Annotated in this window: 47 protein-coding genes (1 of these 47 cut by a window edge); 25 read left to right on the forward strand and 22 right to left on the reverse strand. The window is 68.1% G+C overall.

What is annotated here, in order from left to right; genetic code table 11:
• The 4 genes from AGI3411_RS16075 to AGI3411_RS16090 all read right to left on the reverse strand — a co-directional run.
• On the reverse strand, positions 1–2,187 hold a 2,187-nt coding region (locus AGI3411_RS16075), incomplete at its 3' end, for a PEP/pyruvate-binding domain-containing protein (RefSeq protein ID WP_129528373.1).
• Positions 2,184–2,834 (reverse strand): TetR/AcrR family transcriptional regulator, encoded by a 651-nt coding sequence (locus tag AGI3411_RS16080; RefSeq protein ID WP_208748114.1) that lies wholly within the window; start codon positions 2,832–2,834, stop codon positions 2,184–2,186. The genes AGI3411_RS16080 and AGI3411_RS16075, both read right to left, overlap by 4 nt.
• Positions 2,835–2,919: 85 nt before the next feature.
• Complete coding sequence (locus AGI3411_RS16085; RefSeq protein ID WP_129528374.1) at positions 2,920–4,077, reverse strand: NAD(P)H-dependent flavin oxidoreductase; 1,158 nt, start codon at positions 4,075–4,077, stop codon at positions 2,920–2,922.
• Positions 4,078–4,174: 97 nt separating this feature from the next.
• The gene (locus tag AGI3411_RS16090) at positions 4,175–4,903 is read right to left on the reverse strand and encodes an IclR family transcriptional regulator (protein ID WP_129528375.1); all 729 of its coding nucleotides are present in this window, start codon (positions 4,901–4,903) and stop codon (positions 4,175–4,177) included.
• Between the two features lie 217 nt (positions 4,904–5,120).
• On the opposite strand from AGI3411_RS16090, the gene AGI3411_RS16095 reads away from it, so the two are divergent.
• From AGI3411_RS16095 to AGI3411_RS16115, 5 genes are all read left to right on the forward strand, one after another.
• On the forward strand, positions 5,121–6,059 hold the full coding sequence (locus tag AGI3411_RS16095) for a hydroxymethylglutaryl-CoA lyase (protein ID WP_129528376.1): 939 nt from the start codon (positions 5,121–5,123) through the stop codon (positions 6,057–6,059).
• A gap of 98 nt (positions 6,060–6,157) precedes the next feature.
• A complete protein-coding gene (locus tag AGI3411_RS16100) occupies positions 6,158–7,363 on the forward strand; it encodes a CaiB/BaiF CoA transferase family protein (RefSeq protein ID WP_129528377.1) in 1,206 nt (401 codons plus the stop codon).
• Entirely contained in the window at positions 7,360–8,346 is a 987-nt protein-coding gene (locus tag AGI3411_RS16105) for a Bug family tripartite tricarboxylate transporter substrate binding protein (RefSeq protein ID WP_129528378.1), read from the forward strand. The genes AGI3411_RS16100 and AGI3411_RS16105 overlap by 4 nt, the downstream gene beginning before the upstream one ends.
• Before the next feature lie 33 nt (positions 8,347–8,379).
• Positions 8,380–9,378, forward strand: a complete 999-nt coding sequence (locus AGI3411_RS16110; protein ID WP_129528379.1) for a Bug family tripartite tricarboxylate transporter substrate binding protein — start codon at positions 8,380–8,382, stop codon at positions 9,376–9,378.
• A gap of 9 nt (positions 9,379–9,387) precedes the next feature.
• Positions 9,388–10,287 (forward strand): SMP-30/gluconolactonase/LRE family protein, encoded by a 900-nt coding sequence (locus AGI3411_RS16115; RefSeq protein ID WP_129528380.1) that lies wholly within the window; start codon positions 9,388–9,390, stop codon positions 10,285–10,287.
• A 5-nt stretch (positions 10,288–10,292) separates the two neighbouring features.
• Here AGI3411_RS16115 and AGI3411_RS16120 read toward each other — a convergent pair whose 3' ends face one another.
• The 3 genes from AGI3411_RS16120 to AGI3411_RS16130 all read right to left on the reverse strand — a co-directional run bounded on the left by AGI3411_RS16120 (position 10,293) and on the right by AGI3411_RS16130 (position 13,534).
• The gene (locus AGI3411_RS16120; RefSeq protein ID WP_129528381.1) at positions 10,293–11,681 is read right to left on the reverse strand and encodes a tripartite tricarboxylate transporter permease; all 1,389 of its coding nucleotides are present in this window, start codon (positions 11,679–11,681) and stop codon (positions 10,293–10,295) included.
• The gene (locus tag AGI3411_RS16125; RefSeq protein ID WP_129528382.1) at positions 11,678–12,163 is read right to left on the reverse strand and encodes a hypothetical protein; all 486 of its coding nucleotides are present in this window, start codon (positions 12,161–12,163) and stop codon (positions 11,678–11,680) included. The genes AGI3411_RS16120 and AGI3411_RS16125 overlap by 4 nt, the downstream gene beginning before the upstream one ends.
• A gap of 81 nt (positions 12,164–12,244) precedes the next feature.
• Positions 12,245–13,534: a hydroxymethylglutaryl-CoA reductase, degradative gene (locus AGI3411_RS16130; RefSeq protein ID WP_129528517.1), complete on the reverse strand. Its 1,290-nt coding sequence runs from the start codon at positions 13,532–13,534 to the stop codon at positions 12,245–12,247.
• Between the two features lie 128 nt (positions 13,535–13,662).
• Here AGI3411_RS16130 and AGI3411_RS16135 point away from each other — a divergent pair, with 128 nt between their 5' ends.
• Positions 13,663–15,081 (forward strand): aminotransferase-like domain-containing protein, encoded by a 1,419-nt coding sequence (locus AGI3411_RS16135; protein ID WP_129528383.1) that lies wholly within the window; start codon positions 13,663–13,665, stop codon positions 15,079–15,081.
• Here AGI3411_RS16135 and AGI3411_RS16140 read toward each other — a convergent pair.
• The 5 genes from AGI3411_RS16140 to AGI3411_RS16160 form a co-directional block, all read right to left on the reverse strand.
• Positions 15,072–15,884: an anaerobic ribonucleoside-triphosphate reductase activating protein gene (locus AGI3411_RS16140; RefSeq protein WP_129528384.1), complete on the reverse strand. Its 813-nt coding sequence runs from the start codon at positions 15,882–15,884 to the stop codon at positions 15,072–15,074. The genes AGI3411_RS16135 and AGI3411_RS16140 overlap by 10 nt on opposite strands.
• A complete protein-coding gene (gene nrdD, locus AGI3411_RS16145) occupies positions 15,850–16,032 on the reverse strand; it encodes an anaerobic ribonucleoside-triphosphate reductase (protein WP_129528385.1) in 183 nt (60 codons plus the stop codon). Before nrdD ends, AGI3411_RS16140 begins: the two co-directional genes overlap by 35 nt.
• A 49-nt stretch (positions 16,033–16,081) precedes the next feature.
• On the reverse strand, positions 16,082–18,076 hold the full coding sequence (locus tag AGI3411_RS16150) for a ribonucleoside triphosphate reductase (protein ID WP_129528386.1): 1,995 nt from the start codon (positions 18,074–18,076) through the stop codon (positions 16,082–16,084).
• A 149-nt stretch (positions 18,077–18,225) separates the two neighbouring features.
• The gene (locus tag AGI3411_RS16155; RefSeq protein WP_129528387.1) at positions 18,226–18,576 is read right to left on the reverse strand and encodes a DUF3325 domain-containing protein; all 351 of its coding nucleotides are present in this window, start codon (positions 18,574–18,576) and stop codon (positions 18,226–18,228) included.
• Positions 18,573–20,180 (reverse strand): PepSY-associated TM helix domain-containing protein, encoded by a 1,608-nt coding sequence (locus AGI3411_RS16160; protein WP_129528388.1) that lies wholly within the window; start codon positions 20,178–20,180, stop codon positions 18,573–18,575. Before AGI3411_RS16160 ends, AGI3411_RS16155 begins: the two co-directional genes overlap by 4 nt.
• A 306-nt stretch (positions 20,181–20,486) precedes the next feature.
• On the opposite strand from AGI3411_RS16160, the gene AGI3411_RS16165 reads away from it, so the two are divergent.
• The 3 genes from AGI3411_RS16165 to AGI3411_RS16175 all read left to right on the forward strand — a co-directional run bounded on the left by AGI3411_RS16165 (position 20,487) and on the right by AGI3411_RS16175 (position 24,193).
• On the forward strand, positions 20,487–21,101 hold the full coding sequence (locus AGI3411_RS16165; protein WP_129528389.1) for a ferritin-like domain-containing protein: 615 nt from the start codon (positions 20,487–20,489) through the stop codon (positions 21,099–21,101).
• A 10-nt stretch (positions 21,102–21,111) separates the two neighbouring features.
• Positions 21,112–23,502: a catalase gene (locus AGI3411_RS16170; protein WP_129528390.1), complete on the forward strand. Its 2,391-nt coding sequence runs from the start codon at positions 21,112–21,114 to the stop codon at positions 23,500–23,502.
• 112 nt (positions 23,503–23,614) lie between these two features.
• Positions 23,615–24,193 (forward strand): lipid-binding SYLF domain-containing protein, encoded by a 579-nt coding sequence (locus tag AGI3411_RS16175; RefSeq protein ID WP_129528391.1) that lies wholly within the window; start codon positions 23,615–23,617, stop codon positions 24,191–24,193.
• Between the two features lie 39 nt (positions 24,194–24,232).
• Here AGI3411_RS16175 and AGI3411_RS16180 read toward each other — a convergent pair whose 3' ends face one another.
• Both AGI3411_RS16180 and AGI3411_RS16185 read right to left on the reverse strand, forming a co-directional pair.
• Positions 24,233–25,213 (reverse strand): Bug family tripartite tricarboxylate transporter substrate binding protein, encoded by a 981-nt coding sequence (locus tag AGI3411_RS16180; protein WP_129528392.1) that lies wholly within the window; start codon positions 25,211–25,213, stop codon positions 24,233–24,235.
• A gap of 13 nt (positions 25,214–25,226) precedes the next feature.
• Positions 25,227–26,648, reverse strand: a complete 1,422-nt coding sequence (locus tag AGI3411_RS16185; RefSeq protein WP_129528393.1) for a M20 family metallopeptidase — start codon at positions 26,646–26,648, stop codon at positions 25,227–25,229.
• 112 nt (positions 26,649–26,760) lie between these two features.
• Here AGI3411_RS16185 and AGI3411_RS16190 point away from each other — a divergent pair, with 112 nt between their 5' ends.
• Complete coding sequence (locus AGI3411_RS16190; RefSeq protein ID WP_129528394.1) at positions 26,761–27,675, forward strand: LysR family transcriptional regulator; 915 nt, start codon at positions 26,761–26,763, stop codon at positions 27,673–27,675.
• Positions 27,676–27,699: 24 nt separating this feature from the next.
• On the opposite strand, the gene AGI3411_RS16195 is transcribed toward AGI3411_RS16190, so the two are convergent.
• The 6 genes from AGI3411_RS16195 to ykgO all read right to left on the reverse strand — a co-directional run bounded on the left by AGI3411_RS16195 (position 27,700) and on the right by ykgO (position 37,375).
• Positions 27,700–30,768 carry an efflux RND transporter permease subunit gene (locus AGI3411_RS16195; RefSeq protein WP_129528395.1) on the reverse strand — a complete coding sequence of 1,023 codons (3,069 nt, stop codon included), beginning with the start codon at positions 30,766–30,768 and terminating at the stop codon, positions 27,700–27,702.
• Positions 30,765–33,845: a multidrug efflux RND transporter permease subunit gene (locus AGI3411_RS16200; protein ID WP_129528396.1), complete on the reverse strand. Its 3,081-nt coding sequence runs from the start codon at positions 33,843–33,845 to the stop codon at positions 30,765–30,767. Before AGI3411_RS16200 ends, AGI3411_RS16195 begins: the two co-directional genes overlap by 4 nt.
• Complete coding sequence (locus AGI3411_RS16205; RefSeq protein ID WP_129528397.1) at positions 33,842–35,011, reverse strand: efflux RND transporter periplasmic adaptor subunit; 1,170 nt, start codon at positions 35,009–35,011, stop codon at positions 33,842–33,844. Before AGI3411_RS16205 ends, AGI3411_RS16200 begins: the two co-directional genes overlap by 4 nt.
• Before the next feature lie 71 nt (positions 35,012–35,082).
• Entirely contained in the window at positions 35,083–36,114 is a 1,032-nt protein-coding gene (locus AGI3411_RS16210; protein WP_244240370.1) for an arsenic resistance protein, read from the reverse strand.
• Positions 36,108–37,229, reverse strand: coding sequence for an NAD(P)/FAD-dependent oxidoreductase (locus tag AGI3411_RS16215; RefSeq protein WP_129528398.1), 1,122 nt, complete (start codon positions 37,227–37,229; stop codon positions 36,108–36,110). Before AGI3411_RS16215 ends, AGI3411_RS16210 begins: the two co-directional genes overlap by 7 nt.
• Positions 37,229–37,375, reverse strand: a complete 147-nt coding sequence (gene ykgO / locus AGI3411_RS16220) for a type B 50S ribosomal protein L36 (RefSeq protein ID WP_043548342.1) — start codon at positions 37,373–37,375, stop codon at positions 37,229–37,231. Before ykgO ends, AGI3411_RS16215 begins: the two co-directional genes overlap by 1 nt.
• 183 nt (positions 37,376–37,558) lie before the next feature.
• Here ykgO and AGI3411_RS16225 point away from each other — a divergent pair, with 183 nt between their 5' ends.
• Positions 37,559–38,389 (forward strand): hypothetical protein, encoded by an 831-nt coding sequence (locus tag AGI3411_RS16225; RefSeq protein WP_129528399.1) that lies wholly within the window; start codon positions 37,559–37,561, stop codon positions 38,387–38,389.
• Positions 38,390–38,408: 19 nt separating this feature from the next.
• Here the strand turns inward: AGI3411_RS16225 and AGI3411_RS16230 are convergent, their stop codons facing one another.
• Positions 38,409–39,659 carry an NnrS family protein gene (locus AGI3411_RS16230; protein WP_129528400.1) on the reverse strand — a complete coding sequence of 417 codons (1,251 nt, stop codon included), beginning with the start codon at positions 39,657–39,659 and terminating at the stop codon, positions 38,409–38,411.
• Positions 39,660–39,686: 27 nt separating this feature from the next.
• A complete protein-coding gene (locus AGI3411_RS16235; RefSeq protein ID WP_129528401.1) occupies positions 39,687–39,893 on the reverse strand; it encodes a hypothetical protein in 207 nt (68 codons plus the stop codon).
• On the opposite strand from AGI3411_RS16235, the gene AGI3411_RS16240 reads away from it, so the two are divergent.
• The 14 genes from AGI3411_RS16240 to AGI3411_RS16305 form a co-directional block, all read left to right on the forward strand.
• Positions 39,892–41,151 carry an MFS transporter gene (locus AGI3411_RS16240; protein WP_244240371.1) on the forward strand — a complete coding sequence of 420 codons (1,260 nt, stop codon included), beginning with the start codon at positions 39,892–39,894 and terminating at the stop codon, positions 41,149–41,151. The genes AGI3411_RS16235 and AGI3411_RS16240 overlap by 2 nt on opposite strands.
• A 27-nt stretch (positions 41,152–41,178) precedes the next feature.
• The gene (locus tag AGI3411_RS16245; RefSeq protein ID WP_129528402.1) at positions 41,179–42,564 is read left to right on the forward strand and encodes a NarK family nitrate/nitrite MFS transporter; all 1,386 of its coding nucleotides are present in this window, start codon (positions 41,179–41,181) and stop codon (positions 42,562–42,564) included.
• A 153-nt stretch (positions 42,565–42,717) separates the two neighbouring features.
• On the forward strand, positions 42,718–46,461 hold the full coding sequence (locus tag AGI3411_RS16250; RefSeq protein ID WP_129528403.1) for a nitrate reductase subunit alpha: 3,744 nt from the start codon (positions 42,718–42,720) through the stop codon (positions 46,459–46,461).
• Entirely contained in the window at positions 46,458–48,023 is a 1,566-nt protein-coding gene (gene narH, locus AGI3411_RS16255) for a nitrate reductase subunit beta (protein ID WP_129528404.1), read from the forward strand. Before AGI3411_RS16250 ends, narH begins: the two co-directional genes overlap by 4 nt.
• Positions 48,024–48,037: 14 nt before the next feature.
• Positions 48,038–48,679, forward strand: a complete 642-nt coding sequence (gene narJ / locus AGI3411_RS16260; RefSeq protein WP_129528405.1) for a nitrate reductase molybdenum cofactor assembly chaperone — start codon at positions 48,038–48,040, stop codon at positions 48,677–48,679.
• An 18-nt stretch (positions 48,680–48,697) separates the two neighbouring features.
• On the forward strand, positions 48,698–49,381 hold the full coding sequence (narI, locus tag AGI3411_RS16265) for a respiratory nitrate reductase subunit gamma (RefSeq protein WP_129528406.1): 684 nt from the start codon (positions 48,698–48,700) through the stop codon (positions 49,379–49,381).
• A 23-nt stretch (positions 49,382–49,404) separates the two neighbouring features.
• Complete coding sequence (locus AGI3411_RS16270) at positions 49,405–50,166, forward strand: peptidylprolyl isomerase (RefSeq protein WP_129528407.1); 762 nt, start codon at positions 49,405–49,407, stop codon at positions 50,164–50,166.
• The gene (moaA, locus tag AGI3411_RS16275) at positions 50,163–51,161 is read left to right on the forward strand and encodes a GTP 3',8-cyclase MoaA (protein ID WP_129528408.1); all 999 of its coding nucleotides are present in this window, start codon (positions 50,163–50,165) and stop codon (positions 51,159–51,161) included. Before AGI3411_RS16270 ends, moaA begins: the two co-directional genes overlap by 4 nt.
• Position 51,162: 1 nt before the next feature.
• A complete protein-coding gene (locus AGI3411_RS16280) occupies positions 51,163–51,831 on the forward strand; it encodes a carbonic anhydrase (RefSeq protein ID WP_129528409.1) in 669 nt (222 codons plus the stop codon).
• Entirely contained in the window at positions 51,828–52,325 is a 498-nt protein-coding gene (gene mobB, locus AGI3411_RS16285) for a molybdopterin-guanine dinucleotide biosynthesis protein B (protein ID WP_129528410.1), read from the forward strand. The genes AGI3411_RS16280 and mobB overlap by 4 nt, the downstream gene beginning before the upstream one ends.
• A 92-nt stretch (positions 52,326–52,417) precedes the next feature.
• Positions 52,418–54,355, forward strand: coding sequence for a type IV pili methyl-accepting chemotaxis transducer N-terminal domain-containing protein (locus AGI3411_RS16290; RefSeq protein ID WP_129528411.1), 1,938 nt, complete (start codon positions 52,418–52,420; stop codon positions 54,353–54,355).
• Between the two features lie 13 nt (positions 54,356–54,368).
• Entirely contained in the window at positions 54,369–55,037 is a 669-nt protein-coding gene (locus AGI3411_RS16295) for a response regulator (RefSeq protein WP_129528412.1), read from the forward strand.
• A 129-nt stretch (positions 55,038–55,166) separates the two neighbouring features.
• The gene (gene ubiU, locus AGI3411_RS16300; protein WP_129528413.1) at positions 55,167–56,183 is read left to right on the forward strand and encodes a ubiquinone anaerobic biosynthesis protein UbiU; all 1,017 of its coding nucleotides are present in this window, start codon (positions 55,167–55,169) and stop codon (positions 56,181–56,183) included.
• Positions 56,174–56,860: the 5' portion of a U32 family peptidase gene (locus tag AGI3411_RS16305; protein ID WP_425265353.1), read on the forward strand. The gene runs 213 nt beyond the window's last position; only the first 687 of its 900 coding nucleotides appear in the window; it begins with the start codon at positions 56,174–56,176; its stop codon lies off the right edge, out of view. The genes ubiU and AGI3411_RS16305 overlap by 10 nt, the downstream gene beginning before the upstream one ends.

The following is a 56,860-nucleotide window of genomic DNA, read 5'->3' on the forward strand; positions in this document are numbered from 1 at the left end:
GGCTTCCCCTGCGCCAGGCTCGGTAACGACGTCCAGGTCCGGCGCCGCGGTCCACGCGTCGAGCTGCGCGCGGCGCAGCGCGGCGCGACGGGCGGCGGCCAGGGGCGCGAGCCTGCCATCGGCCAGGGCGAAGAGCTCGGCGGCGGTAAGGTGGAAGACGTCGTCGGCCGCGGGCAAACCGTCGGGGCCGGCATGGCGTTCGCCCACGGCGAGCGCGCTCCGGCGTGCCGCCGCGAGGTACGCGACCAGCACGCTGCGGGCGGCTTCGCGCTGCCTGCCTTCAAGGCGCGAGGCGGTCAGCAGCTTGGCGGCCAGCGGCCGCTGCCAGAACGGCAGGGTGGCGCGCACCCGTTGCCAGGCCGCGCGCGCGGCGCTTTCCTGCCGGGCGCGCAGCGCGCCCGCGTCGGCGCCGATCAGGTTCAGGATGCTGTCCAGCAAATAGGCGGGCGCCTCGCGCCAGCGCGGATTGCGGAGATAGGTTTCATAGACGGCGCGATGGCCATAGCGGGCCAGGAAATCCGCGAACGCCTGTTTGAAGGGGCTGCCCTCGGGCAGCGCGGTCCGCCAGGAGGCGCTGTCGCGTTGCGGGCTGCGCAGCCACGCTTGCGCCGGAGCGTCGGTTTCGGCGGTTTTGGCCAGGGCCATCAGCGCATAGCTCTGTTGCGCGGTTACGCTGGGTTCGCCGCCCGCCATCAGCGCGGCGGTCAGCGCGTGGCCCTCGCCTGGGCAGGCTTTTTCGATCAGTTCCAGAAGCTTGGACAGCGCGCCGCCGCCCGAGCCTTGCAGGAAGAACAATTCGTCCGCGGCCAGTACGGTCAGGAATTGCTCGCGCAATCGGGCGCCCAGCCCGGCGTCGGAGCCGGGCAGCGGTTCTTCCAGCCAGGCTTGCGCGCGCGCCAGCAGCCGCGGCAGGTCGGCTGCGGCGTGCCGGCGCAATGGCGCGGCGCGGCGCAGGTAGCGCACGAGGCGCACGCCATGCCGCAAGCGCTGCATAAGCGTAAGCGGCGGCACCGCGATGTCGGGCTGAGGGCCGCCCAGCAGCGCGTTCATGGCATGCGGCGGCACGCCCAGCGCGTCGTAGCCGACCCATTGGATGACGGAGGCGTCCAGGTAGACGCGGCCATGGATCAGCGCTGCCAGCCGCACGCCGGGCAGCGTGGCGTAGCCGCTGAGTTCGAACCCGCAGGTCAGCATGCGCTGGGCCATGACGCGCCCGGTGTCCCATTCCAGCGCGGACATGGCTTGCGGCAGGACTTCGCGGGTGTTGCCGCGGGACCAGTAGGAAGGCTGCGGCCGCAACGCGGGATAGGTATGGCGCGCCATCGCGGTGATGGGGCGCGCCTGCAAAACCCAGAACCGCGCGCCGTCCCACGCCCATTCGATGTCGTGGCCGCCGCCGGCGTAGTCCAGCGCCCGGGCCGCGTCGCGGGCGATGTCGCCCAGCGCTTCGGCCTGGCTGTCTGTGAGCACGGCCTGCGCGGCGCGCCCGGAAGGGGTGTCGGCCAGGCGGGTGCCCTGGCCCATCTGGGCGGGCAGGCTGGCGCGGCGCTTGGCGCCGATGTGCCGCTGGACCAGCGGCCATGCCTGGCGCAGATAGTCTTCGCGCAGGCGGTATTCGTCCCCGTCCGCCTGTCCGCCGACTAGCGACTCGCCCAGGCCCCAGTTGGCGTGGATGAGCATGTCGTCGTGGCGGCCGGAGACGGGGTCGGCCGTGAAGACGATGCCGGACGAAACGGCGGGGATCAGCGGCATCACCACCACGGCCATGCCGGCGCCGGCGTCCAGGCCCAGCCGCTGGCGGTAGGCCTGGGCCTGCGGCGTCCATTGCGAATCCCAGATCTGCCTGACGGCGTCGACCGCCGCCTGCGCGCCAAGCACGTTCAGGCAGGACAGGTGGATGCCCGCGAAGGACGCGCCGGCGGAATCCTCTTGCGGCGCGGAGGACCGCAGCGCCAGCGGACGCGCCAGCCAGCCGCGCTCGCGCAACGCCTTCTGCAACGCATCGGCAACGTCGGCCGGCACGTCCTGGCCTGCCTGCCGGCTAAGGCTGGCGCGGGCTGACAGCACGATGCCGTCCGGCACGGGCACGCCCAGCTGCGCCATGCGGGCCAACTGCCAGCCCTTGCCGCCCGCGTCCGCGGGGCCGGCCAGGGCGGCCGCGGCCCAGTCCATCACGATGGCCGTCATGCCGCGTCTCCGGAAGCGGCGCCGTGCAGGAAAAGGCTGATCGCCGCGTCGAATTCCGCCCGGAGGGCGGCGCCGGGCCGGTCCAGCCAGCGCAGCATCGCGCCCAGGTAGAGGAATTGCAATTGGTGGGCCAGCAGTTCCGCGGGCAGGTCCGCGCGCAACTGGCTGGCGGACTGGGCGTCGGCGATCAGCGACGTGAACAGCTCCTGCATGCCGCTGCGCGGGTTGCGGCCGCCGTCCTGCCCGTCGGGCTGCAGGGTGGCCAGGCGGTAGCGCAGGTAGGGACCCAGATAGGCCCGGTGGGATTCGGACCAGTGCGCCGACGCATGCAGGATCCGCGTCAGCCGCTGCGCGAAGGAGGGGAGTTTCCGCAGCGCGGGTCCGAGTTCCGCAAGAGATGCGGCGAGCTCGCCGTGGAAACGGTGCGCGAGCAGGGCTTCCTTGACCGGAAAGTGGTTGTACAGCGTGCCCTTGGCGACGTCCGCCTGGGCGGCGATCTGTTCCATGGTGACGGCGTCGTACCCGAGCGTCTCGAACAGGCGGTAGGCGGTCTGCGCCAGGTGGTCCAGCGTCTGCTGGCGCTTGCGCTCGCGGCGTCCGGCGTCTGGCGCGGGAGCCGCGGGCAAGGAGGGATCGGGACGGAGCATGGCGGTCCAATAATTAGACGACGAATAATATTGTACGACGTCTAATTATTTTCGGAAGCCACGGGCCCCGAAACAGCTTGCGGGATCAGGCGGTAGCGGGCATTTCTCCGTGCAGCAGGTAATCCAGCAGCTCGCGCACCGAGCGCATGGCGTTGCCGAACGGCAGCTTGGACGCGCCGCGGAAGAACAGGCCGCGGCTGACTTCGCCGCGCATGGCCGCAGCCAGCTTCAGGTCGATGCAGAATTGCCCGAAGCGCGAGATGCCGTCGCGCAGCCCGCATTGCGTCAGGCAGTCCATGCGCTGGCTGCAGCGCCGCGCGTCGCAGCGCGTATTGGCCTGCAGCGTCTTTTCCTGGCGCAGGTAACGCGTCAGCCAGGGCGTCGGCACGGCACGGGCGGGCAGGCCGGCCACGCTGGTGAATTCCGTGAGATGGTCGGGATCGGCATCGATCAGCACACGCTTGAAGTTCTCGTGCGCGTCGCCTTCCTGGGTGACGGCGAAGGCGGTTCCTACCTGCACGCCGTCGGCGCCGTGGCCCAGCCAGTGGCGCACCTGTTCGTGGCTGCCCACGCCGCCGGCCACGATGAGCCGCGGCGTGTCTTTGCCCAGCTGCAATTCTTCGAACAGCTTGTGGCAGTCGGCCAGCACGCGCTTGAAGTCGAAGCGCTCATTGTGGATGTCATCCAGGCGCGCGGCGCCCAGGTGGCCGCCGGCGTGGCCGGGATGTTCGATCACGACGGCGTCGGCCAGCCGGCCTTTCTTCATCCATTTCTTCAGCACCGCGGCCACGCCGCGCGCCTCCGACAGGATGGGCACGAGCGCGACCTTGGGGAAGTCGGCGGTCATCTCGGGCAAGTCCAGCGGCAGGCCGGCGCCCATCACGATGGCCTGGGCGCCGCTTTCGCACGCCTGGCGCACCAGGGCGGGGTGGTCGCGCACGGCTTTCATGACGTTCACGGCGATCAGACCGCGGCCCTGGGCCGTGTCGAGGGCCGCGCGCACTTCGCGGTGCAGCGCTTCCAGGTTGGCGCTGTCTATCAGTTCGCGGTCATGGCACCGTTCGGTCTTTTCGAGCAAATCGGGGTGGTGATGGCGCAAATCGACGCTGGCAATGGTGCCCACGGCGTTCTGGCTGGCAACCGCGCCGGCCAGGCGGTGGGCGGATACGCCGACGCCCATGCCGCCCTGGACGATGGGCAGCAATTCGCGTCCGGCGAGGGTGAGTGATTTGAACCACGTCATATCGAGTCTTTCCTCAGGTCAAGTGGACAGAGGCTAGAGCAAGGACCCGCGCATCGCTTTGCGCGGGATCAAGCGGCGTGGCAATGGCGGGGGCCGGTCAGCCGACGTGGCCCGTAAGCCGGCGCGCGGCCTGCAGCACGGGCGCCAGGTGGTCGGCGTTGTAGCGATGCGCGGGAGCGGTCAGTGTCACCGCGGCCGCAATGTCGCCGGACAGGAGGAAAACGGGGGCGGAGATGCCCGCCACTTCGCTCAGCCGGTCGCCCGTCGCGGCGAAATAGCCGTCTTTGCGTATCCGCGCGTACAGCGCCTGATCGGGGCCGGGCGCGTGGCCCAGGATGGCGTCGAACGCCGTCAGGATGCGCCCTCCGCTGCCGCGTTCCAGCGGCAGCAGATCCCCGGCGCGGATATGGTCGCGCACCGGATGCGGGGAATCGACGCGGTACAGGCACAGGCGGGCGTCGCCCTGGCGCACGTGGTAGGCCGCGCTTTCGCCAGTGGCCGCCACCAGGTCGCGCAGCACGGGCATGACCACCTGTTCCAGCGAAAACGATGCCGAATAGATGCTGTGCAGGCGGGCCACTTCGGCGCCCAGCGCGTAGCGTCCGTCGTCCAGGCGGCGGATCCATTGCGCATGCTCCAGTGAGGCCAGCAGGCGCAGCACGGTGCTCTTGTACAGCCGCGTGCGTTCGGCCAGTTCGCCCAGGGAGAGGGTCCCGTCGGCGGGGGTGAACACCGCCATCAGGCTCATCGCCCGGTCGACCGCGGCGACGCCGCCTTCGGCGGCATCGCCATCCGCGACGGATTGGGTGGCGGCTTTACGGGGCATGGGCAGCCTCGGCGGCGCGGCGGAGATCGGTCGGCATATTCCATCCTTTAGAACGACTGGAGGCCATTGTAGGCACAGGCCCGCCCCTGTTCGGCGCCACAGGCGCGGCGCGCGCCCGAAAACCTGCTTGACAGCCCAATCGCGTTCGCTTTTAATTCTATTAGAAAGAATATCATTCTATTAGATAGAATTTTCAAATCAGGCAGGAGACAGAACCGTGGCGCATGACGACTCAGTACAGGCCGACGTCCTGATCAGCGAAGTCGGGCCCCGCGACGGGCTGCAATCGGTGCAGGCCACCATGCCGACCGAGGCCAAGTTCCGCTGGATCGACGCGCTGGTCGCCGCGGGCGTGAGGGAAATCGAAGTGGCTTCGTTCGTGCCGGCGCGGCTGCTGCCGCAAATGGCGGATGCCGCGGAGGTGGTCGCCTATGCCGTGCGCCAGCCCGGCGTGACCGTGATGGCGCTGGTGCCCAATCTGCGGGGCGCCGAGGCGGCGCTGCGCGCCGGGGCCCACAAGCTGACCATGCCGGTTTCCGCCAGCCGCGCCCATTCGCTGGCCAATGTCCGCAAAACACCCGAGGACATGGTGGAGGAAGTCCGCGCCATCGCCCGCCTGCGCGACGAGCTGGCGCCGGCGGTCAAGCTCGAGGCCGGCATCTCGACGGCTTTCGGTTGCACCTTGCAGGGCCTGGTGCCGGAGGACGAGGTCATCCGCCTGGCCGCGATGTGCGTGGCGGCGGGCGCGGACGAGTCAGGCCTGTCCGACACTGTGGGCTACGCCAACCCCTCGCAGGTGCGCCGGCTGTTCCGGCGCCTGCGCAGCGAACTCGGGTCCAGGGCCGGCGCGGCCCACATGCACAACACGCGGGGGCTGGGCCTGGCCAATTGCCTAGCGGCCTGGGACGAGGGGGTGCGCACCTTCGATAGCTCGCTGGGCGGCTTGGGCGGCTGCCCCTATGCGCCGGGCGCCTCGGGCAATGTCGTCACCGAGGACCTGGTGTTCATGTTCGAGGCGATGGGCGTGCGGACCGGGATATCGATGCAAAAAATCATTGCGGCGCGCGCGCCGCTGGCCGCTGGCCTGCCGGGCGAGCCGCTGTACGGCATGACGCCGGATGCGGGCCTGCCCAAGGGCTTTGGGCCGTTCCACTAGCCAAGCCCCTTGCCATTCGCGTTGCCGGCGCGGCCGGGCGGCGTTCCGCCTGCGCCCATGCCGTGGCGTCTCTCCATTTGCCCTTGAAGGTGTCTTGCATGTCCAGCCGTTTCCCGTCCCGCCTTCCGTACGAAGGCATCCGTGTCGTCGAATTCACCCACATGGTGATGGGGCCCACCTGCGGCATGCTGCTGGCGGACCTGGGCGCCGAAGTCATCAAGGTCGAGCCGATAGGGGGCGATTCCACGCGCAGGCTGCTGGGTTCCGGCGCGGGCTTCTTTCCGATGTTCAACCGCAACAAGAAAAGCATCGCGCTGGACCTGAAGCAAGCCGAGGGTATCGAGGCCGCGCGGCGGCTGATCGATTCGGCGGACGTGGTCAGCGAAAACTTCAAGGCTGGCGTGATGGAAAAGCTGGGCCTGGGGTACGCCGCGCTGAAGGCGCGCAATCCCCGCCTGATCTACGTCAGCCACAAGGGCTTCCTGCCCGGGCCTTACGACAACCGGACCGCCCTGGACGAAGTGGTGCAGATGATGGGCGGGCTGGCCTACATGACGGGCCGTCCTGGCGATCCGCTGCGCGCCGGCGCCAGCGTCAACGACATCATGGGCGGGATGTTCGGCGCGCTGGGCGCGATGGCGGCCTTGGCCCAGCGCGAACGGACGGGCGAGGGCATGGAGGTACAGGCTTCGCTGTTCGAGAACAACGTCTTCCTGGTGGGCCAGCACATGATGCAGCACGCCGTGACGGGAAACGCGCCGGCGCCGATGCCCAGCCGCATTTCCGCCTGGGCGGTCTATGACGTCTTCACCGTGAAGGACGGAGAGCAGGTGTTCCTGGCTGTCGTGAGCGACAAGCAATGGGACATCTTCTGCCGCGCGTTCGGGCTGACGGAATGGCTGTCGGACCCGCGCCTGAAGACGAACAACGACCGCGTGCTGGCCCGCGATTGGCTGATGCCGCTGTTGCGGTCGCATCTGGCCGATTACCCGGCGTCCGAACTCGCGGCGCGGTTCGAACGGGAGGGCCTGCCGTTTGCGCCCATCACCCGCCCAGAACAACTTTTCGACGACCCGCACCTGAAGGCCACGGGCGGGCTCGCGCCGGTCACGCTGCCGGACGGCCGGGAAACGCGGGTGCCATTGGCCCCGCTGACCCTGGACGGCGCCCAGCCGCCCATCCGCCTGCAGCCGCCCGCGGTGGGCGAGCACACCGACGAGCTTTTGCGCGCCGCCGGTTATCGCGACGACGAAATCGCGGCCTTGAAGGCAAGGCACATCACACAAGGAGACAAAACCTCATGATTGCTCTATCCCGACGCACCTTCCTGGGCGCGGCCCTTTGCGCGGCCGCGCTGCCGCTGCGGGCGCAGACGGCCGGAAACTATCCCGACGGCCGTCCCATCCGCCTGATCGTTCCCTATACGCCGGGCGGCGGCACGGACTCCGTGGCCCGCGCCATCGCGGCCAAGATCACCAGCGGCGCCGGCTGGTCCGTCGTGGTCGAGAACCGCCCGGGCGCGGGCGGCAATATCGGCCTGGACTACGTCGCGAAGGCCAAGCCCGATGGCCTCATGCTGGGTATGGGGCAGACCTCCAATCTGGCCATCAATCCTGCCTTGATGCCGAAGATGCCTTTCGACGCCAGCACGGATTTTTCCGCCGTGGCCTTGATCGCGTCGCTGCCCGTGGTGCTGGTCGTGAAGGCCAACGCCCGCTGGAACACCTTGGCGGACCTGATCCGCGACGCGCGCGCGGCGCCGGGCTCCATCAAGCAGGCCCTGGCGGGATCGGGCACGGTGGGCCATCTGGCCGGAGAACTGCTGGCGTACCAGGCGAAGTTCCAGGTGCTGAACGTGCCATACCGCGGCGCCGCGCCGGCCTTGAACGACCTGCTGGGTGAAAATACGGACTACATGTTCGCCACGCCCCAGGCCGCGCAGGAAATGCTGAAGGGCAAGGTGCTGCGCCCGCTGGCCGTCACGTCGCGCGCGCGGCTGCCGATCCTGCCCGACGTTCCTACCGTGGCCGAGTCCGGCTTCGACGGCTTCGAGGCGTTGGACTGGAAGGCGCTGGTGGCGCCCGCGGGAACGCCCGGGGAGGTGATCAAGGCGGTCAACGGCGTCGTCGAAAAAGTGCTGGCAGACCCCGCCACGGTGGCCATGTTCACCGCCGAGGGCAGCACGGCGATGGGCGGCACGCCCGAGGCGGCGCAGCAATACATCCTGCACGAACAGAAGAAATGGGCCCGCCTGATCAGCGAGGCCAACATCCAGACCGCCTCTTGAGGCGAAGCGCTGGCACCCCAGAGGAGACAGACCATGACTTCATACTTCACCCCCGGGAGCATCCTGCTCCGCCTGCTGGCCGCCGCCGCGATCGGCACGGCCTGCCTGCCGGCGCAGGCCGCCGGCGAGGCGGCCGCCTGGCCCGACAAACCCGTGCGCCTGGTCGTGCCGTACTCGCCCGGAGGAACGACGGACTACGCCGCGCGGCAGGTCGCGCAAAAGCTGTCCGAGGCGACGGGCAAGACATTCATCGTCGACAACAAGACCGGCGCCTCCGGCACGATCGCCACGCAGGAAGTGGTGCGTTCGGCGCCCGACGGCAGCACCTTCCTGGTGACCGACACCACCTATGCGATGCTGCCCCTGCAATTCGCGAAGCTGCCGTGGGACTACCGGAGCGATCTGGTCCACGTCGGCGAGATCATCGAAACGCCGCTGGTGCTGCTGGTGCCGGAAAAGTCGCCGTTCAAGACGGTGGAGCAACTGGTGTCGTATGCGCGCGCCCATCCCGGCAAGCTCAACTACGGGTCCGGCGGCCAGGCCAGTTCGACGCACCTGGCAGCCGAGATGTTCAGGAGCGTAGCGGGAATTTCGCTGACGCACATTCCGTATCGCGGGGCGGGCGCGGCGCTGGCGGATGTGATGGCCGGCCAGATCGACGTGTTGATCACCGCCGCGCCGACCGCCATTGCGCCGGTGCAGGGCGGCCGCGCGCGGGCGCTTGCCGTCAGCGGCAACGAGCGCCTGGCGACGCTGCCGGACGTGCCGACGTTCGCGCAGGCCGGCCTTCCGTCTTATCAGGTGCTGAACTGGTTCGGGCTGGCCGCGCCCAAGGGCACGCCGCCGGCCATCGTCGAAAAAATGAACCGCCTGGTATCCCAGGTGATGAGCGATCCGGCGATGCGCGACAACATGGCGCGCCAAGGCGCGCAGCACCGGTCGATGGGCGTCGCGGAGTTCGGCGGCTACGTCCAGCAGCAGGTCGTGTTGTGGGCGGACGTGGGCAAGCGCGTCGGCATCAGGCCGGAATAGGGGGGAGTCATGTGGAATCTGGAATTCAGGCCGCCGGCCGTCGTTCCGGCGCGCGTCATCGCCACGCTGCCGGATGAGCTGCGGCGCAGGCAGCGCAGCGCCTGGGGCGACGCCAACAAGGCGGGGGCGATCGTCGATTGCTTCCTGGAAGGGCCGGTGTTCGATGCGTCCGGCGCCTTGTATGTGACGGACATTCCGCATGGACGCATTCTGCGGCTCGACGGCACGGGCGGCTGGCACACGGTGGCCGAGACCGGGGGCTGGCCCAACGGCCTGGCCTTGCACCGCGACGGCAGCCTGTGGGTGGCCGACTACCGGCACGGGATCCTGCGTTGCGATCCCGGCAGCGGCCGGGTGGAAACCGTGCTGGGGCACCGCAACAGCGAGTCCTTCAAAGGCGTGAACGATCTGGTCTTCGACCGCGCGGGGCGTCTCTATTTCACGGACCAGGAGCAGACGGGCCTGCATGACCCGCAGGGGCGCGTCTACCGCTACGACGCCGGCTGCGGCCGCCTCGACCTCCTGCTGGCGAACGCGCCCAGTCCCAACGGCATTGCGCTGGACGCGGAAGAGAGGGTGCTGTTCGTTGCGGTTACGCGGGCCAACCAGGTCTGGCGCGCGCCATTGATGGCGGATGGTTCGGTGAGCAAGATGGGCGCCTTCCGGACCTTCTTCGGCACCAGCGGACCGGATGGCCTGGCCACGACGCAGGATGGCCGCCTGTTGGTGGCCCACGCCAGCCTGGGCGGCGTGTTCGTGCTCAATGCCGGAGGCGAGGTCACGCACTTCCTGAAAAGCCCCATCGAGGCAAGCACCGTGACCAATGTGGCGGTGCGCCCCGGCGGCGGTTCCGTCGTGATGACGGAGTCCGCGACCGGGGCGATCCTGGAGGCGCCGCTGCCGGCCTGAGCCTCCTACGCCAGCAGCTTGACGATGGCGGGCACCGAGAGCACGGCGGTGTAGTAGCCCATGAACTGGACGCCGGTGTTGAAGCCGAACAGGCGCGACAACAGCCCGCCGAACAGGCCCATGGTCAGGATCACGAGCAGGCCGAGGAACTGGCCTTCCCAGACGCTGATCACGATGATCAGGCCTACGAACGTGGCGATGATGGCTTCGTGGCTGACCTTGCGCGACACGAACAGGGCGGCGCGGCGCGCGAAGTTCATGGCGAAGGGGTAGGACACCACCGCCGCCAGCAGCACCGCCAGCATGCCGTAGCCCAGGAACTCCCAATGGCTCAGCAGGTTGTGCAGGTTGTGCGTCTGGCCGGTCGCGGCGTCCACCGTGAAGCGCGGCGGCGCGTTGAACAGCGGCGCGGCCGGGCCGGCGGCCACCGGGCTCAACGGCAGGCCGAAGGCGATCAGGGGAATGAGCGCCTCGGCGATGTAGGTGGCCTCGGTGACGCCGTTGCGCGCGCTCAGCACGGTGGTCAGGCGGTGATAGGCGTGCTTGATGCGCGAGCCGACCAGTTCGCCCAGCACCACGGTCATGGCCACCGGGCTGAACACGAAGGTTGCGCTGGAGACCGCGGCGGTGGCCAGCGTCCAGCGCGTCTGCGTGCGGTCCATGACCTTCAGGGGATTGGGAAAGTATCCCGACCAGCCCTTGACGTCGGGCGCCAGCGAGAAGGTGCGGACCTTGTCCCGCATCATCCGCGTGCGCCCCTGCGGCGAGACCACCGTGAACAGGTCCGCGATCAGCGGCCCGATGGCGATGCCCAGGAAGTAGCTGATGCTCAGCTTTACCCCATACTTGGCGGTCAGGCTTTGCAGCGCGATGATGACCACGACGAACGGCACCAGCAGCGCCACCGCGGCCCAGCGTCCGGCCGAGAAGTAGGCGATCAGCACCGCCGCGGCCAGGAAGATCCAGGGCGCGGACTTGGTGATGGCCGCGCCGAACGGCGCCAGCAGCACCGCGAACAGCACGGCCAGCGGGACCGCGACGAAGGCGGCGACGATGGCGCCGGACACCATCTTGCGCAACGCGATATGCGGCACGCCCAGCTTACGCAGCATGTTCGCGTCCTGCAGCAGCGGCGTGGCGAGGGTGTCGCCGGGGATGCCCAGCAAGGCCGTGGGTACGGCATGGGTCATGTGCTTGGCCACCGCGCCGGCTAGGAAAAAGGTGAAGACGCCCGCGGGCGGCACCCCCAGCAGCACCACCAGCAGGGTCAGCGGCGCCAGCGTGGTGGTTTCATCGGTGCCGGAGACCAGGCCGATGGCGGCGAACACCACCGCGCCCAGCAGGCCCATCGCGGCCGCCACCATGATTTGTTCGAGAAGGATAGGGTCGCTCATGCCAGGGCCTCCTTGCCTGCGGCTTGCGGGGAGGGCGCGCGCGCGGACGGATGGGACGGCTGGGCCGCGGATTCGGCGAACAGGTCGTACAGGTCCAGTTCCTTCAATTCACGGACCACCGGTTCCGGCAGATCGGCAAGCGTGCCCAGGCCGCCGGGTTGCTCGGCCAGTTCGGCCAATACTTCGGCGCGCCAGGCTGGGTCGTGGGTGGATCTGTGTTCGACGACTTCGCGCTTGGGCGGGAACAGGCGGGCGCAGATGACGCCTGCCACCACGCAGCCCGCCAGCCCGGCCAGCATGGCATAGGCGTGGGCCAGTTCGGGGGATGCAACGATGCCGCGCAGCCAGCGGCTGGCGGCATAGAAGCCCGCCACGCTGACGCCGATGCCGATGCCGATGGCCCAGGCGAGATGGCGCAGGTCCACCGTGTCGCTCCAGACCTCCGCCAGGCGCGTCGACGGCGCCGGGGTGTTCGGGTTCATGTCTCTCTCCTCTGTGATCGGGCGGCGTCCGGCGAATCCGGGCGCCGCCTCGGTTTTTGTGCGGCCAGGGCGGCCAGGTCCTTATCGCGGATTGCGCAGTTCCTCCAGCAATGCCAGCGCGCGGTCGGTGCGGACGTCCTGCTCCGCGGCCATGCGTTTGGCGATGGCGTCGATCTCGGCGCCGGTCGCGCCCGCCACCAATGCGATGTTGCGGGCGTGCAGCGCCATGTGGCCGCGCTGGATGCCTTCGGTGGCCAGCGCGCGCAGCGCGCCCAGGTTCTGGGCCAGGCCGACGGCTACGGCGACTTCGCCCAGTTCCTGCGCCGAGCGCACGGCCATGATCTTCAGCGCCAGCCGGGCCAGCGGATGGGTCTTGGTGGCGCCGCCCACCAGGCCCACGGGCATGGGCATCTCGATGGAGCCGACCAGCGCGCCCGAGGCGTCTTTTTCCCAGTGCGTGAGCGAGGTGTAGCGGCCCGAGCGGCTGGCGTAGGCGTGCGCGCCGGCCTCCACGGCGCGCCAATCGTTGCCGGTGGCGACGATGACGGGGTCGATGCCGTTCATGATGCCCTTGTTGTGGGTCGCGGCGCGGTAGGGATCGATGGCGGCGAAAGTATAGGCGTCCAGCACGCCTTCGATGATGTCGGCGCCGCTACGGTCCTTGGTGTCGAGCGTCTGCGGCGTCAGGCGCACGCGCGCGCGGGCCAGCCGCAGGTCCGCCAGGTTGGACAGGATGCGCAGGCGCACCGACCCGCCCACGATCTCTTCGACCAACGGCGCCACGGCTTCGGCCATGGTGTTGACGGTGTTGGCGCCCATCGCGTCGCGCACGTCCACGATCAGGTGCATCACGATCATGGGGCCGCGCGGCGTTTCGGGGAAGACGTGCACTTCGATGTCCTGGCAGCCGCCGCCCAGCTCGATCAGCACCTTGTCGCGGCCGTTGGCCAGCGCGATGATGCGTTCGCGCTCGCGCAGCAGGGCGAGCCGCGCGCCGTGCGGATCGGTCAGGCCCAGCACCTGCACCTGCGCGCGCATCAAGGGACGGGTGCTGGACGTTTCGAAGCCGCCGCATTCGCGCGCCAGCTTGGCCATATAGGACGCCGCAGCGACCACGGACGGTTCTTCGACCGCCATCGGCACCAGCACGTCGCGGCCGTTCACCTGGAAGTTGCCGGCCACGCCCAGCGGCAGCTCGAACGAACCGATGACGTTCTCGATCATGCCGTCCGCGCGGTCCAGGCCGAGCGCGCCCGGAGCGGCCAGCAGTTGGCGCTCCTCGGGGGTGAACGCGGCGGCGTCCGCGATCGCGGACAGGCGCTGGGCAGGGGTGAGGGAACGGAAGTTGGGCAGGCGTGAATCGGCCACGATGGCGTGTCTCCATATCAGAATCAAGTGGCCAGATTCTAGGTAAACTGTACCGCCATTGAGAGGTACAGTTTAGGCAAACAGTACCATTGCACTGCACCAATTTCGACGGTGCCCAGCAGGAATCCCGCATGGATGAAGCAAGTCTTCCGGGCAGGCCGCAACGCGCCGCACCGATCGCCGAAAGCCTGGCCAGGCTGATCGGCCAGCAGATCGCCGACGGCGTCTACCGCGCGGGCGACAAGCTGCCGTCCCTGCGAGAACTGGCGCAGCTGCACCGGTACGCGAAGAACACGGTGGTGGTGGCGTTTGAAATGCTCGTCGCGCAGGGGCTGGTGGAGCCGCGGCGGGGATCCGGCTTCTTTGTGCTGGAGACGGGCAAGTCCCGTGCGGCGGCGGACGAGGAGCCCGGGCAACTCAGCCGCGCCATGGATATCGTGTGGTTGATGCGCGAGCAGCTCAAGACCCAGCCGGACGCGGTCGCGGTCGGCGACGGATTCCCGCCGGTGGAATGGCTGGCCGACATGCGCATGGACCGCTACCACCAGAAGGTCGTGCGCACGGGCCTGGGGGCCTTGTTCCGCTACGGCAGCCGCTTCGGCTATGCGCCGCTGCGGGAAAGCCTGGTGCGCAAGCTGGGCGACGTGGGGATCAATGCGGCGCCGCCGCAACTGGTGCTGACGCATGGCGCGAACGAGGCCATGGACCTGGTGATCCGCTATTTCGTGCCGCCGGGCGCCTCGGTGCTCGTGGACAACCCCGGCTACTACCCGCTGTTCGGCAAGCTGAAGCTGGCCGGGGCGCGCATGCTGGGCGTGCCGCGTTTGTCCGACGGGCCGGACGTCGCCGCGCTGGAAGCGCTGCTGCAAAAGGAAAAGCCGCGCCTGTTCTTCACGCAGTCGCTGGCGCACAACCCCACGGGTTCGGATATTTCGCCCGCCAAGGCCTACAAAGTGCTGCAACTGGCGGAGCGCCATAACCTGACGGTGGTCGAGAACGACCCGCTGGCCGATTTCAAGCCCATGTCCGCGGTGCGCCTGTCGGCGCTGGACCAGCTGGAACGCACCATTTACATCGGCAGTTTCTCGAAATCATTTTCCGCGGCCTTACGGGTGGGCTTCATCGCGTGCAACGCCGCGTTGGCGAGCGATCTTGCCGACCTCAAGGCGCTGGTGCACGTCAGCAGTTCCGAATACTGCGAACGCATGGTGGACGTGATGCTGCGCGAGGGCCATTACGAGCGGCACCTGGTCAGGCTGCGCCAGCGGCTGGAAGCCGCCACCGGCCAGGCGCTGCAGGTGCTGGATTCGCTGGGCGCCGAGGTATTCGCCCGCCCGACCAGTTCCCTGTACCTGTGGTCGGCGTTTCCCGGCGTGGACGATTCCCTGGCGCTGGCCGCCGAGCTCATGCCCGAGAAGGTCATCATGGCGCCCGGGCGCGTGTTCAATGTGGACCCGACGGCGGTATCGCCTTGGTCGCGGTGCAATGTCGGGGCCGTCGGATCGCCTCGGTTCCACGCGACGCTGCAGCGGCGCCTGGCTCAGCGATAGTCGAACTCCTGGAACCATTGCCGCATCAGGGCTTCGGCCTGCGCGCTCAGGTTGCGCACCGGCGGCGAGTCGGGCGAGCGGCGCGCGCCTTGCACGGCGAAGCGGCGCACGCCGCGGCGGGCGAGTTCGCGCGCCAGGGCTAGCAGCCGGGTTTCGTCCAGCCAGTCGGGATGCCAGGTGATGCGGCATTCGAAGTCGCGGCCCGCCGACAGCAACTGGGCCAGGCAGGCCTGCGCGGGGCGCTCGGAGTCGCGGCGGCCGGTAATGTCGTCATAGCCCTGGGAGTCGGCCTTGATGTCCAGGCCGACCCAGTCCAGGTGGCGCATGATGTCGGCCAGCCGCAGGGGATAGATGCCGGCGGTATGCAGGCCGACCCGGTACCCCATGCGCCTGACGTCGCGGATCATTTGCGGCAGGCGCGGCTCGCTCAGCGGCTCGCCGCCGGAGAACACGACTGCGTCGAGCAGGCCCTTGCGGGTTTCCAGGAAGGCGCGCATTTCGCGCCAGTCGTAGCGGGCGGCGCGGGTCTGCAGTTCGGTATTGTGGCAGTAGTGGCAGCGCCAGGGGCAGCCCGAGATGAAAACGACGGCAGCCAGCTGGCCCGGCCAGTCCACGGTGGAAAAGGGCACCAGCCCGCCGACCGCGTGCGCGTGCCGGGGCAAGGGCTGGACGACCGGCTGCGGCGGGGCCGGATAGGCGGGCCTGGCGGCGAGCCGGCGCGCGGCCGGTCCGGCCCCCGGCCCGCAGGCCGGGCCGGATTGCGCCCCCTCAGGCGCGGCGTTCGACGAAGAAGCGGCGTTCATTGAATTCGCCTTGTTTGCCGGTGTTGAAGGACGCAACGGGGCGGTGGTAGCCCATTACGCGGGTCCAGATCTCGCAGCGCACGCGCTGGCTGTCGTCCAGCCTCGGGGCGGAAGCGGCGGCGACGTCGGGAGCGGTCAAGGTTTGCATGGAGGTTCCTTTTGAGAGGGGCCGGGCGGATGCCTGGCCGGGGCCGGCACTAGGCCGGGGTGCAGCATGCCGATTGCCTGGCGAGCAGCTCGGCATCGCATTTGGGGCAGAACTCGTGACGTCCCGCCAGATAGCCGTGGTTGGGGCAGATGGAGAACGTGGGCGTGATGGTGATGTACGGCAGCCGGAAGTTCGACAGCGCGCGGCGCACCAGCGCCTTGCATGCGCCGGCGGACGACACTGCCTCGTTCATGTACAGGTGCAGCACGGTGCCGCCGGTGTATTTGCCCTGCAGCGCTTCCTGCAGTTCCAGCGCGTGGAACGGATCGTCGGTATGGCCCACCGGCAACTGGCTGGAGTTGGTGTAGTAGGGTTGCGATTCGCTGCCGGCCTGCAGGATGGCGGGATAGCGTTTCCTGTCCTCGCGGGCGAAGCGGTAGGTGGTGCCCTCGGCGGGCGTGGCTTCGAGGTTGTACAGATGGCCGGTCTGCTCCTGGAATTCGGTCATGCGGGCGCGCACCCGGTCGAGCAGCCTTATCGCCATGGCGTGGCCCGCGGCCGTGGTGATGTCCTCGGCGTCGTCCGTGAAGTTGCGGATCATTTCGTTGATGCCGTTCACGCCCAGGGTGCTGAAGTGGTTGCGCAGGGTGCCCAGGTAGCGGCGGGTATAGGGATACAGCCCTTGGTCGATGTAGCGCTGCACGACCTTGCGCTTCGTTTCCAGCACGTCGCGGCCCAGTTCCAGCAAGCGGTCCAGCTGTTGCATCAGCCTGGCTTCGTCGCCCCGGCAGGTGTAGCCCAGGCGCGCGCAGTTCACGGTCACCACGCCCACCGAGCCGGTCTGTTCGGCCGATCCGAACAGGCCGTTGCCGCGCTTGAGCAGCTCGCGCAGGTCCAGCTGCAGGCGGCAGCACATGGAACGCACCATGTGCGGCTCCAGGTCCGAGTTCAGGAAGTTCTGGAAGTAGGGCAGGCCGTAGCGCGCCGTCATCTCGAACAGGCGTTCGGTATTGGGATGGTCCCAGTCGAAATCGGGCGTGATGTTGTAGGTGGGAATGGGGAAGGTGAACACGCGGCCCTTGGCGTCGCCGGCCATCATGACTTCGATGTAGGCGCGGTTGATCATGTCCATCTCGGCCTGGAGATCGCCATAGGCGAATGGCATTTCCTCGCCGCCCACGTAGGGGATCTGTTCCTTGAGATCAGCCGGGCAGGTCCAGTCGAAGGTCAGGTTGGTAAAGGGCGTCTGCGTGCCCCAGCGGCTGGGCACGTTCAGGTTGTAGATGAGTTCCTGCATGGCCTGCTTCACGTCGGCATACGTCATGGCGTCGCGGCGGATGAAAGGCGCCATGTAGGTGTCGAAGGAACTGAAGGCCTGTGCGCCGGCCCATTCGTTCTGCAGCGTGCCCAGGAAGTTGACGATCTGGCCGATGGCCGCCGACATGTGCCGCGGCGGCGTGGCTTCGACCTTGCCGGGAATGCCGTTGAAGCCCTCGGTCAGCAGCTGGCGCAGCGACCAGCCGGCGCAATAGCCGCTCAGCATGTCCAGATCGTGGATGTGGATGTCGCCTTCGCGATGGGCGTGCCCGGCCTCGGGCGCGAAGACGTTCGACAGCCAGTAGTTAGCGGTGACCTTGCCGGCCACGTTCAGGATCAGGCCGCCCAGGCTGTAGCCCTGGTTGGCGTTGGCGTTGACGCGCCAGTCGCGCTGCTCCAGGTACTCCTCCATGGCGCTTTCCACGTCCACCAGCGTGTGGCGCAGGGAACGCAGCCGGGCGTGCTGTTCACGGTAGACGATGTAGGCGCGCGCGGTGCGCCAGTAGCCGGCCTGGACGAGGATTTCCTCGACGCGGTTCTGGATGGTTTCGACGCCGGGGCACGGGTTGCCCGCCAGCGCGGCGATGACGGCTTCGGTCAGCGCCTGCGCGCCCGCCTGGTCCAGTTCCCCGGTGCTCTGGCCGGCCGCCGCGATGGCTTGGGCGATCTTGTCGCGGTCGAACGCCGCGACTCGGCCGTCGCGCTTGAGAATGTGCTGGATATGCATGGCTGACACCATATGTAGTAGGGTGTGAAAACTCTACCACCACATATGGTGCGAACGGCGCGCCTGGCGTGCGAGATATCGGCCTGGCTTGATGCGCGTCAAACGCGGGACCCAGGCTTGTGCAAGGCCCTTTCCCGCCTGAGCGGGGCTTAGAACCCGATGCTGACGCCGGCCAGCGATATCGCCACGGCCAGCGCGGCGGTGCGCGCCGCCGGACGGGGCGCCCAGGACAGCATTCCGACCCACAGCAGCGCGCCCGCGGACAGCCAGCCCAGCCACGCCACCACGCCCACCGTATTGCCCCACAGGCCGACGCAGGGCAGCAGGGCCAGCGCCAGCAGGAGTACGCCGGCGCCGCGCAACACGCGGGTGTGGCCCGCGGACGGGTCGCGGCCCCAGACCTGGTCGTAATGGCGCGGCATGGCCAGGCTCAGGCAGGCCATGCCGGAATACGTCAGCAGCAAGGCCATGGAAATGGCGTACAGATCGTTGGTGTTCATGCCGCTGCCTCTTCGTTCGCGCGGGATTTGCGCAGGGAGGGCGCCGTGGCGGGCCGCCTCCACAAACGAAGGGCCGCCCAGCCCGATAGTACGCCGAAAGCGATGGCGCTCAGTTCGACGCCCGCGCTTTCCCAGTCGCCGCGCGCGATCTGCGCGTAGGGGTGGTCGCCCAGGGTGGCGAACGACAGCAGCGGCAGCAGCAGGCACAGCGCCGACAACAGGCCGAGCTGCACGATCCAGGCGTGACGGGGGCGGCAGAGCCAGGCGTGGCCCAGGGTCAGCGCCCAGACCAGGAAGAAGCAGCGCAGTTCCCATGCGGCGCGGTTTTCCAGAGCGACGGGAAGCAGGCGGTTGGCCCAGAGGTAGCCGATGCAGGCAATGGCCAGCCCGGCCAGCGCGGCCACGTTCAGCCCTTCGATCAGCCGGTAGACCCGCGCCGTGGCGGCGCCGAACTCGTTGCCGTGCTTGCCGCGGCGCTTGACCATGAACAGCACCGCGCCGGTGCCCATCATGGCCGCGCCGGCCAGCCCGCAGATGAAATACAGCCACTGGACGGCCAGGCCGCCGAATTTCGCCATGTGCAGGTCGCCCATGACCTGGCGCGTCAGAGAGGGCGCGCCGCCCAGGACGTCGCCCGCGGGGCGCAGGCGCAGCAGTTCCCCGTCCGCGGAGAACTCCGCCATGCCGGTGGTGGCGCTGATGCTGCGCAATGTGTCCGCGTCGTCGTTCCAGCCGTAGACGCCGATGCGCATGGCGCTGTCTTCCGGGTCGCGGATGACGATGGCGCGGGCGGTCTGGCCGATGAGCCGCTCGGCGTGCGCCACGATGGGTTCGAGCGCCGGCACGGCCTGCGCGATACCGCTGCGCGGGCGGCTTTCCTCGCCTTCCAGTTCGGCCAGGTACTGGCGCACCGCCTGCGGGCCGGCGCCGTAGTTCGCCGCGATGGGGGCGGGCATGAACGTGGCGCTGGAGATCACGATACCGGTGTAGGCGATCATGAACTGGAAGGGCAGGGTCAGCACCGCGGCGGTATTGTGTCCGTCCAGCCAGGAGCGCTGGCCCTTGCTGGAGCGGAAGGTGAAGAAGTCTTTGAAGATGCGCTTGTGCGTCACCACGCCGGAAATCAGCGCGACCAGCATCGCCATGCTGGCGAAGGCGACGATCCACAGGCCCAGGCCGGCGTCGTGCAGGGTGTAGTGGAAGTCGACGAAATGCGAGCCCCCCAGGGTGGCCCGGCCTGCGGCCTCGTGGTGGTCTTCCAGTTCGGCGCCCGTGATGGGGTCCAGCTCGGCATCGGCGTACATGCCGTTCTTGTCGAACCAGTAGGCCGTGAGCCCGTTGCCGTGATAGCGGTCCACAGGCCAGATTTCCCACATGCCTGCGCCGGCGTGGTTGCGCGACATGTAATCCACGGCCAGGCCGAAGCGCCGCGCCCGGTCCACCGGCGCGCTTTCCTGCTGCGCCGCCAGGGCTTCCGCTTCCTGGTGCTCGGGCGTCATCCAATGCGTGATGGGTTCGGAGAAAACGGCCAGCGAACCCGTCAGGAAGACGGCGAACAGCAGCCAGGAGAACCACAGGCCGACCCACGTGTGGAGCCAGGCCATGGACAGGCGGAAACCGGATTTCAGAGCGAGCCTCTTTCCTGTGATGCCGCCTCGGGCCGGGCGGCCTGATTTTTATTGAGAATGGTTCCAATTCTAGTCTAAACGGGGCCAGTGTGAGTGCGGCGCCGGCCTTTGTACTTTCTGCACGCGGGGCGCTCAAGCCGGCCGCCGCAAGACGGTTTCGCCGTAGGCGATTCGCCCTGCGGCCGGGCCGGGAACGGGGGTTGCTGGGCACGCGTTCCAACCCGCAAGGCCGCCGGTTCGCGGCGGCGGTGTCGCGACATGACCCACACAGAGGAGCGCCCAATGAAACGCAAAGCCGGAAATGCCCCCCAGATCGAGGAACTGCTATATCAGGCTCTGGAGACGGAAATAGGGGGATTGAATGTGTACGAGACCGCAGTGTCCTGCGCGGTCAACGAGGACCTGAAGAAGGAATGGCTGGAATACCTGGAGGAAACCCGCACGCACCGCCGCGTGTTGCTGACCGTGTTCGAACAACTGGGTCTGGACCCGGAGCGCCAGCCGCCGGGGCGCGAAGTGGTGCGCCATATCGGCGAGTCGCTGGTCAAGGCGATGAAAATGGCGGTCGCCGCGGGCGATCCGGATGCCGCCCAGTTGGTTGCGGCGGAGTGCGTGGTGCTGGCCGAGACGAAGGACCATGCGAACTGGACGCTGATAGGCGTGATCGCCGACCAGCAGGGCGGCGTGGAGGCCAAGGTGCTCAAGCAGGCCTATGACGCGGTCGTCACCGACGAGGAGCACCATCTTTATCACACGAAGGGCTGGTCGCGGGAACTGTGGATCGAGGCCCTGGGCTTCCCCGCCGTGCTGCCGCCTCCCGAAGAGGTCAAGCAGGTGGAGTCGGCGATCGGCGCGTCGCGCGCCGAGCAAGCGCGCGACAAGATGCTCGGCCACTAGGAGATCCGTCATGCCCAGCAAGAAATCCGCAGGAAAGCCTGCCTCGGCTTCCGCCGTCGAGACCGCCTACCTGAATACCGATAGCGGACCGGGGTCGGGGCCGGCGGGCGCGGCGCGGCGTCCAGCCTCGAAGCGAGCCGCGTCCGTGGACGCCACGGCCAGCGCCATCCCGCACAACACCGGCAAGGCGGTGGAGTATGGCGCGGAAGCCGCCCGCTGTCCCTATGCCGGCACCGCGGCGCGGGCGCCGGACTCCTCCGCCGGGGCCAGCACCCTCTCCGAGGGCGAGGCGTCCGGGAAGACCAACGGCCCGGCAGCGCCGGGCGTGAATGCCGCCGGCGGCCGGCTGGAGCGCGTCCGCGCGGACGCCACCGGCCAGGCCCTGACCACGAACCAGGGCGTGCGAGTCAGCGACAACCAGCACTCGCTCAAGGCCGGCTTGCGCGGACCGGCCTTGCTGAAGGACTTCGTCCTGCGAGAGAAGATCACCCACTTCGACCACGAACGCATTCCGGAGCGTATCGTGCACGCCCGCGGTTCCGCGGCGCACGGCTATTTCGAATGCCTCCGGCCGCTCACCGACCTGACCATGGCGGCGCCGTTCGCCGAAAAGGGCAAGCGCACGCCCGTCTTCGTGCGCTTCTCCACGGTGGCCGGAGAGCGGGGCTCCAAGGACACCGCGCGCGACGTTCGCGGCTTCGCCGTGAAGTTCTATACCGAAGAGGGCAATTGGGATCTGGTCGGCAACAACATGCCGGTGTTCTTCATACAGGACGCGATGAAGTTCCCGGACCTCGTGCACGCCGTGAAGCCGGAGCCCCATCACGGCATGCCGCAGGCCGCGTCGGCGCACGACACGTTCTGGGACTTCGTGTCGCTGATGCCGGAATCCACCCACATGCTCATGTGGCTCATGTCGGATCGCGCCATTCCGCGCAGTTTCAGAATGATGCAGGGGTTCGGCGTGCATACGTTCCGCTTCGTCAACGCCGCCGGCGAATCCCGGTTGGTGAAGTTCCACTGGAACCCGGTGCTGGGCACGCATTCCCAGGTGTGGGACGAGGCGGTCAAGGTCTCCGGGGCCGATCCCGACTTCCATCGGCGCGATCTCTGGGAAGCCATCGACGCGGGCAACGGCCCGCAATGGGAACTGGGCGTGCAGGTCTTCACCGAGGAAGAGGCGGAGCGGTTCAGTTTCGACGTGCTGGACGCCACCAAGATCGTGCCGGAGGAGCTGGCGCCGGTGGTGCCCGTCGGCAGGCTGGTGCTGGACCGCAATCCCGACAATTTCTTCGCCGAGACGGAGCAGGTCGCCTTCTGTGCGGCACATGTGATTCCCGGCCTGGATTTCACCAACGACCCCTTGCTGGCCGGGCGCATCCATTCCTACGTGGACACGCAGATATCGCGGCTGGGCGGCCCGAATTTCCACGAGATTCCGATCAACGCGCCGCTGGCTTCCGTGCAGAACAACCAGCGCGACGGCATGCATCGCCAGGCCATTCATCGCGGCCGGGTGGCGTACGAACCCAACTCGTTGGCGGGAGGCTGTCCGTTCCAGGCCGGCATGGACGGTTTTGTGTCCTTTCCGGAGCCGGTCGCGGGCGACGAGCTGCGCGGACATCCAGAGAAATTCGCCGAACACTACAACCAGGCCACGCTGTTCTATGCCAGCCAGACCGATTGGGAACGGCGCCACATCGCCAGCGCCTTCGCCTTTGAACTGAGCAAGGTGACCGTTCTCGCGGTGCGGCGGCGCATGGTCGCGTCCTTGCGCAATGTGGCCGACGAACTGGCGCGGGACGTGGCGGACGGCTTGGGCATGGATCTGCCGGATCCTATGCCGCGCGCCATCGCCGACCCGCCCAGGCCGGAGGTGGATGTTTCTCCCGCCTTGTCCCTGACGGCAAGGCCCGGCGACGGCAGTGTCGCCACGCGCAAGATCGCCATCCTGGTGGCGGAGGGCGTGGACGCCAAGGCCGTGTCGGCCATTGCCGATGCGTTGATCGGCGCGGGCGTGGTCGTCAGGCTGGTGGGCCAGCGGATCGGCCCCGTGGCGGCGGAAGGCGGCCGGATGGTGGACGCCGACGCATCCCTGGACAACCAGCCGTCGGCGTTGTTCGACGGGGCGGTGGCGCCCGGAGGCGGGCCGGCCGCCGAGCGCCTGCGCGCCGACGGGCGGGCGCTGGAGTTCCTGCGCGACGCCTATCGCCACGGCAAGACGCTGATGGGCATGGGCGAAGGCAAGCAGCTGTTCGCCGCGGCCGGCATCCCGCCGGACGAGGCCGACGGCGGCCTTTTGCTGGTCGACGGGGAGCCAGGCAACAGCGCGCCCATGTTCCTGGAGGCGCTGGCCCGGCATCGCCATCCCGAACGCGAGACCAGCCCGCCCGCGGTGTAGGCCGGTTTGCCCATCTGCGCATATTGACAACGCGGGCCCGCCCCTCAATACTTGCTCGGGCAAGTCGGGGCGAGCGCGCGTGGCGCTTGCCGTCCTCAACCCAGGAGGCTGTATGCGTCGCGAATCCGCTTTGCCATGCAAGATTCACGGTTGGCTGTGGGCCAGCCTTTTTTTATGGGCGGCGTGCTTCTGTCTGGCGGCGCAGGCTCGCGCGGACACGGCCGCCGAGATCGGCCGCGACGCCCGCGCCGCGCTCGAACGGTTGTACCACCAGGAACCCAAGACGCGGACGCTGGGAGAAAAGGCGGTTGCGGTGCTGGTATTTCCCAGCATCCTGAAAGGCGGGCTGCTGGTCGGCGCGGAACATGGCGACGGCGCGCTGTTGCGGCGCGGCAAGGTCAGCGCCTATTACACGATATCTGCGGTGTCGTTCGGCTTGCAGGCGGGCGCTCAGAAGTTCGGCTATGCGCTCTTCTTCATGAACGAGGCGGCCCTGACCTTCCTGGACCAGAGCGACGGCTGGTCGTTGGGATCGGGCCCGACCCTGGTCATGGTGGACGAGGGCTATGCGGCCAGCATCACCACCACGACCTTGACCCAGGACGTCTACGCCGTGCCTTTCGGCGAGCAAGGGCTGATGGCGGGCGTGGGCCTGGAAGGGTCCAAGATCAGCCGGGCCAATCCCGACTGATTCCGGCGGCGCCCGGCCCGCGGGGTCTGTGCGCCGGCCTCAGTCGAGCGTGATCCCGGCGCGCGCGGCCACGTCGGTGAACGTGCGCAGCTCCTTCGCGATCTGGGCCTGGAAAGCCTGCCCGGGCAGGTACACGGGATCCAGCGCCAGGTCCGCGACCGACTTGCGCACCTGCGGATCTTCCATGATCTCGGCCACCGCGCGGCTCAGCGTCTGCACGACCGGGGCGGGCGTGCGGGCCGGCGCGACCAGCCCATACCAGCCGACGAAGGACACGCCGGGCATGCCGGCTTCGGCGAAGGTGGGAACATCCGGCAGCTGCGGCATGCGGCGCTCGCCGGTGACCGCCAGCGCGCGCACCTTGCCGGCGCGGGCTTGCGGCGCGGCGGACGATACCGTGTCCACGCCAAGGTCGACCTCGCCGCCGATCATTGCCGTGACCAGCTGCGCGCTGCCCTTGTAGGGCACCGGCATCATCTTGGCGCCCGCGGCTTCGGCGAACATCTCGCCGGCCAAGTGGGGCGCGGAGCCGGCGCCGAAGGTGCCGTACATCAGTTCGCCCTGGGCGCCGCGCTGGCGCGCCAGCGCGGCGGCTTCCTGCACCGTGCCGGCCGGCAGCCCGTTCTTCGCCAGCAGCACCACGGGCGCCATCGCGACGATGGCAATGTGTTCGTAGCTGCGCAGGGGGTCGTAAGGCAGGCCGGCCTTGAGCGCCGGCAGCACGGTGTAGGTCGTGCTGCCCGACAGCATCAGGGTGTAGCCGTCCGGTTGCGCGCGCGCCGCGGCTTCGGCGCCGATCACGGTGGAGGCGCCGGGCCGGTTCTCCACAATGACCGCCTGGCCCAGCTTGCCCGACAGCCGGTTGGCCAGCAGGCGCGCCACGGCGTCGGTCGCGCCGCCCGGCGTAAAGGGCACGACGATCTTGATCGCCTGTTCGGGATAGGCGGCCTGCGCGGCGCCCGCGAGCGCGGCAAACACGAGGGTAAGCGCCGCCGCGGCGGCACGGGATTTGACGGTCATGGCGGAAGTCCGGTCAGGTGGGGATGGAGGCGGGGGCGGCGGCCGCCCGGTTCAAGGCGGGGCCCTGGTCGCCCAGGTCCCAGTACAGGCCGGCCATAATCGCCAGCCCTTCGCGCGCGACGCTGCCCAGCAGGTGCTCGTTGGGGGCGTGTTGCGCGCAGGCGGGGTAGGAATGCGGCACCCATAGGGTCGGCAGGCCAAGCAGGTCCGCGAAAATGTCGTTGGGCAGGGAGCCGCCCAGGTTGGGCAATAGCGCGGGCCGCTTGCCGGTCGTGCGCTCCAGCGAGGCGGCGGCCCAGCGCACCCAGGGATTGTCGGGCGACAGCCGGGTGGCGCCCGCCTGCATTCCCACGCGAACCTCGATGTCGTCGAAACCACCGGCCCGCAGGTGTTCCCTCACATACGTTTCCAGCGCCCGCCAGTCCGTGCCGACCACGAAGCGCAACTGGCACCAGGCCGAGGCTTCGGGCGGGATGGCATTGACGGGCTTGGCCGGATCGCCGGCGCCGAAGGTCAGCACGTCCAGGCTGTTCCAGCCGAACACCTTTTCGGGGGCGGTCAGGCCGGGCTCGCCCCAGTGCGCGTCGATCCGGGGATCGTCCTCGCCGCCGCCGACCTCCAGGTCGGCCAGCGCGGCGGCCACGGCCTCGGGAATGGGAGGCGGGCGCAGGCCGGGCACCGCGATGCGGCCGCGCGCGTCGACCAGCGTGGCGATCGCGTGCGCCAGCACGATGGCCGGATTGGCCAGCAGGCCGCCCCAGTTGCCGGAGTGATAGCCGCGTTCGCGGGCGCGCAGCTTGAGTTCGAAGTTCACCGCGCCGCGCGAGCCCATGAAAAGCGTGGGACGCTGCGCGCTCAAGCGCGGCCCGTCGCTGGCGATGAACACATCGGCCGACAGGGCCTCGCGCTGGGCTTCGCAGAAAGCCGCCAGCCCGGGCGAGCCGGCTTCTTCGCCGGTCTCGATGAGCCAGATCGCGTTGAAACCCAGCTTGCCGCCGCGCGCGGCGATCACCTGCCGCATGGCCTCCAGGTTGATGCTGTGCTGCCCTTTGTTGTCGGCGGTGCCGCGTCCGTACCAGTGGTCTCCTTCGACGTGCAGGCGCCAGGGATCGCGGCCCGCGTCCCATTTGGCGGCGTTGCCGCGCACCACGTCGCCGTGCCCGTACATCAGCACGGTGGGCAGCCCTGGGGCTTCTTCTCGGCGCGCCAGCAGAATGGGCAGGTCCACGCCGGCCGGATTGGCATGGACCTGGCAGGAGAAGCCCAGGTCCCGCAAGTGGGGAACCAGGTCTTCGTTGAGGTAGGCATGCTGCGCGGGCGCCTGTTCGGGCACCTCGCTTTCGGTCGCGTAGGCGACGCGCCGGGCCAGGGTGGCCTGTAGCGCGCCGCTATCGTAGGAATCCAGGGCGAGGAGGAGGGCTTGTTCGCGGGTCACGTCATGGCTGCATGGATGTGGGGAGGCACAAAGTTATTACGCTTCATCGCGTGCCACAATTAGATAATTGGCATTCATTCATTGCCGTAAAGGCATGGCTAAAGGGGCTGGCATGATTTCGTTGGGCTTGAGGTATTTCCTGGAGGTGGCGCGCTGCGGCTCCATCGCCGGCGCGGCCGCCTCGCAGCACGTGGCGGCCTCTGCCGTCAGCCGCCAGATCTCCAAGCTGGAGGACGGGCTGGGCGTCGCGTTGTTCGAAAGGCAGGCGCGCGGCATGGAGCTCAGCCAAGCCGGGCTCCAGCTGGCCGCCTATGCCAACGCCGCCGCGCTGGAGGCCGAGCGCGTCACCACCGAGATCCGCCAGCGCGGCCAGCTGGGCGACGTAACGATAAGGCTGGCCTGCACCGAAGGCTTCGCCCACCGTTTCCTGCCCATGAGCATGGCCGAGTTCAAGCGGATCCGGCCGGAGGCGCGCTTCCACCTGCGCGTGGAGCGGCCCGAAGAGGTCAGCCGCCAGGTGCTGGAAGGGCTGTCGCAGATAGCGCTGCGCTACACCACGGCCCAGGACGACCGGCTGAAAACCGAGCTGCTGGTCCGCGCGCCGGTCTACGCCGTCATGTGCCGCGAGCATCCGCTGGCCGGCCGCCGCAGCGTCGGCATGCGCGACCTGGCCAAGGTGCCGCTGTCGGTGGGCGATCATGGCACGACGGTCAGGCAGCTGTTCGACGCGGCCTGCGCCAATGCGGGCCTGCACATCGAGCCCGCGTACGTATCGAACCATTCCGCCGCCTTTCTGCCCATGCTGCCGGGAAGCTCCATCGTGGCCCTGTCGGGATACCTGACCGTCATGGGGCAGGAAGAGGCCAGGCTGGTCGCCGTGCCGTTCAGCAACCCCGAGATGCGGCAGCGGAGCATCCAGGTGCTGACGCTGCAAGGCCGCACCCTGCCGCCGCTGGCCCGGGAGTTCCTGGAGTTCATGGCGGCGAGGCTGACCATGGCGCCGAAGGCGCCGGAGGCCGGGGACTAGGGGGGGCAGGCCCAGGGAGGGGGGCTACCTCGCTGCGGCGGCCCGCCAGCGCAGGCGCAGCCGTTCCAGCGCCAGATACACGATAGGCGTGGTGTAAAGCGTCAGGAACTGGCTGATCATCAGCCCGCCGACGATGGCGATGCCCAGCGGACGCCGCAATTCCGAGCCTTCGCCCATGCCGAGCACCAGGGGCAGCGCGCCCAGCAGGCCGGCCAGGTTGGTCATCATGATGGGCCGCAGGCGCAGCAGGGCGGCGCGGTGGATGGCTTGCTCGGGCGTGAGCCCTTCGCGCCGCTCGAGGCCGAGCGCGAAGTCGATCATGAGGATGGCGTTCTTCATGACGATGCCCACGAGCAGGAATAGCCCGAGCAGCGCGATCAACGTGAACTCCATGCCGGCCAGCCGCAGCGCCAGCAGCGCGCCCACGCCGGCAGAGGGCAGGGTGGACAGGATGGTGAGAGGATGCAGCGGGCTTTCGTACAGCACGCCCAGCACCAGATAGATGGCGGCCAGCACGGCCAGGATCAGCCAGGGCTGGTCCTGCAGGCTCTGCTGGAAGTTGCGGGCGTCGCCGCCCAGGCGGGTCTGGATATGGGAGGGCACCATCAGCCTGGCCATGGCGGCGTCGATGGCGGCCAGGCCCTGCTCTAGCGACACTCCTTCCGCCAGCGAGAATCCGACCCATACGGCCGCGAACAGGCCGTCGTGGTAGACGCGATCGTTGACCAGGCCATATTTGTAGGTGGCGAACGCCGTCAGCGGCACGCGCTCGCCGTTCGCGGCCACGACCTGCACCCGTTCCAGCACGTCCGGATCCTCCGTGTAGCGGGGATCGAGCTCCAGCACCACGCGGTACTGATTCATGGCGTCGTACAGCGTGGCGACCTGCCGCTGGCTAAAGGAGTTGCTGAGCACGCTGCCGATGGTGTCCATGTCCACGCCCAGGCGCTGCGCTGCGCTGCGGTCGATGTCGATCATCACCTGTTGCGTGGCGCCGTCGCCCTCGGCGTCCACGTCGCGCAGCTCGGGGATCTCCTGCATGGCTTTTGAAATCTTCCGCGACCAGTCGCGCAGCGCCGGAACGTCGCTGGCCATGATGGCGAGCTCGTGGTCGCCCGAGTTGCCGAAACCGCCGGGCATGCGCAGGTCCTGGTCCACGTTCAGGAAGAACATGCCGCCCGGCACCGGCGGGGCGTTCGCGCGCAGCCAGTTGATGACCTCGGTAGACGATTCCCTGCGTTCGGACACGGGCTTCAGGCGGATCAGGAAGAGCGAATTGCTGATGCCCAGATTGCCGCCGTTGTAGCCGATCACGTCCTGCACGGCGGGGTGTTTAAGCACCAGTTGGCGGTACACGTCGATTTTGGGCTGCATGACCTGGAACGAGAAGCCGTCGTCGCCGCGCACGAAGCCCACGAGCTGCCCGGTGTCCTGCACGGGCAGGAAGCCCTTGGGCGCCTGCACATAGAGATAGACGTTCAGGCCGATCACGCCGGCCAGCAGCAATAGCGTCAGCCGGGCATGGCCCAGCACGCGCGCCAGGCTGCTGCCGTACCACGCGTGGATGCGCGCATGGAACGCCTGCATCCGCGACTTGCGGCCGCCCGCGCCTGGCGGCGGGGCCGGCTTGAGCCAGCGCGCGCAAAGGCTGGGGATGATGGCCACCGACACGGCCAGCGAAATGACGGTCGCCGCAACCAGGGTGATGGAGAACTCGCGGAATAGCCGCTCCACCAGCCCGCCCATGAACAGGATGGACACGAACACCACGCTAAGCGCCACGGTCATGGCGACCAGGGTGAAGCCGACCTCGCGCACGCCGCGCAGCGCCGCCGCGCGCGGCGACAGCCCACGTTCGAGATGGCGCGAGATGTTCTCCAGGACGACGATGGCATCGTCGACGACCAATCCCGCCGCGACGATCAGCGCCATGAGCGACAGGTTGTTCAGGGAAAAGCCCCACAGGTACATGACCGCGAAGGTGGCGATCAGGCAGACCGGGATCGCCACGCTGGGTATGGCCGCCGCGCGGGCATTGCCCAGGAAGGCCCATACCACCAGGATCACCAGCGCGGTGGCCAGCCCCAGCGTGACGTGGGCTTCGCGCAGGGTTGCGTCGATGCCGGGCGAACGGTCCAGCGCGACGGTCAGGTCCACGTCGGCGGGCATGAGCAGGCGCAGGCCGGGCAGCGCCTGGTTGATGGCCTGGATGGTCTCGATGATGTTCGAGCCCGGCTGGCGGCTGATGGTCAGGACGACGGCCGGATTGCGATTGTGGAACCCGCTGCTGTAGCGGTTTTCGACGGAATCGCTCGCGCGCGCCACCTGCGATAGCCGGATGACGGCGCCGTCCTGGTGGCGCACGATGAGGCTGTCGTACTCGCGCGCGCTGCGCGGCTGCCCCGGCGTGCCGACCTCCCAGCGCCGCGTGGCGGAATCCAGCTGCCCCTGCGGCCCCATGGGCGCGGCGTCGGCGATCGCCCGGCGCACGTCGTCCAGCGCCACGCCGTAGTGGGCCAGCGCGTTGGGATTGACCTGCACCCGCACGGCGGGCAGCGAGCTGCCGCCCATCGTCACCTCGCCCACGCCGTTGATCTGCGAAATCTTCTGCGCCAATACGGTGGCGCCCAGGTCGTAGAGCTGGCCCGCGGGACGGGTCGGGGAACTGAGCGCCAGGGCCATGATGGGCGCCTGCGACGGATTGACCTTGCGGTAGCTGGGGTTGCCGGGCATGCCGGCGGGCAGTTCCGCCCGGGCGGCGTTGAGGGCGGCCTGCACGTCGCGCGCCGCTTCATTGATGTCCCGGTCCAACTCGAACTGCAACTGCACCCGGGTGGCGCCCTGGTTGCTGGAGGACGACATCGCGCTGACGCCCGCGATGCTGCCCAGCGCGCGCTCCAGCGGCGCGGCCACCGTGCTGGCCATGCTCTCGGGGCTGGCGCCCGGCAGTTCAGCGCGCACTTCGATGGTGGGGAAATCCACCTGCGGCAGCGGCGCCACGGGCAGCAGCCGCCAGGCCACGGCGCCCAGCAGCGTAAGCGCCAGCGCCAGGAAGAGGCAGGCGACGGGGCGGTGCGCCAGGGCCCGGATCATGGCGCGGGGCCTTCAGCTCCAGGCCTGGCCGCGGAGGCGCCGCGGCGTGCGCCCAGGCGGTGGAAGAACAGATAGACCGCCGGCGTGGTGAACAGCGTCAGCACCTGGCTGACCAGCAACCCGCCCACCATGACCCAGCCCAGCGGCTGGCGCAGTTCCGCGCCCGAACCGGTGGCCAGCATCAGCGGCAGCGCGCCGAACAGCGCCGCCAGCGTGGTCATCAGGATGGGGCGCAGGCGCAGCAGGGCCGCTTCGCGGATGGCGGCCTGCGGCGCCAGCCCGCGCGTGCGCTCGGCTTCCAGCGCGAAGTCCACCATCATGATGCCGTTTTTCTTCACCAGCCCGATCAGCAGGATGATGCCGATGACCGCGATCAGGTCCAGCGGGCGCCCGGTAAGCAGCAGCGCGAGCAAGGCCCCCACGGCGGCCGACGGCAGGGTGGACAGGATGGTGACGGGATGGATGGCGCTTTCGTACAGCATGCCCAGCACCAGGTACATGGTGACGATCGCCGCCAGCATCAGCCAGAGCGTGTTCGACAGGGAGGCCTGGAAGGCCGACGCCGCGCCTTGCAGCCGCAGCTCCACGCTTGCAGGCATGCCGATTTCCTGCCGGGCCGATTCGATGGCGGCGATGGCCGCGCCCAGCGAGCCGCCGCGCGGCAGGTTGAACGACAGGTTCACCGCCGGAAACTGCGACAGGTGGTTGACGGCGAGGGGCACGGCGCGTTCGCTGACGGTCGCCAGCGCCGACAGCGGGATGGCCTGCCCGCCTTCGGTCTGCAGGTGGATGCGCTCGAGCGCATCCGGGCTCAGCGCCAGTTTGCGGTCCACCTCCAGCACGACGCGGTACTGGTTGGATTGCGTGAACAGCGTGGCGACCTGGCGCTGGCCGAAGGCGTTGTAGAGCGTCTGCGCCACATCGTCCATGGTCACGCCCAGGCGGGCGGCGGTGTCGCGCGAGACCTGCAGGTAGGCCTGGCGGCCGTCGCCCTGCTGGTCGGACGAGATGTCCGCCAATTCGGGGGCCTGCGCCAGCCGCTGAGTCAACGTGCTGCTCCAGCGGGAAAGCAGGGCGGCGTCCGGCGAGGTCAGGGTGAACTGATATTGGCCCCGGCTGACGCGGTCCTCGATATTGAGTTCCTGGACGGGCTGCAGGAACAGCGAGATGCCCTGGATTTCCCGGGCGCGGGCGTCCAGCCGGGCCATGATGTCCGCCAGCGGCGCGCTACGCTCGGCCCAGGGCTTCAGATTGACGAGCAGCCTGCCGGTATTCAGCGTGGCGTTCATGGCGTCGATGCCGATGAAGGACGACAGGCTGGCGACGTCCGGATCGGCCAGCAGGCTTTGGGCCACGGCTTGCTGGCGGCGCGCCATCGCGTCGAACGAGGTGCTCTGCGACGATTGCGTCACGCCCTGCAGCGTGCCGCCGTCCTGCACCGGGAAGAAGCCCTTGGGCACGGCGAGGTACAGCAGCCCGGTGAGCGCCACGGTGGCCAGCATGGCGGCCAGCGTCAGGCGCTGGTGCCGCAAGGTGGCGTCCAGCCAGCCGGCGTAGCGGGCCTGGATCCGGTCCAGCAGGCCCGGGCGGGTGTCCGCATGGGCGGGCAGCAGCCGCGCGCACATCATGGGGGTAAGGGTGAGCGAGACCGCCAGCGAGATGAGAATGGCGACCGCGAGCGTGACGGCGAATTCGCGGAACAGCCGGCCCACCACGTCTTCCATGAAGAGCAGGGGGATCAGCACGGCGATCAGCGACAGGGTCAGGGAAACCAGCGTGAAACCGATCTGGCCGGCGCCCTTGAGCGCGGCGGACAGGGGGCTGTGGCCCTGTTCGCGATAGCGCGCGATGTTTTCCAGCATGACGATGGCGTCGTCCACGACGAAGCCCGCGCCGATGGTCAGCGCCATCAGGGTGAGATTATTGGTGGAGAAGCCCGCCAGGTGCATGACGCCGAACGTGCCGATCAGGGATAGCGGCACGGCCAGGCTGGGAATCAGCGTGGCGGGCAGGTTGCGCAGGAACAGGAAGGTGACCAGCACGACCAGCCCCACGGCGAACGCCAGTTCCCACTGCACGCCTCGCACGGACGCGCGGATGCTTTCCGTGCGGTCGGTCAGGACGCGTACCTGTACGGCGGCAGGAAGGCTGGACGTCAGTTGGGGCAGCAGCGCCTTGACCTGGTCGGCCACGGCGATCACGTTGGCGCCCGGCTGGCGCTGGATGTTCACGAGCACGGCGGGCTGTTCGTCGACCCAGGCCGCCAGATAGCGGTCCTCGGCGCCGTCCTCCACGCTGGCGACCTGTCCCAGCCGCACGGGCGCGCCATTGCGCCAGGCCACGATCAGCTCGCGGTACTCTTCGGCGCTCTGGAGCTGATCGTTGGCGTCCATGATGACCGAGCGCACCGGCCCGTCGAAGCTGCCCTTGGGCTGGTTCGAGTTGGCCTTGCCGATGGCCTCCTGCACATCGGCCAGCTGCAGGCCGCGCGCGGCCAGCGCCATCGGATTGACCTGCACGCGCACGGCCGGCCGCTGGCCGCCCGCCAGGCTCACCATGCCCACGCCGGACAGCTGCGACAGGCGCTGCGTCATGCGCGTGTCGACCAGGTCGTAGACCTTGGGCAGGGGCAGGGACGCCGAGGTAACCGCCAGCGTCAGGATGGGCATGTCCGCGGGGTTGACCTTGCGGTACACGGGCGGGGTGGGCAGATCCCCGGGCAGCAGCGAGCCGCTGGCGCTGATGGCGGCCTGGACTTCCTGTTCGGCCACGCCCAGCGGCACGTCCAGGGAAAACTGCAGCGTTACCACGGAAACCCCGCTGCCGCTGGTGGAAGACATCTGCTTCAGGCCGGGGATCTGCCCGAAGCGCCGCTCCAGCGGGGCCGTGACGGCGCGGGCCGTGACGCTGGGGCTGGCCCCCGGGTACTGGGTGATCACCTGGATGATGGGGTAGTCCACCTGCGGCAGCGCCGCCACCGGCAGCATGCGCCAGGCCAGGATGCCCGACAGCAGCAGGGCGATCATCAAGAAGGACGTGGCGACCGGGCGCAGGATGAAGGGGCGTGACAGGCTCATGAGTCCTGCCCGACGATGAGCACGTCCCGGCCGTCGTGCAGACGGTCCACGCCTTCCACCACGACGAGTTCGGCGGGCGCCAGCCCCGCTTCCACCGCGATGCGGCCGGCGTTGGAAGGCCCCAGCCGCAGCACGCGGCGGCTGGCGCGGCGGTCCTCCCCGATCACGAAGACGAAAGCGCCTTCGGATCCGTACTGCACCGCGGCCGTCGGAATGGTGACGACGTTATCCTGCTGCACCACCGCGAGCCGGATATTGACGAACTGGTTCGGAAACAGCGCTTCGTCGGCGTTGTCGAACCGGGCCCGCAGCCGCACCGTGCCGCTCGCGGCCTGGATGCGGTTGTCCAGCGCTTCCAGCGTCCCTTCGTCGAGGATGCGGCGGTCATCGGCATCCCAGGCCTGCACGCGCAGGGCGGCGGCGCGCGCCTGCGCCTGGCGCAGGATGTCCAGCTGCGTTTCCGGGATGCTGAACAGCACCGAGATCGGACGGATCTGCACCAGCGTGGCCAGGCCCTCGGTGTCGTCGGCCCGGACGTGGTTTCCGGCGTCGATGCGCCGCAGCCCGATGCGTCCGTCCTGGGGCGCGACGATGCGGGTATGGCCGAGCAGCCGCTGCGCGTCGGCGACCTGCGCCTCATTCTTCATGCGCTGCGCGGAATAGGCCCGCGCCTGCGCCTCGGCGGTGTCCAACTGTTGTCCGGCGACGGCGTCCTGGCGGGCCAGCCGGCGGTAGCGCTGCAGGTCAGCCGTGGCATTGTCCAGCAGCGCTTGGGTGCGGGCCAGTTCGCCTTCCGCGGAGGCCAGCGCCGCAAGATAGGGCCGCGCGTCGATCTCGGCCAGCAGCTGGCCCTGCGCAACGGCCTGGCCTTCGGTGAAATGCAGCTTCAGTAGTTCGCCGTCGACCTGCGGGCGCAGCACGGCCCGCGCCAGCGGGGTCACGGTGCCGAGCGCGTGCAGGTCGCGCCGCAGCGGACCGACGCTGGCGGCCGCCACGCTGACGGCGACGGGAATCTGCCTGTACTCGGGCGGGCGGACACCGGCGGGGCTCTTGGGCCCGGTCAGCCAGAACGCCAAGGCGGCGAGGGCGGCCAGCGCCAATACGGCCGCCAGCAGCATCAGGCGTTTGGAATGGGAACCAGGGCCCGCGGAAAGGGGCAGGGACATCGGGACTGCCAAGCTTGGGGATTGGGGACAGCTCGGATTCTATATGAATAATAATGATTACCGTTTCTTTGTCAGTAAATTGTCAGGTCATTTCTCGCGCCCATTCCGGAATGCCGCAACGTTCGCCGATACGCGCGCTGCCGCTGCCCCAGCAGCACCCGCCGCAGCACGGTCAGGTGGGGAAATTCCACCAGCATGCCGATGACCAGGGCTGCGTGGATCAGCGGCTCGTCCGGCATCGCCGCCATGGTCAGCGCCAGCATCAAGGGCGCGTTGCGGGCGGCGATGCTCATCGTGAGCAGGGCATGTTCCGGATAGGCGAACCGGCCCAACCGGCTGATGGCTTCGCCCAGCAGGTAGGTGCAGGCGAAGAAGACGAATACCGCCAGCAGGACCCAGGCGAAGGCGTTGCGGTGTGCGAGGATGACCGTGACGTTCGCGGCGAAAATCTCCATCGCCAGCAGCGCGATCACCCAGGGGACGGCGCGGTCCATGCGCTGCAGCAAACGGCCGAACCGTTTGCCGCCCAGCAACCGGCGCAGGCCGTAATGCGCCGGCACGGCCACGGCAAGGGGGACCAGGAACCAGTGCAGCAGCGTATCGCCGATGACCCCGGCCTCGATCTGGACGGATCCCTGCGCGAAAAGGCGCAGATAGGCCGGGTACAGCAGGAGCTGTCCAATCATGTTGATCGGGATGAGGGCCGTGCCCAGGGCGACATTGCCGCGCGCCAGGCGGGTGAAGCCAAGGAACCAGTCCGTGCAGGGCGCCATGAAATAGATCGACAACCCGACCAGCAGCATGGGATGGGCGGCCAGCACGGCGCTGGCGATGGCGTAGCCGATGGCTGGAACGAATACGTAGGTCGCCAGCGCCGCCAGCGCCAGGAAGCGCAGATTGCCCCAGGCTCGCACCACGGCTTCGAAGCGCACGCCGAAGAAAAGCAGCGCGACCAGGATCAGCAGGGTGGCGTTGACGTGGCTGCCCAGCAGTTCGCCGGTCGCGGGCCACAGGTGGCCGATGGCCGCGCCCGCAACGATGCTGGCGGTCAGCAGCAAGGAAATTCCGGCCTTGCGGACGGCATTTCCCAGGACGTTCAGCACTCGCAGCCCTCGCAGCAATCGCTGTTGCCGAATGGTCCCCAGGCGCCCGGGCCTGTTCCCAGGGCGCTGGTGTCGCGGTCCAGGCGCAGCCCGATGCTGCGGGCGATGAGGGCGTAGCGCTGGCGGAACTTGTAAATGAAGCAGTAGATGCGCTTGTCCTGGCGCACTTGCGGGCCAGCCATGAACAGCCCCGGCGCGGCCGTGGATTCATCGGACTCGGTCAGCAGGACCCGGCCATCGTCGTCCCAGTTCCAGAGTTCGGCGATCTGCCGCGCGCCGCCGTCCTTGAGGAATCCGGTTCCGAGTATCGGGGCCTGCTTTTCGTCCCAGTACCGGCCGTCGCCCGCGTGGATGCGGAATCCGCCTCCCTCGTGCAGCGTCAGGCCGACGACGTCCACGCCGAACGCGATCTCCAGCCGGCCGGTGTCGACGGCTTCGTACAGCCGCTGGCGGGTGTAGGGCGAGAGCGACAGGCTGGGGTCGTGCGGAGCCTGGGGATCCCATGTCGACTTGCGGGCGAGCAGCCGCGTCGTGCGTCCGAGCCTGACCAGGTTGACGGCGGCGTCGACGCCGCTCTCGTAGCCGCCGATCACGGTGTAGCGGTCGGCCTGGAAGCGCGCCCAGTCGTCCACCTGGGCGTAGTGCGGGCACCATTGCGCGCCGGGAAAAGGCGCAAGGTCGGGGAACTGGAATTCGCCCGCGGCCCAGACCAGGAACCCGGCCTGCAACTTGCCCTTGGACGTATCGAGGATGAAGCCGCCTCCGGGCAACGCCCCGACCGCCAGGACCTTGCAGCCGATGGTGATGGGGAGTCCATGCCCCTGGGCGATGTAGCCCAGGTACTCGGCGTACTGCGGGCCGCTGGGGTGCTCGGCGCCGGTGTGGATGGCCGGCGAACTCAACTCGTTCACGGCGTTCAGGTCGGCCAGGCCGAAGGGATTGCTATGGAAGGACGGCGTGATGAAGCGCGCCTGCGCCGGCCAGCGCAGGAAAGATTCGCCCACGCGCCCGGCCTCGAGCACCCCGAACTTCAGCCCCGGCACCTTCTGCAGCGCCAGGGCCACGCCGATGCCGGCTGCTCCGGCGCCCACCACGGCGACATCCAGGCGATGCATTACGCATTCCTGTTCTTGGCGCCGCCCTGGCGGGCCTTGAAGCGCGGATTGGACTTGCAGATAACGTAGATGCGGCCGCGGCGGCGCACGACCTGGCAATCGCGGTGGCGGGTCTTGGCGTCTTTGAGCGAGGAGAGGACTTTCATGGGGCTCCTTTCGGGCTAAGGGGAGAATCGACAGGAGAGGTGCATGGCGTGCGGATCCTGGTTTGTAGGAATGAGATGTTATAACGTATCAAAAATGAACTCAAGCGCCTGCGGGAGCCGCGTAAAATGCGGCTTTCCTCATTCCTGGCGCGGGCTGGCCGCGCCCTTCACAAGGCATTCTCCATGCAAGAAAAAACGTCCGCCGCTACGTCGCCGGCGTCCGGCGCCACGGCGCAACGCGGCAGGTTCGAAACGCTGGCGCGGACGCTGGAAAAGGAGCTCGCCAGGCTGGCGCTCTGGGAAAAGGCCGCGCATGATTACCAGGAACGGTATGCGGACGAGCTGGCCCCCTTGGAGACCGTGGCGATCGAGCTCAAGGCCAAGCTGGTCTTCTGCTTCGACCATGCCTGCAAGCAAAAGGAATTGACCAAGAAGGAACGGGAGCTCGCTTCCGAGATCGCGGCGCAGTTGGTGGAAGAGACCCTGTGCGGCCTGGAGCTGGACGGCACGCCGGGAGAATGCGATATCGATCGCCTCAAGGCCCTATACCGCAAGCATGCCGGCAGCGATTTCGACGCGGACTTTGCCGAAGAGCGCGAGGCGCCGGCGCAAGCGCTTCCGGCCCCGCAAGGGAATGCGGACGGCGCCGCGCAGGCTTTGCTGGCCGAAGCCCGCGCGCTGGCGGGCGCGGAGCCGGAGCGCCGGGACGCGCTGGGCGAAGACCGCTATGCGGAATACAACCGGGTGCTGGAGGCGCGGTTGGCAGGCGTGGCTGGGGAAGTCGCGGCCGCCGAACGCGGCTTCAAGTCGCGCTACCAGTTCGACCCGGAGCAATCCATCGATCCTTCCGACTTGATGGAGGATCTGGAAGGCGAAATCGCCGACGTGCGCGACTACATCGGCGAACTGGAATTCGAACTGTCGCAGTTCGTGGACATGCAGCAGGTCAAGGCCTGGCTCCAGGCCATGAAACAGCAGCTGGCCGCGACCCGCCGGCGCGAAGCGCGCGGCTGAGCGCGGCGGGGGCCAGGGCTCAGGCGGCGGGACGCCGGACCGCCGGCACCACGCGCATCGCGGGCGCCGCCGTCTTGCCCGCGTCCGCCCGCGGACGGATCATCAAGGGGAAAAAGCGCCACAGGTACAAGGCGAACGCCAGGGCCCAGGCGGTGGCCGACGCATGCAGCAATCCAAGCATGGCCGTGGTGGGCAGCAGGGCGGCCAGGCGCAGCAGCGCCGCCAGGATCACCAGCACGTAGCTGGCGACCATGCTGCGGTCGGTCTGCAGCGGCCGCCCCAGGTGGCCCAGCGCCGTGCGCGTCACCATGCCGATGATGAGCACCGAAAAACCGGCTACGCCGATCACGTGCGCGGGCCAGGCGGTCCGCAGCACGTAGCCGGCCAGTTGCGCCGCGCCCACCAGCAGGCCGATGCCCAGGCCGCCGTAACCCGCGTACAGGATCCACAGCAGCGGCACGCGGCGCACGGCCCAGGGCTTCCACGAAACCCATTGCGCCAGCGCGATCAGGCCGGTCGCGGCCAGCGCCGCCGCCGCCACCTGCGGCCGGTCCGCCAGCAGGCAGGCGATGGCGACGACCCCCGTGCCCAATTGCCAGTGGCCGCTGCGCGTGTGCGGCGGGATGTCCAGGCCCGCCACGGCGCGCTTTGCGAAGAAGGGGATGATGCGGCGGGCGATCAGCAGCGTCAGTACGGCCATGCTCAGCAAGCCGGCATTGAAGTAGCGCATCAGCGCGAAATAGTCGCCCTGGACCGCCGCCCACAGATACAGTGCATTGGTGACGCCGAGCGCCAGCAACAGCAGGGGAACGCCATAGTTGCGCCGGTTGCGCGTGACGGCGACGGCGCGGCCCAGCGCGGCGGCGGCCCACAGGAAGAACAGCAGGTCCGCCGCGGCGGCGACCAGGAACGCGGGCCGTCCGGGGACGAGGTAGCCCGCGCGCGCCACGATCCACACCAGGCACAGGACGGCCAGGGCGTTGCCGCGCAAGGGATTCTTCCCGGTCCAGTTGGCGCCGGCGGTCAGCAGGAAGCCCACGGCGATCGTGGCGACGAAGCCCCATAGCATTTCGTGCGCGTGCCAGGGCATGCCGCCCAGCACGCCCGTCAGCAGGGACGGCGCATGCACCCACAGGAGCACGGACGCCAGCGCCCAGAAGCAGCCGGCCAGGTATAGCGGGCGGAAGCCCATTTCGGTGAAGGCGCGCCATTGCGGGCGGGCGCGGCGCAAGGCCTCGTCGGGTTCTTCGATGGTCAGCAGCGTGCTCATGGGGGCCTGCGGATTTAAAGGTGTATTTCAAATACATATTAATACGCCCAGCAGCTTGTCGCCAGCGGCGGACAGCGCCGGCGATTGATCCAGCGCAAGCCAGTCCCAAAGACCGGGGTGACTAGTCACATCGGCACGGGCGTTCTGGTCGGCCGGCGAATGGTCGCGCGGGCGTCCTGCCCCTAGGCTAACGACATGTAAGAAGTCTTTCGTCAGCAAAGCGAGAATAACCATGGCAGCAAGTCATTCCTCGGCCGGCGCGCCGATGCGGGTCCTGATATCCAGCACGTTCGCCTTCACCATCTGTTTCGCGGTGTGGATGATCTTCGCCGTGCTGGGCATACCCATCAAGACGCAGCTGGGCCTCTCCGAAACCCAATTCGGCCTGCTGGCCGCCATGCCGGTCCTGACCGGATCGCTGGTGCGGGTGCCGCTGGGCATCTGGACGGACCGCTACGGCGGCCGCCCGGTGTTCTTCATCCTGATGCTGCTGGCCGTCGTGCCGATCTGGCTGATGTCTTATGCGACGGAATATTGGCAGTTCCTGGTGCTGGCGCTGTTCGTGGGGCTGACCGGCGGCTCGTTCTCGGTGGGCACGCCCTATGTGGCGCGCTGGTTCCCGCGCAGCAAGCAGGGCCTGGCCATGGGCGTGTTCGGCGCGGGCAACTCCGGCTCCGCCATCACCAAGTTCGTCGCGCCGGCGCTGATCGCGGCCGCGGGCGGAGCCTGGGTCATCGTGCCGCAGGTCTACGCCGTGGCGTTGCTGGTCACGGCCATCCTGTTCTGGCTGTTCTCGTCTTCCGACCCCTCGCACCGCGTGACCAGCGGCGCCAGCCTGTCTGCGCAGCTGGCCATGCTCAAGGACCCGCGCGTCTGGCGCTATTGCCAATACTACTCAGTGGTGTTCGGCGGCTATGTGGCGCTGGCGCTGTGGATGACCAAGTACTACATCGGCGAATACGGTTTCGACATGAAGCTGGCCGCGCTGCTGGCGGCCTGCTTCTCGCTGCCCGGCGGCGTGCTGCGCGCCCTGGGCGGCTGGATCTCGGACCGCTACGGCGCCTACAAGACCACCTGGTGGGTGATGTGGGTGTGCTGGGTGGCGTTCTTCATTCTCAGCTATCCGCAGACGCATTTCACCGTGTTGACGGCCGGCGGTCCGCGCAGCTTCGACATTGCCCTGGGGCCGGTCAGCTTCACCGTGCTGCTGTTCATCGTGGGCATCGCGATGGCCATCGGCAAGGCGTCCGTCTTCAAGTTCATCTCCGATGAGTTCGGCGAGAACATCGGCGCCGTGTCCGGCATCGTCGGCCTGGCCGGCGGCCTGGGCGGGTTCGTGCTGCCGATCATGTTCGGCGTGCTGCTGGACATCACGGGCATCCGCTCCAGCGCCTTCATGCTGCTGTACGGCACCGTCTGCGTCTCCCTGATTTTCATGCACTTCAGTTTCCGGCCGGAAAGCGCGGCCATTGCCCGGCAGCAAGCCGCCTGATCTTCCCTTACATCCTGAGAGAGCCCTATGTCCACTCAAGTCCTTGCGCGCTGGGAACCGGATAATCCCGGCTTCTGGAAACAGACTGGCGCGCGCGTCGCCAACCGCAACCTCTGGATCTCCATTCCGGCGCTGATGCTGGCGTTCAGCATCTGGATGCTGTGGAGCGTCGTGGTGGTCAACCTGGACCGCGCCGGTTTCATGCTGTCCAAGAACCAGATGTTCTGGCTGACGGCGCTGCCCGCGCTGTCGGGCGCCACCCTGCGCATCTTCTATTCCTTCCTGGTGCCCGTCTTCGGCGGGCGCAAATGGACGGCCATCTCCACGGCCTCGCTGCTGATCCCGGCGCTGGGCATGGGCTTCGCGCTGCGCGACCCGACCACGACGTTTCCGACCCTGCTGATCCTGGCGCTGCTGTGCGGCCTGGGCGGCGGCAACTTCAGCTCCAGCATGGCCAACATCAGTTTCTTCTTCCCGAAGGAAAAGAAGGGCCTGGCGACGGGCCTGAACGCCGGCATCGGCAACCTGGGCGTGTCGCTGGTGCAGTTCGTGGTGCCCGTCGTGATCTCGATCGGCGTCTTCGGCGTGGCGGGCGGCGCGCCGCAGGTGGCGACCGTGAACGACATGCAGCAGAACATCTGGCTGCAGAACGCCGGCTTCATCTGGGTGATACCGATCGCGGTGGCCTCCATCGCCGCGTGGTTCGGCATGAACGACATCGCCGACGCGCGCGCCTCGTTCGCGGACCAGGCCGTCATCTTCAAGCGCAAGCACAACTGGCTGATGTGCTGGCTGTACGTGGGCACGTTCGGATCGTTCATCGGTTTTTCGGCGGGCTTCGCCATGCTGACCAAGACGCTGTTCCCGCAGGTCGATCCCATGGCCTACGCGTTCCTGGGCCCCCTGGTCGGTTCGCTGACGCGCCCCGTGGGCGGCTGGGTGTCGGACAAGCTGGGCGGGGCGCGGGTCACGCTATTCACGTTCGCCGCCATGATCGCCGCCGTGCTGGGCGTGATGGCGTTTCTGCCCGCTGGCGGCAATCCGGGCGATTTCAACGGCTTTCTGTCCATGTTCATCGTGCTGTTCGCACTGACCGGCCTGGGCAACGGCTCGACGTTCCGGATGATCCCCGTGATCTTCCTGCGCGAACGCACGCAGGCGGCCAAAGGCAAGGACGCGGCTGCGCAGAAGCAGGCCCTGGCGGAAGCCGCCAAGGAATCCGCGGCGGTGCTGGGGTTTTCGGGCGCGATCGGCGCGTATGGCGGCTTCTTCATCCCGCGCAGCTTCGGCACCTCGCTGGAGATGACGGGCAGCGTGCAGGCCGCGCTGTATTGCTTCATCGGCTTCTACGCCACCTGCCTCGTGATTACCTGGTGGTACTACGGGCGCCGCAACGCGCCGGTGCCGTGCTGACACGGCGGGGCCTGGCCGGGGTGACTAGTCATTCTGCCGCGCCCGGCCTATGCCACCGGGGAATGGTCCTAGAAGCCGGCCGCGCCTAAAGTGGTTTCAACAGCAAAGATCGCAGTACGCGCCGGCGGGGCCGGCGCTCTTGGAGAATAGAGAATGAGTCATTTTCTGGACCGGTTGAAGTTCATGTCGCGGGTGAAATCCACCTTCGCGGACGGTCACGGCGAGACGGTCAACGAAGACCGCAAGTGGGAAAACGCCTACCGGGCACGCTGGCAGCACGACAAAGTGGTGCGTTCGACCCACGGCGTGAACTGCACGGGTTCCTGCTCCTGGAAGGTGTACGTCAAGAATGGCCTGATCACCTGGGAAACGCAGCAGACGGACTATCCCCGCACGCGGCCGGACCTGCCCAACCACGAGCCCCGCGGCTGTCCGCGCGGCGCCTCCTACAGCTGGTACGTGTATTCGGCCCAGCGCGTGAAGTACCCGATGATCCGTGGGCGCCTCATCGAGATGTGGCGCGAGGCCCGCAAGACGATGGACCCTATCGCCGCCTGGGAATGGATCAGCCAGGATCCGGCGCGCGCCAAGCGCTACAAGGCCGTGCGCGGCCTGGGCGGCTTCGTGCGCGCCGACTGGGACACGGCCACGGAAATCATCGCCGCCGCCAACGCCTTCACGATCAAGAAGTTCGGCCCCGACCGCCTGATCGGCTTTTCGCCGATCCCGGCCATGTCCATGGTCAGCTACGCGGCCGGCGCGCGCTACCTCAGCCTGCTGGGCGGCGCCTGCCTGAGCTTCTACGACTGGTACTGCGACTTGCCGCCCGCCAGCCCGCAGGTCTGGGGCGAGCAGACCGACGTGCCGGAATCGGCCGACTGGTACAACTCGACCTACCTCATGGTCTGGGGCTCGAACGTGCCGCAGACCCGCACGCCGGACGCGCACTTCTACACCGAGGTCCGCTACAAGGGCACCAAGACCGTGGCCGTGTCCAGCGACTACGGCGAAATGGTGAAGTTCGGCGATATCTGGCTGGCGCCCAAGCAGGGCACCGACGCGGCGCTGGCGATGGCCATGGGCCACGTGATCCTGAAAGAATTCCACCTGTCGGGCGCGTCGGCCTACTTCCGCGACTACGTGAGCCGCTACACCGACATGCCCATGCTGGTACAGCTGAAGGAGCGCGATGGCTGCTACGTGCCGGATCATTTCCTGCGCGCGTCGCACCTGGACGGCGCCCTGGGCGAACAGAACAACCCCGATTGGAAGACGCTGGTGCTGGACGCCAAGAGCGGCGACCTGGTGGCGCCCAACGGCAGCATCGGTTTCCGCTGGGGCGAGGGCGCGGTCAACGGCGGCGAGAAGGTCGGCCGCTGGAACCTGGAATCGAAGGACGGCGGCAGCGGCCGCGAGATCGAGCCCGAGCTGACCCTGCTGGGCAAGTCCGACGCCGTGGTCGGTGTCGGCTTCCCGTACTTCGGCAGCGAACATGGCGAACTGCAGGTGCGCAACGTGCCGGCGCGCCGCATCCGGATGGCCGACGGCAGCGAGGCGCTGGTGGCCACCGTGTACGACCTCCAGATGGCCAATTACGGCCTGGATCGCGGCCTGGGCGGCGGCAACGTCGCCAGTTCGTATGACGACGACGTGCCCTATACGCCGGCCTGGCAGGAAAAACACACCGGCGTGCCGCGCGCGCAGGTGATCCAGGTGGCGCGCGAGTTCGCGCAGAACGCCCACGATACCGAAGGAAAGTCCATGGTCATCGTCGGCGCCGGCCTGAACCACTGGTACCACATGGACATGATCTACCGCGGCATCATCAACATGCTGATGATGTGCGGCTGCGTGGGCAAGAGCGGCGGCGGCTGGGCTCACTACGTGGGCCAGGAAAAACTGCGTCCGCAGTTCGGCTGGGCCCCGCTGGCCTTTGCCGCCGACTGGGTGCGTCCGCCGCGCCAGATGAACGGCACGTCCTTCTTTTATGCGCACACCAGCCAGTGGCGCCATGAAAAGCTGAACGTGCAGGAAGTGCTGGGCCCCACCGCGGACCGCGGCAAGTACGGCGACCTGAGCATGATCGACCTGAACGCCCGCGCCGAGCGCATGGGCTGGCTGCCGTCGGCGCCGCAGCTGCGCGCCAACCCGCTGGACCTGGTCGCCGAAGCCGACGCCGCCGGCAAGGACCCGATCGCCCACGCCGTTGAAAAGCTGAAGTCGGGCGAGGTGCAGATGGCGTGCGAGAACCCGGACGATCCGGTCAACTTCCCGCGCAACATGTTCGTCTGGCGCTCCAACATCCTGGGCTCCAGCGGCAAGGGCCACGAGTACTTCCTGAAGTACCTGCTGGGCACGCAGAACGCGGTGTTCGGCGATGAAGCGGACGCGATCAAGCCCACGGAAGTGACGTTCGAGGACGACGCCGCCGAAGGCAAGCTCGACCTGCTGACGGTGCTGGATTTCCGCATGAGCACGACCTGCCTGTACGGCGACATCGTGCTGCCGACGGCCACCTGGTACGAGAAGGACGATCTCAACACGTCGGACATGCACCCGTTCATCCATCCGCTGAGCGAAGCGGTGCAGCCGCTCTGGGAAAGCAAGACCGACTGGGAGATCTACAAGCTGCTGGCCAAGCGCTTCAGCGAGATCGGCGGCCCCTACCTGGGCAAGCGCCGCGACCTGGTGCTGACGCCGCTGATGCATGACACCCCGGGAGAGCTGGGCCAGGCGTTCGAGCCGCGCGACTGGAAGCTGGGCGAATGCGATCTGATTCCGGGCAAGACCGCCCCGTCCATGACGGTGGTCGAGCGCGACTACAACGACATCTATCGCAAGTTCACGTCCGTGGGCCCCTTGCTGGACAAGCTGGGCAACGGCGGCAAGGGCATCAACTGGAACACCGAGCACGAAGTGCACGAGCTGGCGGGCATCAATGACAGCGTGGAGGACGCGGGCGTGAGCCAGGGCCGTCCGCGCCTGGACACCGCGATCGACGCGGCCGAGATGATCCTGACTTTCGCGCCCGAAACCAATGGCCATGTGTCCGTCAAGGCCTGGGAGGCGCTGGGCAAGATCACCGGCCGCGACCACACCCATCTGGCCGTGGGCCGCGAGCACGACAAAATCCGCTTCCGCGACATCCAGGCGCAGCCGCGCAAGATCATCTCCGCGCCGACCTGGTCGGGCCTGGAAAGCGAAGAGGTCAGCTACAACGCCGGCTATACCAACGTGCACGAGCTGATTCCGTGGCGCACGCTGACGGGCCGCCAGCAGTTCTACCAGGATCACCGCTGGATGCTGGATTTCGGCGAAGGTTTCTGCGTGTACAAGCCGGCCATCGACACCAAGACGGTGGCGCCCATGCTGGGCCGCTACCCGAACGGCGAGAAGGAACTGGTCCTGAACTGGCTGACGCCGCACCAGAAGTGGGGCATCCACAGCACGTATTCGGACAACCTGCGGATGCTGACGCTCAGCCGCGGCGGCCCCCACGTGTGGGTGTCGGAGACCGAAGCCAAGCAGGCCGGGCTGGTCGACAACGACTGGGTCGAGGTGTTCAACGTGAACGGCACGCTCACCGCCCGGGTGGTGGTCAGCCAGCGCGTGCCGGTGGGCATGTGCCTGATGTACCACGCGCAGGAAAAGATCGTGAACGTGCCCGGCGCCGAAACCAGCGGTAAGCGCGGCGGCATCCATAACTCGGTGACGCGCACGGTGCTCAAGCCCACGCACATGATCGGCGGCTACGCCCAGCAGGCTTACGGCTTCAACTATTACGGCACGGTAGGCGCCAACCGCGACGAGTTCGTGGTGCTGCGCAAGATGAAGAAGGTGGACTGGCTGGAAGGTCCGCTCGTCGAAGCAACGCAACAAGAAGAGAAGCAATCATGAGGATACGCGCCCAAATCGGCATGGTGCTGAACCTGGACAAGTGCATCGGCTGCCACACTTGCTCGGTCACCTGCAAGAACGTCTGGACCAGCCGCGACGGCGTCGAATACGCCTGGTTCAACAACGTCGAGACCAAGCCCGGCATCGGCTATCCGAAGGAATGGGAAAACCAGGAGAAGTGGAAGGGCGGCTGGAAACGCACCGCCGCCGGCAAGCTGGAACCGCGCCAGGGCGGCAAGCTGCGCATCCTGGCCAATCTGTTCGCCAACCCGAACCTGCCGCAGATCGACGACTACTACGAGCCGTTCACCTTCGACTACGAACACCTCAAGAACGCGCCGCTATCGGAGACCCCGCCGACGGCGCGCCCCGTGTCCGTGCTGACGGGCAAGAAGATGGACAAGATCCATTGGGGCCCGAACTGGGAAGACGACCTGGGCGGAGAATTCAGCGCGCGCAGCCGCGACGCCTTGTTCGAAGGCGTGCAGAAGGAGATGTACTCGACCTTCGAGAACACCTTCATGATGTACCTGCCGCGCCTGTGCGAGCACTGCCTGAACCCGGCCTGTGTCGCCAGTTGCCCGTCCGGTTCGATCTATAAGCGCGAGGATGACGGCATCGTGCTGGTGGACCAGGACAAGTGCCGCGGCTGGCGCATGTGCATCTCCGGCTGCCCGTACAAGAAGATCTATTACAACTGGAACAGCGGCAAGGCCGAGAAGTGCACCTTCTGCTATCCGCGCATCGAGGCCGGCCAGCCGACCGTGTGCTCGGAAACCTGCGTGGGCCGCATCCGCTACCTGGGCGTCATGCTGTACGACGCCGACCAGATCGAAGCGGCGGCGTCCACCGCCAATGAACAGGACCTGTACCAGTCCCAGCTGGATCTCTTCCTGGATCCGCATTCGCCCGAGGTGATCGCCGCGGCGCGCGAGCAGGGCATCCCGGAAGCGTGGCTGGAAGCCGCCCGCAACTCGCCCGTCTACAAGATGGCGGTGCAATGGCGCGTCGCCTTCCCGTTGCACCCGGAATACCGCACGCTGCCGATGGTCTGGTACATCCCGCCGCTGTCGCCCATCCAGTCGGCCGCCGAATCGGGCCAGATGCCGCAGCGCACCGTCGGCAAGAGCGCCATGATTCCGGACGTGTCGAGCCTGCGCATCCCCGTGCGCTACCTGGCCAACCTGCTGACGGCGGGCAAGGAGCAGCCGGTGGTGCTGGCGCTGGAGCGGATGTTGGCCATGCGCGCCTACAAGCGCTCGGAATCCGTGCACGGCGAACGCGACACGGCCTTGCTCGACCAGGTCGGGCTGTCCGAGGCGACGGTGCAGGACATGTACAAGATCATGGCCATCGCCGACTACGAGGACCGCTTCGTGGTGCCCAGCAGCCACAAGGAAGTGGTCGAGGACAGTTTCAACGAGAAGGGCAGCTGCGGCTTTACCTTCGGCAACGGCTGCTCGGGCGGGGTGTCGGAAGGCACCTTGTTCGGAAGCAAGCCCAAGGGCAGCGAGATCTTCATCGAGATGCCGAAATCCCGCAAGAAGGCCGCTTCGGTCTAGGAAAGGAGAAAACCATGAGTCCGTACCGCCTGCTTTCCGCCTTGCTGTGCTATCCCGAGGCCGAGCTGCTGGACGCGCTGGGCGAGGTGGAAACCGCGCTCGGCGACTATCCCGATGCCGAGGAGGCCCTGCAGCCGCTGATGGAGTACCTGGCCACCCACGACCTGATCTCGCTGCAGGAAAACTACGTGGCCACGTTCGATCGCAACCGCTCGCATTCGCTGCACCTGTTCGAGCACGTGCATGGCGAAAGCCGCGACCGCGGCCAGGCCATGGTCGATCTGCTGGACACCTACCGCGAACATGGTTTCGAGCCGGTGGTGTCCGAGCTGCCCGACCACGTGCCGCTGTTCCTGGAGTTCCTGGGCGTCATCGAGCCCGGCCAGGCCCAGGCGCTGCTGGACGACGCCATCCACGTGCTGGCGGCCATCGGTTCGCGCCTGGCCAGGAACGACAGCCCCTACGCCTGCATCTTCGCGGTGCTGCGCGCGCAGTCCCGGGTGGTTCCGCGCGAGCAGACCGAGGCGCCCGTGCGCGACATGGACGAAGCGATGGAAACGTTCGGCGCCGGTCCCGACGGCGTGGAACCGCTGCTGCGGCCGTTCTCGGGCGACGGCGCGCAAACCGTGCGCTTCTATCCCCGCGCGGCCCATTAACCTTCAGGACGACGCAACATGAACTCCCTGAATCAGTTTCTTTTCGGCATTTATCCCTATATCGCGCTGACGATCTTCCTGCTGGGCAGCCTGGTGCGCTTCGAGCGCGAGCAATACACCTGGAAGTCGGACAGCTCGCAGCTGCTGCACCGCGGCCAGCTGCGGCTGGGCAATATCCTGTTCCACGTGGGCATTCTGGGTCTGTTCTTCGGCCACCTGGCCGGGCTGCTGACGCCGGTGGTGGTCTGGGACACGCTGGGCGTGTCGCACACGCTGAAGCAGACCGTGGCCATGGTGGCCGGCGGCGTGATGGGCGGCATGTGCCTGATCGGCCTGCTGATCCTGATCCACCGCCGCCTGAGCGATCCGCGCATTCGCGCCACCACGCGGCCGGGCGACAAGCTGTTGCTGTTGTGGATCCTGGTTACGCTGCTGCTGGGCCTGTCCACCATCGTGCTGTCGGCGGGCCACATGGACGGGGAAATGATGGTGCGCCTGATGACCTGGGCACAGCACATCGTTACGTTCCAGGGCGACGCGGCCAGCCATATCGCCGACGTGCCGTTCCTGTTCAAAGCGCACCTGTTCATGGGCCTCACGCTGTTCGTGATCTTCCCGTTCACCCGCCTGGTGCACGTCTGGAGCGGCTTCGCTTCGGTGGGCTACCTGGGCCGGGCCTGGCAGCTGGTCCGTCCGCGCTGAGCCGCCGTTTCGAGGAGCCGAACATGCCTGTCATCGTCAATGGCGTCGAACTGAGCGACGCGGACCTGGAACGCGAACTGCCGCTGCATGAGCAGGCCGGCAACCCCATGCGCGAGGCGGTCACGGCGCTGGTGCTGCGCCGCGTGCTGCTGGACGAGGCCAGCCGGCAGGGCCTGGACGCCTCGGACGAGGAGGGCGCCATCGGCGGCCTGCTGGCCCGCGAGGCGACTGCGCCGGAGGCCGACGAGGCCGCCTGCCGCCGCTTCTACCAGATGCACCCCGAGCGCTTCATGGTGGGCGAACTGATCGAAGCCGACCACATCCTGTTCCAGGTCACGCCCAGCGTGAACCTGGACATGCTGCGGGCGCACGCCAACGTGGTGCTGGCCGAGCTGCTGGAGGACCCTTCGCGCTTTGCCGAGGTGGCGCGCGAGCAATCCAACTGCCCGTCCGCCGCCGTCGGCGGCAGCCTGGGCCAGCTGGGCCGGGGCGACACGGTTCCGGAATTCGAGCGGGCCGTCTTCGCGCTGCCGGCGGGGGGCCTGCTGCCGCAGCTGCTGCAGACCCGCCATGGTCTGCACATCGTCCGGGTGACGCGCCGCATCGAAGGGCGGTTGCTGCCCTATGAGCACGTGGCCGGGCAGATTGCCTCCGCGCTGACGGCCATGAGCCGCGACATCGCCTGGCGGCAATACGTCAAGCTGCTCGTGGGCCGCGCCCGGATCCAGGGTATCGACCTGGAGGACGGCGAACCCGAACGCGTCTTCAGCGGAAGCGCCGCATGATGGAAGCGCCAGCTGCGGGACCATTGAAAGACGGTTTCGGACGCCGCATCGACTATCTGCGCGTCTCCGTCACCGACCGCTGCGACCTGCGTTGCAGCTACTGCCTGCCCAAGGATTTCAAGGGCTTCGAGACGCCTTCCAACTGGCTCGACCACGAAGAAATGGCCCGGCTCGTCGGCCTGTTCGTGGGGCTGGGCGTCAGCAAGGTCCGCCTGACCGGCGGCGAGCCGTTGCTGCGCCGCGGCGTGGCCGGGCTGGCGGGCACGATCGCCGCCATGCCGGGGCTGAAGGACCTGTCCGTTTCAACCAATGGCACGCAGCTTGCCCGCCACGCGCAGGACCTGCGCGCGGCAGGCGTGGACCGGCTGAACGTCAGCCTGGATACGCTGGACGCGGCCGCCTTCGGCAAGATCACAGGCCGGGATTGCCTGGAATCGGTGCTGGCCGGCCTGGCCGCCGCCAGGCGGGCGGGCTTTGCGCCCATCAAGCTCAACAGCGTGGTGCACGCGGCCACGCCCGAGGCGCAAGTGCGGCGCCTGCTGGAGTACGCGCTGGCGCAGGGTTTCGTCCTGCGCCTGATCGAGCCCATGCCGATGGGCGATTGCGGCAGGAGCTTCGCCCATACGGACCTGAACGAAATGGGCGCGATCCTGGCGGCCCAGGCCGGCCTGGTGCCCGCGGTGGTGGGTTCGGGCGCCGGCCCCGCCCGCTACTGGACGACGGGCCGCGGGGTGCCGGTGCTGGGCGTGATCACGCCCATGTCCCGCCATTTCTGCGCCAGCTGCAACCGGGTCAGGCTGGGCGTGGACGGCACCCTGTATCTGTGCCTGGGGCAGGAAGACCAGGTGCCGCTGGGCCGGCTGCTGCGCGGCGGAGCCAGCGATGCCGAGCTGACCCGGGCGATCCTGGCGGGTATCGCCGCCAAGCCGGAACGCCACGAGTTCGCCAGCCGTCCGGAACACATCGTGCGGTTCATGGCGCAGACGGGAGGCTGAAATGCGCGACATCGAACGCCTCGTCGATGGCTTCCAGCGTTTCCAGCAGCAATACTACGAGGATGCGCCATCCCTCTACCGCAACCTGCGCGAGGGCCAGCATCCCAGCACCTTGCTGATCGGATGCTGCGATTCCCGGGTGGACCCGGCCATGCTGCTGGGCTGCGACCCTGGCGATATCTTCACGGTGCGCAATGTGGCCAATCTGGTGCCGCCCTCCAACACGGACCGGGGCCTGCAAGGGGTGCTGGCCGCGATACAGTTCGCGGTGGAGCAGTTGCAGGTCAGCCGGGTCATCGTGCTGGGCCACGCGCACTGCGGCGGCATCCGCTCGCTGATGGACCGCGGTCGGCGGTGCGCCGCGCATGGCGGCGAGACCGATTACCTCGAGCGCTGGATGGACATCGCCGAGCCCGCCCGCAGGAAGGTGCTGCAGCAGATGCCGGATGCCTCCGAAGCGGAGCGCCGGCGCGCCTGCGAGCAGGCTTCCATCCTGATTTCGCTGCGTAACCTGGAAGATCTGCCTTTCGTCAGGCGCGCGGTCCAGGCGGGCGGCCTGACCCTGCATGGCTGGTATTTCGACCTGGTGGCGGGGGCTTTGCTGGCATACTCGGCGCGGGCGGACGCGTTCCTGCCCATCGTATGCCCTTTGTTCACGGAGCTTGCATGACCCCTGTTTTCGGTATCGCCGGCCATTCCGGCAGCGGCAAGACCACCCTCATCGAGGCGATGCTGCCCCTGCTGGCCGCGCGCGGCCTGCGCGTCAACGTCATCAAGCACAGCCACCACGACTTCCAGATGGAGCCGCCCGGCAAGGACAGCGCGCGCTTCCGGCTGGCGGGCGCGCAGGAGGTGATGGTGGCGTCGCCGTTCCGCTACGCCATCATCCACGAACTGCGGGAGGCGCCCGAACCCTCGCTGGACGAACAGCTCGCCCGCCTGTCGCCGGCCGACCTGGTGCTGGTCGAAGGGTTCAAACGGGCCGCGATCCCCCGCATCGAGGTGTACCGGCCCGTCACGGGCAAGCCGTCGCTGCACGCGGAAGACGGCAGTTTCCTGGCGGTAGCGACCGATGCGCCGCTGGAGACGGGGCTGCCTTGCCTGCCCCTGAATGAACCGGCCCAGGTCGCGGCGTTCATCTGCCGCAGTCTGGACCTGGGTTGAAGGCCCGGGCCGCCAGGGGACGGAGCAGGACGAGGGGAGGAGACTACACTGGGAGCCGATCCGCCCCGCGGGCACAGACAACACGTATCGCCATGACGTCCACCGATCCCATTGCCGAGTCCGACGGCCTTCCTTCGCCTCGGCACCGCCTGTCCACGCGCATCGTCGCCAGTTCGCTGATCGCGCTAGTGGTGGTGCTGGCCATGGTCGGCTGGACCTTGTGGCTGTCCTGGCAGCTGGAAGGCGCGGGCGCGGCCATCAACGACACCGGCAGCCTGCGCATGCGCGCCAACCGGGTCGCGGTGGAACTCATGCGGCCGCAGGCCGGCCGCGAGTTCCGCACCCGCGAGCAGATCGACGTCATGGACGACACGATCGCCCGCCTGGCGCGCGGCAATCCCGCCCGGCCGCTCTTCATCCCCAACGACGAGGCCATCCGGATCCAATGGCGCGACGTGGCCGGGTACTGGAACGAGCGCATGAAGCCGGCCGCCATCCGTGCCCTCGGGCAGCCCGACGCAGCGACCTACCTCGAGACGCTGCCGGAGTTCGTCTCGCGGGCGGACACGCTGGTGCGGATGATCGAACAGGACAACGCGGGCAAGACCACGTCGCTGCGCCTGTCCCAGGGCGTGCTGGCGGCGATCGCCAGCGCGGGCACGCTGGCGATGATCTATCTGCTGTATCTGTGGATCATCTCCCCGGTGCTGCGCCTGCGCGATGGCCTGCAGCGCATGGCCGCGCGGGAATTCAGCACGCGCCTGCCGGTGGAAAGCCAGGACGAGTTCGGCGTGCTGGCTCGCGGCTACAACCGCATGGCCGACGAGCTGCAGGACCTGTACGCCGGCCTGGAGCGGCGGGTGGAGGAAAAGACCGCCCAGCTGGCCGCGCAGAACCGCGATATCGGTGCGCTCTACGACATGGCGGCCTTTCTCAACCTGCCCAACGAGATCGAAGCCCTTTGCGACGGCTTCCTGCGCCGCGTGATGCTGCAGTTCGACGCCGAGGGCGGCAGCATCCGGGCGCTCGACCCGAACAACGAAAAGCTGAACCTGATGGTGTCGGTGGGCCTGTCCGACGCGCTGGTGGAATCCGAGCACTGCATGAAGGTGGAGGACTGCTATTGCGGCGCCGCCACGCGCCAGGACGGCGTCATCGTCATCCAGGATTTCCGGCAGGCGCAGCCGGGCAAGGACCTGAATTGCCAGCGGGAGGGCTTTGCCAGCGTGGCGGTGTTCCGCATCGTCACGCGGGACGAGGTGCTGGGGTCGTATTCCCTGCATTTCCGCCACCAGCGCAAGCTGACGCCCGGCGAGTCCCAGCTGCTCGAAACGCTGGGGCGGCACCTGGGCGTGGCGCTGGACAACCGGCGCCTGAGCGCCCAGGCGCGCCAGCTGGCCGTGGTGCAGGAGCGCGGGCTGGTGGCTCAGGGGTTGCACGACAGCCTGGCGCAGGGCCTGAATTTCCTGAACCTGCAACTGCAGATGCTGGACGCGGCCGTCAAGCGGGGCGACGCCGAGGAAATCGAAGAAATCCTGCCGCTGCTGCGCACGGGCGTGGACGAAAGCTACCAGGACGTGCGGGAGCTGCTGACCAATTTCCGCAGCAAACTGTCGCAGGGAGACCTGCAGGCCGCCATCGAAGACACCGTAGACCGCTTCCGCCGCCAGACCGGCATCGAAACGGCGCTGCGCTTCGGGCCGGGGCAGGGCGCGCCGCTGCCGCCGGAGCAGCAGCTGCAGGTGCTGTTCATCCTGCAGGAGGCCCTGTCCAACGTGCGCAAGCATTCCGAGGCGGACCGCGTCGAGGTGGCGGTCGACAACGGCCGCGACTTCAGCTTGTCGGTTTCCGACAATGGCCAGGGATACGACCCGGCCGAAGTGGCCGAGCGCGGCGAATCCCATGTGGGGCTGCACATCATGCGGGAGCGCGCCGCGCGCATGCGCGCCATGATAAAACTCGAGTCACAGCCTGGCGCCGGCACGCGCGTCTCGCTGGCACTGCCCGGCAGCGAGCGCCAGGCCGCCTGACACCATCCAGACCATGCCCATCCGTATCCTCCTCGTCGACGACCACACCCTGTTCCGCTCCGGCGTGCGCCTGCTGCTGCAGCGCCAGCCCGATTTCGAGGTCGTGGCGGAAGCCGGGGACGGCGTCGAGGGCTTGAAGCGCGCCAAAGAGCTCAAGCCCGACGTCGTCCTGCTGGATCTCAACCTGCCCGGGCTGTCCGGGCTGGAAACGCTGCAGCTGCTGACGCAGGATCTGCCGTCCTGCGCCGTCATCATCCTGACGGTCTCGGAAGAGGCCGACGAGCTCGGCCAGGCGCTGCGCGATGGCGCCCGCGGCTACCTTGTGAAGAACATCGACGCCGACGCGCTGACCGCCGCCATCCGCCGCGCGGCCGGCGGCGAGCCGGTGATCGCGGACAGCATGACCGCCAAGCTCGTGGAGCAGTTCCGCGGGCAAGCCGGCCAGCCGGGCCAGGCCGCGCAAGCGGCGGGCGGCGACCGCAACCGCCTGACCGCGCGCGAAAGGCAGATCGTGCAATGGCTGGCGCGCGGCGCCAGCAACAAGGTCATCGCGCGTGAGCTCGACGTAAGCGAAAGCACGGTGAAGATCCATGTGCAGAACGTGCTGAAAAAACTGAACCTGACCAGCCGCGTGCAAGTCGCGGTGTATGCGGTGGAGCACGGGATGTACACGGACGAGTGACGGGCGGGCGTGTCTGACACCCGTAAGCACTGTCGTCCTTCCCCGGCTGTCTCGTACGGGTGTCAGACACTGCGGCGATGTTGATCTTCGACAAGGCCACCGCATCCCCCGGCCCCTAGACTGGCCGTCATGGAAACTCGAACCTCTCCCATGGAACTCGTGGCCCCCGCCGGCAGCCTGGCTGCATTGAAGGCGGCCATCGATGCGGGCGCCGACACGGTCTACCTCGGCCTCAAGAACGCCACCAACGCCCGCAATTTCGCCGGGCTAAATTTCACCGAAGCCGATATCCGCGCCGGCGTGGAGCTGGCGCACAGCCGCAAGCGCCAGGTGCTGTTCGCCATCAACACCTTCGTGCAGGCGGGCAGGGCGCAGGAGTGGCGCGCCGCGGTGGACGCCGCCCAGGGCCTGGGCGCCGATGCGGTCATCATGGCGGATCCTGGCCTGATGGCCTACGCCCGCGACCGCTATCCCGATCTGCGCCTGCATCTGTCGGTGCAGGGCTCGGCCACCCACGCCGACGCCATCGAGCTGATGAAGGAGCAGTTCGGCATCCGCCGGGTGGTGCTGCCGCGGGTACTGACCCTGGCCGAGATCGCGCGCATCTGCGCCAACGTCAGTGTCGAGGTCGAGGTATTCGGCTTCGGCAGCCTGTGCGTCATGGCCGAGGGGCGCTGCCTGCTGTCGTCCTACGCCACCGGAGATTCGCCCAACAACAAGGGTGTTTGTTCGCCCGCTCACGCCGTGCGCTGGTCGGAAGAAAACGGCCGCATGGACGCGCGCCTGAACGGCATCCTGATCGACCGCTACGAACCGGGCGAAGCCGCCGCCTATCCCACTTTGTGCAAGGGCCGCTTCGACGTGGACGGGCAAGCCGACCATGCGCTGGAGGAACCGACCAGCCTGAACGCGATCGGCCTGTTGCCGCGCCTTGCGGAGATGGGCGTGTCCGCCATCAAGATCGAGGGACGGCAGCGCAGCCCCGCCTACGTCACCCAGGTGGTGTCGACCCTGCGCGCGGCCTTGAACAGCGCGCATGCGGACGCCTCCCGCTTTTCTCCCCGCCCCGAATGGAACGCCATGCTGGCGCGCCACTCCGAGGGTTCCCAAGTCACGCAAGGCGCATTCGAACGTCCATGGAAATGAAGCCCAACGCATACCGGATTTCTGTCGGTCCTTTGCTTTACTACTGGCCGCGCCGCGATACCCTGGATTTCTATGCGGAGCTGGCCGACAGCCCCGCCGACATTCTGTACGTGGGCGAGACAGTCTGCAGCCGCCGACACGAATTACGCGCCGAGGATTGGCTCGCGCTTGCGCGCGACCTGCGCGCCGCCGGCAAGACGGTGGTGTTGTCCGGCCGCACGCTGATCGAGACCGGCGCCGAGGCCAGCGCCTTGAAGAAGCTGTGCGAACAGCAGGATTTCATGGTCGAGGCCGGGGAGGTGGGCGCCATGCGGCATCTGGCCGGGCGTCCCTTCGTAGCCGGCCCGCACATGAACGCCTACCATGGCGGCACCCTGGAATGGCTGGCCCGGCGCGGCGCGGCCCGCTTCGTGGTTCCGCTGGAAATGGACGGCAAGACGCTGGCGCGCTTGCTGCAGGAACGCCCGGCGGGCCTGGAGGCGGAGGTCATGGTGTGGGGCCGCATGGCGCTGGCGTTTTCCGCGCGCTGCTTCACCGCGCGGCACTTTCGTCTGAAAAAGGACGAGTGCGGATTCCGCTGTATCGAACATCCGGACGGACTGGACATGCGCACTCGCGAGTCGCGGGATTTCCTGGCGATCAACGGCATCCAGGTGCAGTCGGCCGCCTGTCTGGAC

The sequence above is a fragment of the Achromobacter agilis genome (assembly GCF_900496965.1).
Lineage (GTDB): Bacteria > Pseudomonadota > Gammaproteobacteria > Burkholderiales > Burkholderiaceae_B > Achromobacter > Achromobacter agilis.

Coding starts and splice junctions, on each gene's coding strand:
- AGI3411_RS16080 (WP_208748114.1), bottom strand. CDS start 2,834: ATGCTCCGTCCCGATCCCTCCTTGCCCGCGGCTCCCGCGCCAGACGCC.
- AGI3411_RS16085 (WP_129528374.1), bottom strand. CDS start 4,077: ATGACGTGGTTCAAATCACTCACCCTCGCCGGACGCGAATTGCTGCCC.
- AGI3411_RS16090 (WP_129528375.1), bottom strand. CDS start 4,903: ATGCCCCGTAAAGCCGCCACCCAATCCGTCGCGGATGGCGATGCCGCC.
- AGI3411_RS16100 (WP_129528377.1), top strand. CDS start 6,158: ATGTCCAGCCGTTTCCCGTCCCGCCTTCCGTACGAAGGCATCCGTGTC.
- AGI3411_RS16105 (WP_129528378.1), top strand. CDS start 7,360: ATGATTGCTCTATCCCGACGCACCTTCCTGGGCGCGGCCCTTTGCGCG.
- AGI3411_RS16110 (WP_129528379.1), top strand. CDS start 8,380: ATGACTTCATACTTCACCCCCGGGAGCATCCTGCTCCGCCTGCTGGCC.
- AGI3411_RS16115 (WP_129528380.1), top strand. CDS start 9,388: ATGTGGAATCTGGAATTCAGGCCGCCGGCCGTCGTTCCGGCGCGCGTC.
- AGI3411_RS16120 (WP_129528381.1), bottom strand. CDS start 11,681: ATGAGCGACCCTATCCTTCTCGAACAAATCATGGTGGCGGCCGCGATG.
- AGI3411_RS16125 (WP_129528382.1), bottom strand. CDS start 12,163: ATGAACCCGAACACCCCGGCGCCGTCGACGCGCCTGGCGGAGGTCTGG.
- AGI3411_RS16135 (WP_129528383.1), top strand. CDS start 13,663: ATGGATGAAGCAAGTCTTCCGGGCAGGCCGCAACGCGCCGCACCGATC.
- AGI3411_RS16140 (WP_129528384.1), bottom strand. CDS start 15,884: ATGAACGCCGCTTCTTCGTCGAACGCCGCGCCTGAGGGGGCGCAATCC.
- nrdD (WP_129528385.1), bottom strand. CDS start 16,032: ATGCAAACCTTGACCGCTCCCGACGTCGCCGCCGCTTCCGCCCCGAGG.
- AGI3411_RS16150 (WP_129528386.1), bottom strand. CDS start 18,076: ATGCATATCCAGCACATTCTCAAGCGCGACGGCCGAGTCGCGGCGTTC.
- AGI3411_RS16155 (WP_129528387.1), bottom strand. CDS start 18,576: ATGAACACCAACGATCTGTACGCCATTTCCATGGCCTTGCTGCTGACG.
- AGI3411_RS16160 (WP_129528388.1), bottom strand. CDS start 20,180: ATGGCCTGGCTCCACACGTGGGTCGGCCTGTGGTTCTCCTGGCTGCTG.
- AGI3411_RS16165 (WP_129528389.1), top strand. CDS start 20,487: ATGAAACGCAAAGCCGGAAATGCCCCCCAGATCGAGGAACTGCTATAT.
- AGI3411_RS16170 (WP_129528390.1), top strand. CDS start 21,112: ATGCCCAGCAAGAAATCCGCAGGAAAGCCTGCCTCGGCTTCCGCCGTC.
- AGI3411_RS16175 (WP_129528391.1), top strand. CDS start 23,615: ATGCGTCGCGAATCCGCTTTGCCATGCAAGATTCACGGTTGGCTGTGG.
- AGI3411_RS16180 (WP_129528392.1), bottom strand. CDS start 25,213: ATGACCGTCAAATCCCGTGCCGCCGCGGCGGCGCTTACCCTCGTGTTT.
- AGI3411_RS16190 (WP_129528394.1), top strand. CDS start 26,761: ATGATTTCGTTGGGCTTGAGGTATTTCCTGGAGGTGGCGCGCTGCGGC.
- AGI3411_RS16195 (WP_129528395.1), bottom strand. CDS start 30,768: ATGATCCGGGCCCTGGCGCACCGCCCCGTCGCCTGCCTCTTCCTGGCG.
- AGI3411_RS16200 (WP_129528396.1), bottom strand. CDS start 33,845: ATGAGCCTGTCACGCCCCTTCATCCTGCGCCCGGTCGCCACGTCCTTC.
- AGI3411_RS16205 (WP_129528397.1), bottom strand. CDS start 35,011: ATGTCCCTGCCCCTTTCCGCGGGCCCTGGTTCCCATTCCAAACGCCTG.
- AGI3411_RS16215 (WP_129528398.1), bottom strand. CDS start 37,229: ATGCATCGCCTGGATGTCGCCGTGGTGGGCGCCGGAGCAGCCGGCATC.
- ykgO (WP_043548342.1), bottom strand. CDS start 37,375: ATGAAAGTCCTCTCCTCGCTCAAAGACGCCAAGACCCGCCACCGCGAT.
- AGI3411_RS16225 (WP_129528399.1), top strand. CDS start 37,559: ATGCAAGAAAAAACGTCCGCCGCTACGTCGCCGGCGTCCGGCGCCACG.
- AGI3411_RS16230 (WP_129528400.1), bottom strand. CDS start 39,659: ATGAGCACGCTGCTGACCATCGAAGAACCCGACGAGGCCTTGCGCCGC.
- AGI3411_RS16240 (WP_244240371.1), top strand. CDS start 39,892: ATGGCAGCAAGTCATTCCTCGGCCGGCGCGCCGATGCGGGTCCTGATA.
- AGI3411_RS16235 (WP_129528401.1), bottom strand. CDS start 39,893: ATGGTTATTCTCGCTTTGCTGACGAAAGACTTCTTACATGTCGTTAGC.
- AGI3411_RS16245 (WP_129528402.1), top strand. CDS start 41,179: ATGTCCACTCAAGTCCTTGCGCGCTGGGAACCGGATAATCCCGGCTTC.
- AGI3411_RS16250 (WP_129528403.1), top strand. CDS start 42,718: ATGAGTCATTTTCTGGACCGGTTGAAGTTCATGTCGCGGGTGAAATCC.
- narH (WP_129528404.1), top strand. CDS start 46,458: ATGAGGATACGCGCCCAAATCGGCATGGTGCTGAACCTGGACAAGTGC.
- narJ (WP_129528405.1), top strand. CDS start 48,038: ATGAGTCCGTACCGCCTGCTTTCCGCCTTGCTGTGCTATCCCGAGGCC.
- narI (WP_129528406.1), top strand. CDS start 48,698: ATGAACTCCCTGAATCAGTTTCTTTTCGGCATTTATCCCTATATCGCG.
- AGI3411_RS16270 (WP_129528407.1), top strand. CDS start 49,405: ATGCCTGTCATCGTCAATGGCGTCGAACTGAGCGACGCGGACCTGGAA.
- moaA (WP_129528408.1), top strand. CDS start 50,163: ATGATGGAAGCGCCAGCTGCGGGACCATTGAAAGACGGTTTCGGACGC.
- AGI3411_RS16280 (WP_129528409.1), top strand. CDS start 51,163: ATGCGCGACATCGAACGCCTCGTCGATGGCTTCCAGCGTTTCCAGCAG.
- mobB (WP_129528410.1), top strand. CDS start 51,828: ATGACCCCTGTTTTCGGTATCGCCGGCCATTCCGGCAGCGGCAAGACC.
- AGI3411_RS16290 (WP_129528411.1), top strand. CDS start 52,418: ATGACGTCCACCGATCCCATTGCCGAGTCCGACGGCCTTCCTTCGCCT.
- AGI3411_RS16295 (WP_129528412.1), top strand. CDS start 54,369: ATGCCCATCCGTATCCTCCTCGTCGACGACCACACCCTGTTCCGCTCC.
- ubiU (WP_129528413.1), top strand. CDS start 55,167: ATGGAAACTCGAACCTCTCCCATGGAACTCGTGGCCCCCGCCGGCAGC.